The sequence below is a fragment of the Achromobacter ruhlandii genome (assembly GCF_002082135.1).
Classification (GTDB): domain Bacteria; phylum Pseudomonadota; class Gammaproteobacteria; order Burkholderiales; family Burkholderiaceae_B; genus Achromobacter; species Achromobacter ruhlandii.
In genome coordinates this window covers 1225513-1281976 of sequence record NZ_CP017433.1, presented here as the reverse complement: position 1 = coordinate 1281976, position 56464 = coordinate 1225513, and the positions used below count along the sequence as shown (strand labels likewise).

Below are 56464 nucleotides of genomic sequence, written 5' to 3'. Positions count from 1 at the left end.
CGCCGGCAGCCCCAGGCTGTTGATATCCAGCAGCAGCTCGCGCGCCACGCGCACGCCCTTGTTGATGTCGAAGCTGCCATCCAGGTCCGGGTCGTTGATCAGCCCCTTCCAACCGACCGTGGTGCGGGGCTTCTCGAAATACACGCGCATCACGATTTCCAGGTCCGCGCTGAGACGGTCACGCACCGGCTTCAGGCGCTTCGCGTATTCGATCGCGGCGCGGGTGTCGTGGATCGAACACGGGCCGATCACGACAATCATGCGGTCGTCCATGCCATGCAGGATGCGGTGCATCGACTGCCGGGCGGCGAACACGGTATCGGAAGCTTCCTTGGTGCAGGCGAACTCGCGCATGACGTGCGCGGGCGGGTTCAGCTCTTTGATTTCTCGGATGCGAAGGTCGTCGGTATTGTGTGACACGGTACTGCTCCTGGGTTTCCCGCCACCGGGATAGGTCCCGGGGTTGTTCCTCAAGCTGACGGCACAAAAAAAGCCGCCAGTTCGCTGGCGGCTTTTTTGGGGGGATTCTTTCCAAACTTCAGATTGAGCGCTTCCCTTCCTCCGCCAGCGGCTTCAGAAAACCAAAAAAATAAAAGTAAAAGGCGGGGGAAGCGAATTTCATGGGAAAAGACTCTAGCACAATTTTTTCGGGCCGTCACGCCGGTTTATGACGCGGCGTGGCGGCCCCGCTGGCGGCCTGGCGCCCGGTCAGGCCGTCCCGCCGACGGTCAGGCCTTCCATGCGCACCGTGGGCATGCCCACGCCCACCGGCACGCTCTGGCCATCCTTGCCACACGTGCCCACGCCGGAATCCAGCTTCAGGTCGTCGCCGATCATGCTGACGCGGGTCATGGCGTCGGGGCCGTTGCCGATCAGGGTGGCGCCCTTGACCGGATACGTGATCTTGCCGTCTTCGATCATGTAGGCCTCGGAGGCCGAGAACACGAACTTGCCGTTGGTGATGTCGACCTGCCCGCCGCCGAAATTGGCCGCGTACAGGCCGCGCTTGACGGACGAGATGATTTCCTCGGGCGCCTTGTCGCCGGCCAGCATGTAGGTATTGGTCATGCGCGGCATGGGCAGATGCGCGAACGATTCGCGGCGGCCGTTGCCGGTGGCGGCGGTCTTCATCAGGCGCGCGTTCAGCGTGTCCTGCATGTAGCCGCGCAGGATGCCGTCTTCGATCAGCACGTTGCGCTGGGTGGCGTTGCCTTCATCGTCGATGTTGAGCGAGCCGCGGCGATCGGGAATGGTGCCGTCGTCGACCACGGTCACGCCCTTGGACGCGACACGCTCGCCGATGCGGCCCGAGAACACGCTGGAGCCTTTGCGGTTGAAGTCGCCTTCCAGGCCGTGGCCGACGGCTTCGTGCAGCAGGATGCCGGGCCAGCCGGATCCCAGCACCACCGTCATCTCGCCAGCGGGCGCCGGGCGCGCCTCCAGGTTGACCATGGCTTCATGCACGGCGCGCTCGACGTAGCCCTGCAGCATTTCGTCGGTGAAATACGCCAGCCCCAGGCGGCCGCCGCCGCCGGCATGACCCATTTCGCGGCGGCCATTGCGTTCGGCGATGACGGTCAGCGACAGGCGCACCAGCGGCCGCACGTCCGCTGCCAGCCGGCCATCGCTGCCAGCCACCAGCACCACGTCATATTCGGCGCCCAGGCCGGCCATGACCTGGATCACGTGCGGATCGCGGGCCCGCGCCATGCGCTCGATGCGTTCAAGCAGCGCGACCTTCTCGGGCGCGCTCAGGGTCGCCACCGGATCGATGTCGGCATACAGGCTGCGGCCCATTTCGGCCTCGACTTGCGCCGCCACCTTGACCTTGCCGGCGCCGCGGCGGGCGATGCCGCGCACCGCATGGGCCGAGGACAGCAAGGCGTCGGCCGAGAGCGAATCGGAATAGGCGAACGCGGTTTTCTCGCCGCTGACGGCGCGCACGCCGACGCCCTGGCTGATCGAGAAGCTGCCGGTCTTGACGATGCCCTCTTCCAGGCTCCAGCCCTCGCTGCGGGTGTACTGGAAATACAGGTCGGCATAGTCGACCTTGTGGGTGAAGATTTCGCCCAGCGCGCGCGCCATGTCGGCCTCGGTCAGCCCCCAGGGGTCGAGCAACAGCGATTTGGCGGTGGCCAGGGATGCAATAGCGGGATCGATGATTTTCATAGGACTCTGTTCGGGGGCGCCGGCGCGCACACGCGGCTGCCAGGACGCTCAAGGCTATATCGTACCGCCGACACGGGTCCGACGTCGCGCCGCTCGAATATTGTCTAGCAAGTTAACCAATTGGCGGCCGCTCCCAAACTGGCGCCAACGCAAGCCGAAAATAGGATCCTGCCGCCACGCATTGCTTCCAGCGGCCCCTGCCGACCGCAATGCAGCATGGCGGAAGACAGTGCCAAACTTGTCATACAACTCAACAACAAAATAGAGATACCGGGGAGAATGACGAAAATCTTTACACCGACATAACTTTCCCGAGAATCGGGAAGGAAAATCCGTATACCCGCTCAAATCGCTGAAATACGCGCTACGCCCCAGTCGTCCGATCTCTGGAAGATCAGTCCGAGACGATGCGGACGCGCTTTCCGAAACCGGGGCGGCGCATTCTTACCTATCGCTGAAATTTCCAGATCGTTCATCCATCCGCTCGCTTCCTGAAACAAAAGCACGCAATTCCAGCGCCATGAAGTTGCATTCGTCCGCCCCGTGAACCAAAGCGGGTTTTGTTTCAATTGGTCCCAAATTTGAGAATATCATTCCCAAAACTTGTTCCTTGCGGGAACCCGCAAGACTAAAGACTCTCCGGCGGTTTTGATACAAAGTAATTAGTCCAAAACTGCGGCACTCGACCGGCAATTTCTGTATTATGCGAGGCACAACAAATAAACATAACTCCGCCGGCGATTAAAGCAGTTCCATAATCAGGAATAACCATGGCCCGAGAAACCTACGCAGCTCTGCAAGCAAAGATCGAAAAGGAAATCAACAAGCTCCAAAAGAAGGCTGAAGTCCTCCAAACCAAGCGTCGCAAGCCGGTGATCTCGTCGATCATCACGTCGATGCGCGAGTACGACATCACCCCCGAAGAGATCGCCGCCGCCTACGGCGCCGGCAAGCCTGTCCGCGCCGCCAGCGCCGGCCGCCGCAAGGCTGGCGCCGCCGGCCGCCCCGCCAACGCCGCCAAACGCGCCGTTGCGCCCAAGTACCGCCACCCCCAAACCGGGGAAACCTGGAGCGGTCGTGGCAAGGCGCCGCGCTGGCTCGCCGCGGAAGAAGCCGCCGGCGCCACGCGCGACAGTTTTCTGATCAAAGAATAAAACCTATTTTTCAGTAAGAAAAATAAAGGCGCACCATTGTGGTGCGCCTTTATTATTTTTGGCTTGCCGCCCGCGGCGGCTGAAATTTACTGAACGGGAAATTGGATTTCACGCTCGGCGCCATTATTTCCCGGGAAGTTGTCAAATATTGCACGAACCAGGTAGGGCATCATGCGGACAAAATTGTCCTGCTCGCTGAGTATGAAGGCGCTGGACCGGTAGACCTCGGCCCCGCCGCGCTGGCTGTCGTGGATCTGCAGCGTGAGTGTATTGCGCTGGGCCACCACGGGCACGTCCACCCATTCCGGGCCCCAGTAGCCGTAATAGCCGCCCCACGGACGCGGACCATAGAAGCCGCCGTAGCCATACCCGCCGTTGAAATATGGGTCATAAGGCCGCCGCACCATGACTTGCGTCTGCGCCGTGCCATAACGGAACGACACGTCGAAACGGGCCTTGGCGCCGGCCGGGGCTTCCACCAGGCCGGTGGCGCCGATACCGGCACGAACCATGTCCTGGTAGGACTGGTATTCAAGATTATTGGCCTGTGAGGGTTCGGCGGGCACGAATTGATAGGTCTGGCCTTCGACGCCGGTGGGCCATTGCTGGAACGAGGTGACGCGCGCCGACACGGTGGGAGTGGCGCATCCGCTCAGCACCAGCGCCCCCAGTACGGCCAGGACGGCGGCCCAACGGCCGGTATTGAACGGTACGGAACGGAACATTTGCAACTCCTCATTGCGCGACGGCGCCCATCATACTGAGCTTTGACCGCGCGGGCCGCCGAAAGTTTACGCTCCCCGGGGCCGATGCGCCTGTGTGTCACGGCCCAGCCACTACAATAGGACTCTCGTTCATACAGGACTGCAATCCCATGCGCACAGACACGCCCGTTACCGTATACCGCAAGGATTACCAGCCCTACCCCTACGACATTCCGCAAGTCTCCCTGGCCTTCGACCTGGCGCCCGACAGCACCGAGGTGCGCTGCATCATGCAGGTGCGGCGCAAGGCCGATGCCAGCGCCGACGCCGCCCTGGTGCTGGACGGCGAAGAACTGGAACTCGTCTCGGTAGGCGTGGACGGCCAGGCCCTGCCGGCCGACCGCTACCACCTGTCCGAACACAGCCTGGCGCTGTACGGCCTGCCCGCCGAAGCCACCGTGGAGATCGTCAGCCGTTGCAAGCCCTCGGCCAACTCAACGCTGATGGGCCTGTACGTCTCGGGCGGCAATTTCTTCACCCAATGCGAGGCGGAGGGATTTCGCCGCATCACGTGGTTCGCCGACAGGCCGGACGTCATGTCGCGCTACCGCGTGACCTTGCGCGCCGCGCCGGCCTATCCGGTGCTGCTGTCCAACGGCAACCTGGTTGCCTCGCGCCAGTTGCCCGACGGCCGCAACGAGGTGGAGTGGGAAGACCCGTTCCCCAAGCCCTGCTATCTGTTCGCGCTGGTGGGCGGCAACCTGACGCACCGCGAAACCAAGGTCAAGACCGCCAGCGGCCGTGACGTGCTGCTGCAGGTCTACAGCGACCCGGGCGCCGAGACCAAGACCGAATGGGCGCTGGACTCCCTGGTGCGCGCGTTGCATTGGGACGAAACCCGTTTCGGCCTGGAACTCGACCTGGATCGCTTCATGGTGGTCGCCGTCCATGACTTCAACATGGGCGCGATGGAGAACAAGGGCCTGAACATCTTCAATGCCGCCTACGTGCTGGCCGATGCCGATACCGCCACGGACGCCAATTACGAGGGCATCGAATCGGTCATCGGCCACGAGTACTTTCACAACTGGACCGGCAACCGCGTCACCTGCCGCGACTGGTTCCAGTTGAGCCTGAAGGAAGGGCTGACCGTCTTCCGCGACCAGGAATTCAGCGCCGACATGATGGCGCAAGGCATGGACGAAACCGCCGCCGCCAGCGCCCGCGCGGTCAAGCGCATCGACGACGTGGTGACTCTGCGCGCGGCGCAATTCCCGGAGGACGCGGGCCCGATGGCCCACCCGATCCGCCCCGACAGCTATCAGGAAATCGGCAACTTCTATACCGCCACGGTGTACGAGAAAGGCGCCGAGGTCATCCGCATGCAGCACACGCTGCTGGGCGAAGCGGGTTTTCGCGCCGGCATGGACGAGTATTTCCGCCGCCACGACGGCCAGGCCGTGACCTGCGACGACTTCGTCGCCGCCATGGAATCGGTCTACACCCGTCAGCACCCGGGCCGCGATCTGTCAGTGTTCCGCAACTGGTACCGCCAGGCCGGCACGCCGCGCGTTACCGTCAAGTTGACGCACGACGCCGCCGCGCGCCGCTGCACCGTGACGCTGTCGCAGGAATGCCAGCCGGTCGGCGTCGAGAAAAAGGCGCCCGCCGGCTTCGTCAAGGCGCCCTACCATATCCCCTTCGCCATCGGCCTGCTCGACCGCAATGGCCGCGCCCTGCCCTTGCGCCATGACGGCGCGGTCAAGGACACCGCGCTGCTGGAACTGACCACGCAGAGCCAGCAATGGCATTTCGACGACATCGACGAAATGCCGGTGCCGTCGCTGCTGCGCGATTTTTCCGCGCCGGTGATCGTCGATTACGACTGGACCGACGAGGAGTTGGCGCTGCTGTCGGCCCACGACGGCAACCCGTTCGCGCGCTGGGAAGCCGGCCAGGAACTGGCCACCCGCCAGATCCTGGCGCTGGCCGAGGCGCGCCAGGCCGGCCGCACGCTGCACGCCGACCCCGCCTTCATCGCCGCCTGGCGCGCGCTGTTGACCGACCCGGCGCTGGATGCCGCTTACCGCGCCCGCGCCCTGGCGCTGCCCTCGGAAAAGACCCTGGCCGAACGCATGCAGGCCGTCGATCCGCCGGCGCTGGCTGTGGCGCGCGATTTCCTGCGCGCCGAGCTGGGCCGGCAGTTGGCGGCCGAATTCCGCCAGGCCTTCGACGACAACCAGACGCCGGGCGAATACAGCCCCGCGCCCGTGCCGGCCGGCAAGCGGGCCATGAAGAACCTGGCGCTCAGCCACCTGATGGCGGCCGGCGAGCACGAGGCGCAGCGCCTGGCCGAACAGCAATACGATCACGCCGGCAACATGACCGACAGCATGGCGGCATTGTCGGCCCTGATCAACTACGGCCAGGGCGACTTCCCGCAACGGGCGCTGGCGGCGTTCTACGAAAAATGGCATGACAACGCGCTGGTGGTGGACAAGTGGTTCGCGCTGCAGGCCGCGGCGCGCTACACCACGGTGCAGACCGCGCGCGAACTGATGACACACCCGGCGTTCACGCTGCGCAACCCGAACCGGGCGCGCGCGCTGATTTTCCAGTTCTGCCTGAACAATGCCCGCGGCATGCACCACCCGGATGGCTCGGGCTACGCCTTCTGGGCCGACCAGGTGCTGGCGCTGGACGCCCTCAACCCCGAGATCGCCGCCCGCCTGGCGCGCGCGCTGGACAACTGGTCGCGCTACGTGCCGGCCCTGCGCGGCCCCATGCAGGAAGCGCTGCAACGGGTGCACGCCCACGAAGGGCTGTCGCGCAACGTGCAGGAAATCGTATCCAAGGCTTTAGAATTCGCAGCATAGGGAGAACCTCTTGAAACGTAAAACACTTACCCAATACCTGGTGGAGCAGCAACGCTCCGCGCAGGCCCTGGCCCCCGAAGTGCGGCTGCTCATCGAAGTGGTGGCGCGCGCCTGCAAGGCGATCAGCCACGCGGTCAGCAAGGGCGCGCTCGGCGGCGTCCTGGGCAGTCTCGAAAGCGAGAACGTGCAGGGCGAAGTGCAGAAGAAGCTGGACGTGCTGTCCAACGAGATTCTGCTCGAAGCCAACGAATGGGGCGGCCACCTGGCGGCCATGGCCTCGGAAGAGATGGAGACCATCCACCTGATTCCGAACCGTTACCCCAAGGGCGAATACCTGCTGCTGTTCGATCCGCTGGACGGCTCCTCGAACATCGACGTGAACGTGTCGATCGGCACCATCTTCTCGGTGCTGCACGCCCCGCACAACGTGTCGGGCGCGCCGGTCTGTGAGGCCGACTTCCTGCAGCCGGGCAACAAGCAGGTGGTGGCCGGCTATGCCGTCTACGGCCCGCAGACCATGCTGGTGCTGACCATCGGCAACGGCGTGGTCGGTTTCACGCTGGACCGCGAGATGGGTTCCTGGGTGCTGACCCACGAGAACATCCGCGTGCCCGAAGACACCAAGGAATTCGCCATCAACATGTCGAACATGCGCCACTGGGCCGCCCCGGTCAAGCGCTACATCGACGACTGCCTGGCCGGTTCCACCGGCCCCCTGGGCAAGGATTACAACATGCGCTGGATCGCCTCGATGGTGGCCGATGTGCATCGCATCCTGACCCGCGGCGGCATCTTCATGTACCCCTGGGATGCGCGCGAGCCGGGCAAGGCCGGCAAGCTGCGCCTGATGTACGAAGCCAACCCCATGAGCTTCCTCATCGAACAGGCCGGCGGCGCGGCGATCAACGGTACGCAGCGCATCCTCGACATCCAGCCGGACAAGCTGCACCAGCGCGTCAGCGTGATCCTGGGCTCGAAGAACGAAGTCGAGCGCGTGGGCCGCTACCACGCCGAGGACGCGGGCAAGTAAGCCCGGCGTTCGCCCAACAAAAAGCCCCGGCCTGAGCCGGGGCTTTTTTTCGTCGGGATCCGGCGAAGGGCTTACTTGACCTCTTCGATGGACTTCACATCGTCCTTGTTGATCTGGACCTTCTTGCCGTCCTTGTCGTACTCGTACATGCCGGACTTCTTGTCATAGGTCGGCGTGTCCGGCGTCACGGTCGAGGTCCCGTCCCGTTGCTGAATAACCGAGGGCGACGAGCATCCGGCCAGCACCCCTACTCCGGTCACCACCAGGGCCAACGTCATGGTCTTCAGGTTCATGGGCGTGTTCTCCGAGTGTGAATGGTGGATTTACTGTATCGGATGCGCGCCGAAAAAAAGTGACGGCATGTGGCCAAAATGCGTATGAAAGTAAAAAACCCCTCGCGGCTCACACCGCGAGGGGTTGCAACCCCATACAACCGCAAGCTGCCTTTACACCTTGGCGTGGGCCTCGATGTAGCGGCGCACGGCGGCGGCATCGCAGTCCATGACTTCAACGCGCTGCGGCAAGGATTCCAGGTTGGCCAGGTTGCCCGGCGGCGTGGCCGGACGGCCCAGCGCGGCCTCGATGGTTTCCGAGAACTTGGCCGGCAAGGCGGTTTCCAGCACCAGCATCGGCACGCCAGGCTCGACGTGCTCGCGCGCGACCTTGACGCCGTCGGCGGTGTGCGGATCGACCAGCACGCCGGTCTCGTCGTAAAGCGAACGGATCGTGGCCAGGCGGTCTTCGTGCGAGCTGGCGCCCGAGACGAAGCCGTACTGTGCCTCGAATTGCGGCTTGAGCGCCGACAGGTCGAAGAAACCGTCGCGCGCCATGTCGGCCCACAGCGCCTTGACGCGGTCGGCATCGCGGCCGACCAGGTCGAACACGAAGCGCTCGAAGTTCGAGGCGCGCGAAATGTCCATCGATGGGCTGGAGGTGGCGTAGGTCTGCTCGGCCGGGCGTGGGCGATAGATGCCGGTGCGGAAGAACTCTTCCAGCACGTTGTTCTCGTTGGTGGCCAGCACCAGGCGGCGCACCGGCAGGCCCATGCCGCGGGCGATGTGGCCCGACAGGATGTTGCCGAAGTTGCCCGAGGGCACCGTGAACGAGACCTGCTGGCCCGGCTTGTCGGTGGCGCGCAGCCAGCCGTGGAAGTAGTACACCACCTGGGCGGCGATGCGCGCCCAGTTGATCGAGTTGACCGCGCCCAGGCGGTACTTGGCCTTGAAGGCCAGGTCGCCGGCCAGCGCCTTGACGATGTCCTGGGCTTCGTCGAACACGCCGCGCACGGCGATGTTGTGGATGTTCTCGTCCTGCAGCGAGTACATCTGGGCGCGCTGGAACGCGCTCATGCGGCCGTGCGGCGACAGCATGAACACGGCCACGCCGTGCTTGCCGCGCAGCGCGTATTCGGCCGCCGAACCGGTGTCGCCCGAGGTGGCGCCGACGATGTTGAGCGTGGTGCCGCGTTGGGTCAGCACGTACTCGAACACCTGGCCCAGGAACTGCATGGCCATGTCCTTGAAGGCCAGCGTCGGGCCTTCGGACAGCCCCAGCAGCGACAGGCCGTCGTTCAGCGGGCGCAGCGGGACGATGTCTTCGCTGTTGAAGATCTGCGGGGTGTAGGCGGCGCGGGTCAGGCGGCGCAGGTCCTCGACCGGAATATCGGTGGCAAAGCGCGACAGCACTTCGAACGCCAGGTCGGCGTACGGCAGGCCGCGCCACGATTCCAGCGTCTCTGCCGAGATCTGCGGCAGTTGCTCCGGCACGGCCAGGCCGCCGTCCGGCGCCAGCCCTTCGAGCAGGATGTCGGAAAACGGCTGGGGCGCCATGCCCCCCCGCGTAGAAATGTAGTTCATGTCATTGACTCCACAATGCACTGCGTCCCGCCAGGCCAGGCCGCGCGGAGCCGGCTCCGCCGGGCCGCCGCCGGCGCCCCCTTGAGGGGGAAGCGCCGCAGGCGCTTCGGGGGTGGGCCTTCCTCATGCCAAATGCTCCACGCGCAGGCGCGTGACCTTGGACCGCACGAACGGCAAGGCCTCGATGCGCTCGATGGCCTGGTTGACGTTGCCCTCCACCGCTTCGTGCGTCAGGAAGATGATGTCCGCGCCGCCGATGTGCGAGGGCTGCTGGATCATCGAGCCGATCGAGATCGAGCGGTCGGCCAAGAGGCGCGCGATGTCGGCCAGCACGCCCGGCTGGTCGTCCACGCGCAGGCGCAGGTAGTAGGAGGTGCTGACCTGCTCGATCGGCAGGATCGGCGTGTCGGCCATGGCGTCCGGCTGGAACGCCAGATGCGGCACGCGGTTGCCCGGATCGGCGGTATGCAGGCGGGTCACGTCGACCAGGTCGGCCACCACCGCCGAAGCGGTCGGCTCTTCGCCGGCGCCCTGGCCGTAGTACAGCGTCGGGCCGACGGCGTCGCCCTTGACCAGCACCGCGTTCATGGCGCCTTCGACGTTGGCCAGCAGGCGCTCGGCCGGCACCAGCGCGGGATGCACGCGCAGCTCGATGCCGTCGGCGCGGCGCTTGGTGATGCCCAGCAGCTTGATGCGGTAGCCCAGGCGCTCGGCGTGCTCGATGTCCTCGGCGGCCAGTTGCGAGATGCCCTCGATGTAGGCGCGGTCGAACTGCACCGGCACGCCGAAGGCCAGCGAGGCCAGCAGCGTCAGCTTGTGCGCGGCGTCGACGCCTTCCACGTCGAACGTGGGATCGGCTTCGGCGTAGCCCAGGCGCTGGGCTTCGGCCAGCACGTCGGCGAACGGCAGGCCGCGCGAGCGCATTTCCGACAGAATGAAATTGGTGGTGCCGTTGATGATGCCGGCGACCCACTGGATGCGGTTGGCGGTCAGGCCTTCGCGGATGGCCTTGATGATGGGGATGCCGCCGGCGACGGCGGCTTCGAAGGCCACCATCACGCCGCGCTCGGAGGCCGCGGCGAAGATCTCATTGCCGTGCTTGGCCAGCAGCGCCTTGTTGGCGGTGACCACGTGCTTGCCGTTGGCGATGGCTTCCAGCACCAGCTCGCGCGCCAGCGTATCGCCGCCGATCAGCTCGACCACGATGTCGATCTCGGGATCGCGCACCAGCGCGTGCACGTCGGTATCCACGGGCAGCGTGTCGCCGACGCGGGCGCGCGCCTTGGGCACGTCGCGCACGGCGGCGCGGGTCACTTCAATGCGGCGACCGGCGCGGCGCGCGATCTCTTCCGCATTGCGCGACAGCACCGTCCAGGTGCCGCCGCCGACCACGCCCAGGCCCAGCAGGCCCACTTTCATGGGATTCATCGCGGCGCCCTCGGCGGGCGGGCGTTGAGGGGAATTCATTTCAGTTCTCCAAACACTCACGCAATAACGGCTACATACAGTCCACGGGCGCCCTCCCCGAGCGGGATGCCGCGGATCCGGCTCCGCCGGTCCGCCAGCATGCCCCCTTGAGGGGGAAGCGCCGCAGGCGCTTCGGGGGTGGACCTACAGCAAGCCGTCCTTGCGGAACATATCCTTGATGCCGCGCACCGCCTGGCGGGTGCGCTGCTCGTTTTCGATAAGAGCGAAGCGCACGTATTCGTCGCCATACTCGCCGAAGCCGATCCCGGGGGACACGGCCACCTTCGCATCCGACAGGACGCGCTTGGCAAATTCCAAAGAACCCATTGCCCGGTAGGGTTCGGGGATCTGCGCCCAGATGTACATGGACGCCTTGGGAATTTCCACATTCCAACCTGCTTCGTGCAGACCGCGCGCGAGCACGTCGCGGCGGCTTTGGTACTGCGCCACGATCTCGTTCACGCAGTCCTGCGGGCCGTCCAGGGCGGCGATCGAGGCCACCTGGATCGGCGTGAACGTGCCGTAGTCGTGATAGCTCTTGATGCGCGCCAGCGCGCCGACCAGCTCGCGGTTGCCGACCATGTAGCCGATGCGCCAGCCCGCCATGTTGTAGCTCTTGCTCATGGTGAAGAACTCGACCGCGACATCGCGCGCGCCGGGCACCTGCATGATCGAGGGGGCGACATAGCCGTCGAAGGTGATGTCGGCGTAGGCCAGGTCGTGCACCACCAGGATGTCGTGTTCCTTGGCCAGGGCCACCACGCGCTCGAAGAACGACAGGTCGACGCACTGGGCGGTCGGGTTGCTGGGGAAGCCCAGCACCATCATCTTGGGCTTGGGAATCGACTCGCGCACGGCGCGCTCGAGTTCCTCGAAGAAGTCCACGCCCGGCGTCATGCGCACGGAACGGATGTTGGCGCCGGCGATGACCGCGCCATAGATGTGGATCGGGTAGCTGGGGTTGGGCACCAGCACGGTGTCGCCGCGGTCCAGGGTGGCCAGCATCAGGTGCGCCAGGCCTTCCTTGGAGCCGATGGTGACGATGGCTTCGGAATCGGGGTCGAGTTCGACCGCGTAGCGGCGCTGGTACCAGTCACAGATGGCCTTGCGCAGGCGCGGGATGCCCTTGGACACCGAGTAGCCGTGGGTGGTCGGGCGGATGGTGGCCTCGACCATCTTGTCGACGATGTGCTTGGGGGTGGCGCCGTCCGGATTGCCCATCGACATGTCGATGATGTCCTCGCCGCGCCGACGGGCTGCCATCTTGAGCTCGCCGGTAATGTTGAAAACGTACGGGGGCAAACGCTCAATGCGAGAGAACTTCCTCATGATGGGAATCCTTAGGGGGCGAAGGGGCAAAAATCCAGGGCGCGAGGGCGCGAAGGGGAAACGGGCTCAAAGGCCGCGCCAGCAAAGGTTTGCGGCGCAGCAAAACCCTGTAATCTAGCGCAAGGACGCCTGGGCGGCAAATGGAACAAAAATAGGGCCTGTTTGAGGGCAAAATTGGTGGCAAAAATGCTGTCCGGCCGCCGGGCCGCCCCCACGGGCGGGCAGCCCCCGCGGGGCAGAGTGCGCAGCGAGCAAGGCGTGGGGGTATTCCCTTTGCAACATGCCGCCATCCTGATGCGCTATTATCGGAGCCATAAAGCCGGAGTATTTATTGAAGCTGCATACCGATCCTGCGACGGCCGCCCTGAACACCGTCACCGCCTACGGTGACGGTTATATCGAGGTCAACCAGGTACGTTTTTCCTCCTCGGTCGCTTTTGGCCCCGAAGGCGAAGTTGCCCCTTGGCCCGTTCAGTCGCCGGCCGACATCACCCCCACCCTCTTGCGTCAGGCGGCCGGATTGTCCGAACCCGTCCGCGACCCCTTGGCGTTCCTGGACGAACCCGAAGCCACCCCCAGCCGCCCGGCCAATGCGCCGGAAGTGCTGCTGGTCGGCACGGGCGGCCGCCAGCAGTTCCTGCGCCCCGAAGTGCTGCGTCCCCTGTTGGCCGCGGGCATCGGCGTGGAAATCATGGACACCCACGCCGCCTCGCGCACCTACAACATCCTGATGGCGGAGGGCCGGCGCGTGGTCGTCGCCCTCATCCCCCCGAACGGAGAACCCCAGACATGATGATGCCCATCATCGGCAAGCCCGCCCCGCTGTTCACCGCTGAAAGCACCATCGGGCCGATCAGCCTGGAGCAGTGCCAGGGTCGCGCCGTGATCCTGTATTTCTATCCCAAGGACAACACCCCTGGCTGCACCACCGAGAGCCAGGATTTCCGCGACCTGCACGCCGACTTCCTGTCGGCCAGCGCCGTGGTGGTCGGAATCTCGCGCGATTCGCTGAAGTCGCACGAGAACTTCAAGGCCAAGTACGAGCTTCCTTTCCCTCTCATCTCCGACGCCGACGAAACCGTGTGCAATCTGTACGGCGTCATCAAGCAGAAGAACATGTACGGCAAGCAGGTGCGCGGCATCGAGCGCAGCACCTTTCTGATCGACGCTTATGGCGTGCTGGTGCAGGAGTGGCGCGGGGTGAAGGTCCCGGGCCACGCCAAGGAAGTCCTGCAGGCCGCCAAGAGCATCGGTTAGCCGTGCACAGGAATACCCGTCAGGTGCCATAGCCGGCCCATACTGGAGAGTGACGCATATGCCGCTTCCGAAGTTGCCCACCCGCCCCGCAGCCATCCTGACCTTCCCCTCGGGCGATAACGCCCGGGCGCAGGCCCGCAGCACCAAGACCGCCGCTGCGCGGTCGAACACCCAGGCCGTCCTGGCCGAAGACGACGAGGACGAGCTGCTGGTCCAGCCCGAACTCGACGGCATGGCCCATCCCGCCCGCAAGGCCCAGATTCCGGCCCGCCAGGTGCCGCCACCGGCCCCCGCCGCGCCGGCCCCGGCGCCGCGCGCCCAGGCGCGCCAGGCCAAGCCCGCCGCGACCCCGGCCAAGCGCGCCAAGCCGCGCGCCCAGAACGAGCCGCGCAAGCTGTTCGTGCTGGACACCAACGTGCTGCTGCACGACCCCAGCTCGCTGTTCCGCTTCGAAGAGCACGACATCTTCCTGCCGATGATGACGCTCGAAGAGCTGGACCACCAGAAAAAGGGCATGTCCGAAGTGGCGCGCAACGCCCGCCAGGTCAGCCGTTCGCTCGACGCCCTGGTGCAGGACGCGACCCAGCTGGACGAAGGCCTGGAACTGGCCAAGCTGGGCAACAAGGACGCCACCGGGCGCCTGATGTTCCAGACCACCGCCATCCACAGCACCCTGCCCTCGGACCTGCCCATGGGCAAGGCCGACAATCAGATCCTGGGCGTGGTGCGGGCGCTGCAGGAAAAATACCCGCAGCGCGAAGTCGTGCTGGTGTCCAAGGACATCAACATGCGCCTGAAGGCGCGCGCGCTGGGCATGGCCGCGGAAGACTACTTCAACGACCACGTCCTGGAAGACTCCGACCTGATGTACTCGGGCGTGATGCAGCTGCCCGAGGATTTCTGGAACAAGCACGGCAAGGACGTCGAATCCTGGCAACAGGGCGGCACCACCTTCTACCGCATCCACGGCCCGCTGTGTTCGCAGTTCGTGGTCAACCAGTTCGTCTACTTCGAAGGCCAGATGCCGCTGTACGCCCAGGTGCGCGAGGTCAGCGGCAAGATGGCGGTGCTGGCGACGCTGCGCGACTACACCCACGGCAAGAACAACGTCTGGGGCATCACTGCGCGCAACCGCGAGCAGAACTTCGCCATGAACCTGCTGATGAACCCGGAATGCGACTTCGTGTCGCTGCTGGGCCAGGCGGGCACGGGCAAGACGCTGCTGGCGCTGGCGGCCGGCATCACCCAGGTGCTGGAGACCAAGCGCTACACCGAGATCATCATGACCCGCGTCACGGTGCCTGTCGGTGAAGACATCGGCTTCCTGCCCGGCACCGAGGAAGAGAAGATGCTGCCCTGGATGGGGGCGCTGGAAGACAACCTCGACGTGCTGAACATGGGCGAAGGCGAAGGCAACGGCGACTGGGGGCGCGCCGCCACCATGGACCTGATCCGGTCGCGCATCAAGGTCAAGTCGCTGAACTTCATGCGCGGGCGCACCTTCCTGAACAAGTACCTGATCATCGACGAGGCCCAGAACCTGACGCCCAAGCAGATGAAGACGCTGGTGACGCGCGCCGGCCCCGGCACCAAGGTGATCTGCCTGGGCAACATCGCCCAGATCGACACGCCTTACCTGACCGAAGGCAGTTCGGGCCTGACGTTCGTGGTCGACCGCTTCAAGGGCTGGCCGCACTCGGGCCACGTGACCTTGCAGCGCGGCGAGCGCTCGCGCCTGGCGGACTACGCCGGGGACGTGCTGTGAGCCGTCACGCGGCGTGGGCTAGCTGCCCGCCGAGGGGACTGTTTCCCCTTGGAGCGGCTGGCAGGGAATCCCCGTAACGCCGCGCCCGGCCAAAGAAAAAGCCCCTTGAGCTATCAAGGGGCTTTTTTTCCACACGGCCGGACGATTATTTGTCGGCGGCGTTGGTGATGGCGTTGCCGGCCCGCGACATGTCCTTGCCCATGCCCGCCACGGTATTGCAACCGGCGAGTACGAAGCCGAACACGACGAAGGCGGTCAGCACGATCTTGCTGCGCATGCTGGCGCTCCTGAAGTGAAGAAACGGTTCCGGGGCGTAATTTAAACGATCTGGACGCGAAGTTCGCCCAGGCCATCCACGCCGCCGGTGATGACATCGCCCTGCACCACGGCGCCCACGCCCTCGGGCGTACCGGTGAAGATGATGTCGCCCGGCTGCAGCTCGAACAGGCCCGACAGGTAGGCAATGCTTTCGGGGATGTTCCAGATCATCTGGGAGATATCGCTGGCCTGCTTGCGCTGGCCGTTGACGTCGAGCCAGATCGCGCCCTTGTCGAGCGTGCCGACCACGCTGCGCGGGTGGATCGGCCCCAGGGGCGCGGACAGGTCGAACGCCTTGCCCACTTCCCAGGGACGGCCCTGCTTCTTCATTTCGCCCTGCAGGTCGCGGCGGGTCATGTCCAGGCCCAGGGCGTAGCCCCAGACGCAGTCGTTGGCCTGATCCACCGGAATGTCCCGACCGCCCTTGCCCAGCACCACCACCAGTTCCATTTCGTAGTGCAGGTTGGAGGTCTTGGGCGGATACGGCATCTTGCCGGTCTCGCCATCGGCCACGCTCAACACCGCGTCGGCGGGCTTGCAGAAGAAGAACGGATCTTCACGGCCGGTGAAGCCCATTTCCTTGGCGTGCTCGGCGTAGTTGCGGCCGACGCAATAGACGCGGCGCACCGGGAACAGCGCGGCGCTGCCGGCAACGGGAACCGCGGTCAGCGGCTGGGGAGGCAATACGTAGTCCATGATCTATCAACCTATGACGGGTGGAACGGTCCGATGGCAAAAAATCATCCGCGAGTGTATCCCTTTCCGGGAACGCGAATATTCAGGGAATTGTAGGGATTTCCCCGTCAAACACCACCAGGCGCGTGATGAAGTCGGCCATGTAGGCTTTCATTTCCTGATGCGCGGGCGACACCTGATAGCGGTCGTGGGCAGCGGCGTCGGCGAAGCCGGCCACCACCGCATGGGACAGGCCATCCGAGCGGCTGGCCTCGTTGGGCCGGAAGGCATAGGCGGCCACCCCGTCGCATTCGGCCATGATGCGGGCACAGTATCCCTGCACCCGTTCATGGAAGCGCGCGTCGGCGGCGCCGGAAAGCTGCAGCATCACGACATGCAGGAACATCACGACTCCTTTTTCGAACGGGCGACGGCCAGCCAGGCGCGCGACACCAGCCCCATGATGCCGTCGCGGAACAACAGGACGCACAGGATGAAGATAGCCCCCTGCACGATCAGCACCCAGGACCCCAGCGGCGCCAGGTAATTCTGCAGCGATACAAAGGTGAATGCGCCGGCCAGCGGACCGAACACCGTGCCAATGCCGCCCAGCAGCGCCATCAGCACCACTTCGCCGTTGGCGTGCCAGTGCACGTCGGTCAGCGAGGCCACGCCGAACACCAGCACCTTGAGCCCGCCGGCCAGCCCCGCCACCGAGGCCGACAACGTAAACGCCAGCAGCTTGTAGCGCGACGTCGAATAGCCCAGCGAGCGGGCCCGTTGCTCGTTGTCGCGCACGGAACGGATCACCTCGCCGAACGGCGAGTTCAACACCCGCAGCACGAAGGCGTAACCCAGGGCGAACACCGCCAGCGTGAAGTAGTACATCGGCATCACGCTGTCCAGGTCGAACAGACCGAACAGCTTGCCGCGCGGCACGCTCTGCAAGCCGTCCTCGCCGCCGGTGAAACCCGCCTGCACCGCGATGAAGTACACCAGCTGCGACAGCGCCAGCGTGATCATGGCGAAGTAGATGCCCTGGCGCCGGATCGCGATGGCGCCGAACGCCAGCCCGAGCAGGCCGCCGGTCAGCACCCCGGCCAGCAGGCCCAGTTCGGGCGTGGCGCCCAGCAGCTTCATGACAATGCCGGTGGCATAGGCCGCCGCGCCGAAGAAGGCGGCGTGGCCGAACGACAACAGGCCGACATAGCCCACCAGCAGGTTGAAGGCCGCGGCGAACAGCGCGAAACACAGCACCTTCATCAGGAACGTGGGATAGACAAACCAGGGCGCGGCCAGCGCCACCAGCGCCAGGGCCGCCATGCTCCAGCGCATGGCGCGACGGCCCAGCTGCACCGGTTCGCGCGTGGCTTCGGCCGCCAGCACGTTCTGCACCTGCAGCGGCTTGCCGAACAGGCCGGCAGGCTTGCACAGCAGCACCAGCACCATGATGAGGAAGATCGCCAGGTTGGCGGCCTCCGGATAGAACACCTTGGTCAGCCCCTCGATGATGCCCAGCCCGAAGCCGCTGACGATGGCGCCCATGATGGAACCCATGCCGCCGATCACCACCACCGCGAACACCACCACCACCAGGTTCGAGCCCATCATCGGGCTGACCTGGTAGATGGGCGCGGCGATCACGCCGGCCACCGACGCCAGCGCCACGCCGAGCGCGTAGGTCAGCGTGATCAACAGCGGTACGTTGATGCCGAACGAGCGCACGATGGTCGGGTTCTCGGTGGCCGCGCGCAGCATGGCGCCGACCCGGGTCTTCTCGATCAGCACCCACACCGCCAGGCACAGCACCAGCGACACCGCCACCGCCCAGCCGCGGTACCACGGCAGGAACATGAAGCCCAGGTTGACCCCGCCCGTCAGCGCCTTGGGGATGGTGTACGGCAACCCCGACACGCCGTAGGCCTGGCGCAGCCCGCCTTCAATCAGCAGCGCCAGCCCGAAGGTCAGCAGCAAGCCGTACAGATGGTCCATGCGGTAGGTGCGCGAGATCAGCACGCGCTCGATCACGATGGCGAACGCCGCCATGATGAGCGGCACCAGCACCAGCGCGGCCCAGTAGTTCACGCCCAGGTAATTGAGCAGCATCCAGGCCAGGAACGCGCCCGCCGTGTACTGCGCGCCATGGGCGAAGTTGATGATGTTCAACAGGCCGAAGATCACCGCCAGCCCGATCGAGAGCAAGGCGTAGAACGAACCGTTGATCAGGCCGAGCAGGAGCTGGCCGAACAGTGCCGTGGACGGCACGCCAAAAATTTCGAACACAGGATTCTCCCCCTCAGACGCCCAGGCGGCGCGCGATCCGCTCGGGATCGTTGCGCGCCTCTTGCGCCGACAATTGGTCGACCACGCGGCCGTGCTCCATCACGTAGTGGCGGTCGGCCACCTTGGTGGCGAAGCGGAAATTCTGCTCCACCAGCACGATGGTGAAACCGCGCTCCTTGAGCGTGCGGATGGCCTGCCCGATCTGCTGCACGATCACCGGCGCCAGCCCCTCGGTGGGCTCGTCCAGCAGGATCAGCTGGGCGCCGGTGCGCAGGATGCGGGCGATCGCCAGCATCTGCTGCTCGCCGCCCGACAGGTTGCCGCCGGAGCTGGCGCTGCGTTCGCGCAGGTTGGGAAACAGGGTGTAGATCTCGTCCAGCGACATGCCGCCATCAGCCAGGCGCGGCGGCAGCAGCAGGTTCTCGGTCACATCCAGGCTGCGGAACACCGCCCGTTCCTCCGGGCAATACACCACGCCCAGCCGCGGGATGCGGTGCGGCGCCATACCCACGGTTTCCTGGCCATTCAACAGGATCGAGCCGCGGCGCTTGTCCAGGATGCCCATGACGGCGCGCAGCGTGGTGGTCTTGCCCGCGCCGTTGCGGCCCAGGATGGTGACCAGTTCGCCGCGCCGCACTTCAATATCGACGCCATGCAGCACATGCGATTCGCCGTACCAGGCGTTGAGGTCCTTGATCGACAGCATCAGTCGTCTCCCTCGTCGGCGCCCATGTAGGCGGTAATGACGCGCTCGTCGCGCGACACCGTGGCGTAGTCGCCCTGCGCCAGCACCGCGCCGCGCGCCAGCACCGTAATGGAATCGGACAGGTCCGCCACCACCGACAGGTTGTGCTCCACCATCAGGATGCTGCGGTTGGCCGACACGCGCCGGATCAGCGCCGCGATGCGGGCCACGTCTTCCTGGCCGAGGCCGGCCATTGGCTCGTCCAGCAGCATCACTTCAGGCTCCAGGGCCAGCGTCATGGCAATTTCCAGCGCCCGCTTGCGGCCGTAGGGCAACAGGGCCGCCGTGGTGTCGGCCAGGCCCGCCAGACCGACCGCATCCAGCAGGGCCAGGCCCCGGTCGTTGAGGCGATCGACACTGCGACGGCTGCGCCAGAACCGCATCCCGTCGCCATGCTGGCGCATCAGCGCCACGCGCATGTTCTGCAGCACGGTCAGCCCCAGGAACACCGCCGATATCTGAAACGAGCGCACGATGCCCAGGCGCGCGATCTGCTCCGGCGCCAGCGCGGTGATGTCGCGGCCGCGATAATGGATTGCGCCCTGATCGGGCGTCAGGAACTTGGTCAGCAGGTTGAAGCAGGTGGTCTTGCCGGCGCCGTTGGGGCCGATCAAGGCATGGATGGAACCTTCCCGCAGGGCCAGGGACACGCCGTCGACGGCATTGAAGCCGCCGAACCGCTTGACCAGCCCCTGGGCGGACAGAACCGCTTGGGTGCTCATGGCCGTTCTCCTACATGCGGGCCAGCAGGCCGCCGTCGATCGCCAACACGTGGCCGTTGACGAACGAAGCCCCCGGCGAGGCCAGGTACACCACCGCCGGCGCGATGTCCTCGGGCGTGGCCCACCGTCCCACCGGCACCGCCGTCGACAGGAACGACTGGAACTGCGGATTGTCCTGCAGCCCCTGGGTGAAGTCCGTGCGCACGAAGCCCGGCGCCAATGCGTTGCAGGTGATGCCCTGACCGCCATACTCGACCGCCAGCGCGCGGGTGAACGCCGCGATGGCGCCCTTGGCGGTGGCATAGGCGGCGATGTTCGGCATGGTGGCCTGACCCGCGACGGAGGACATCAGCACGATGCGGCCAAAGCCGCGCGCCGCCATCCCCGGCAGCACGGCGCGGGCGCAATGGAAGGCGCCATTCACGTGCACGTTCTGCAGCGCCTGCCATTCGGCGGGCGCCATCTCGACCACCGGTTTGCGGTTCTGGTTGCCGGCATTGCTGACCAGCACGTCGACGGCCACGCCATCGGCATCCAGTCGCGCCACCGCGCGTTCGACGGCGGCGCCGTCGGCCACATCGAACACCGCGCTGCGCGCGGCGATGCCGGCCGCGGCCAGCCGTTCGCAGGCGGCATCGCAGGCCGCCTGCGAAAGGTCGTTGATCACCACACCGGCGCCGGCCTGGCCCAGCCCGGCCGCGATGGCGAAGCCCAACCCGCGCGCGCCCCCCGTCACCAGCGCCGTGCGCCCGGCCAGCCCGAAGGTCTGACCCAGATAGTCCTGATTCACAGCTTGTCTCCTTGTTTTATCGGCGCCGGATCTCTAGCGGCATGCGCGCCGGGATGACTCCCTTGACGCGTGCTCCCCCTGGTCCGGCCCGTGTCGCTCCGCCATCCTTGGTGGAAAACGTGATTGACATAAATCTCAATATACGCGACTATTTTCAAACACTCAATAACAAGATTTTTAGTTTTTCTTCCATAACGAGTTTTGGCTAGGAGACATCATGGCCCTCGAAACCCCTGGCTGCCCTGCGGCCAACGCGCTGCCCCCACTGGCATCGCGCTTCCTGAAAGTGGATGAATTGCCCTGGAAACCCACGCAGGTCGAAGGCATCGACATGAAGGTGCTGATGCAGGACAAGGAGTCCGGCCTGCTGACCGCGCTGTTCCGCTGGCAGCCCGGCACCGAGCTGCCGCTGCATGAACATGTCGAGGTCGAGCAGACCTACGTGCTGGAAGGCTCGATCGTCGACGCCGAAGGCGAAGTGCGCGCCGGCGACTACGTCTGGCGCCCGCGCGGCAACCGCCACGTGGCCCGTGCTCCGCATGGCGCGCTGGTGCTGAGCTTCTTCCTGAAACCCAACCTGTTCATCGACGCCTACGCCGGCCAGACGCTGGAATAGGCACGCCCCGGCAAGACCCCGCGCGACCGCCCGGCACAGGGCGGCGCGCCAAGATACAAGCCCCCGAGGAGACAAAACCATGAAGATCCGTTTCAAGCATTGCCTGGCCGCCTGCGCGCTGGGCGCCGTTTCGCTGTCGGCCCAGGCCCAGGTGTCCGACGACGTCGTCAAGATCGGCGTGCTGGGCGACCAGTCCGGCATGATGGCCGACCTGTCCGGCAAGTTCGGCGTCGAGGCCGTGAAGATGGCCGTCGAGGATTTCGGCGGCAGCGTGCTGGGCAAACCCATCGAGGTGGTGTCCGCCGACCACCAGAACAAGGTGGACATCGGCGTCTCGATCGCGCGCCGCTGGTACGAGAACGACAAGGTCGACCTGATCCTGGACGTGCCCAACTCCGCCATCGCCCTGGCGGTGCAGGACCTGACCCGCCAGATGAAACGCGTGGTGATCTTCACCAGCGCCGGCTCGGCCGACCTGACCGGCAAGGCCTGCTCGCCCAACGGCATGCACTGGACCTACGACACCTACGCCTACGCCACCGGCGTGGCCAGCGGCGTCATGGAAGACGGCGGCAAGAGCTGGTTCTTCATCACCTCCGACTATGCTTTCGGCCACTCGCTCGAACGCGACGCCATGGCGGTGGTCAAGGCCAAGGGCGGACAGGTGGTCGGCAGCGTGCGCCACCCCATCGCCAGCGCCGACTTCTCGTCGTTCCTGCTGCAGGCGCAGGCCTCCAAGGCGCAGGTGATCGGCCTGGCCAACGGCAGCGGCGACACCATCAACAGCATCAAGCAGGCGTTCGAGTTCGGCATCATGGGCAGCAAGCAGCGCGTGGCCGCGCTCTTCATGAGCATCGTCGACGTGCGCAGCGTCGGGCTGGAATACGCGCAGGGCCTGAACCTGGTGGAGCCGTTCTACTGGGACCAGGACGACAAGGCGCGCCAGTGGTCCGAGCGCTACTTCAAGCGCACCGGCCGCATGCCGTCGATGGTGCAGGCCAGCAACTACAGCGCCACCATGCACTACCTGAACGCGGTCAAGGCAGCCGGCACCGATGCGTCCGAGGCGGTGCTCAAGAAGATGCATGACACCCCCATCAACGACTTCATGACCGAGAACGGCCGCATCCGCGAGGATGGCCGCGTGATGCGCGACCTGTATCTGTTCCAGGTGAAGAAGCCGTCGGAATCCAAGCGCGACTGGGATTACTACAAGCTGGTGCGCAAGATTCCCGCCGAACAGGCGTTCCGTCCGCTGGACCAGGGCGGCTGCGCGCTGGTGAAGCCATGAGCGGCGGCGCGCCCGGCCTGCTGGCAGGCAAGCGCGCCGTGATCACGGGGGGTGCCAACCCCCGTGGCATCGGCGCCGCCATCGTCGCGCAATTCCTGGCGCAAGGCGCCAGCGTCGCGGTGCTGGACCGCGATTACCCCGACCACGCCGACGCCGGCCTCGTCGGCGGCTGCGCCAATCTGCACTGCGACGTGTCGAGCAGCGCCTCCTGCGAGCAGGCCGTGGCGCGGGCGGCGCAGGCGCTGGGCGGCATCGACGTGCTGGTGAACAACGCCGGCATCGTCGCCGCGACCCGCATCTGGGACCTGCCCGAGGACGAGTTCCGCCGCATGATCGACGTCAACCTGACCGGCACCTACAACGTGACGCGCGCCGCCCTGCCCCACTTGCTGGAAAGCGAGCGCCGCCCGGCCATCGTCAACCTGGGCTCGACCGCCGCCCTGCGCGGCGGCGGCCTGCTGGGCGGTTCGCACTATGCCGCGTCCAAGGGCGGCGTCATCAGTTTCACCAAGGCACTGGCGCGCGAACTGGGCCCACGCGGCGTGCGCGCCAACTGCGTGGCGCCGGGCATCATCGCGACCGACATGACGCTCGGCAAATTCGGCGAAAATTGGGAACAAGAACTCAAACAGGGCATTCCGCTGCAACGCTTCGGCTCCCCGGCCGAAGTGGCGCAGGCCATTCTGTTCCTGGCCTCGGACCTGTCCTCCTACTCAACCGGCATCGTGGTCGACGTCAACGGCGGCTTCCACATTCACTAGGCGCATCAGCAGCAATGAGCACTCCCGATCGCATGTTGTCCATCCTCGACCTCTTCCGCGACGACACCACCGCCGCGTTCCAGGAGGACGTCATGGCGCATCTGGAGTGTTCGCGCGCCACCGCCTACCGCTATCTCAAGTCACTCACCGAAAGCGGCCTGCTGGCGCCGACCGCCGGCGGCGCCTACGTGCTCGGCTCGCGCATCATCGAGCTGGACCGGCACCTGCGCCAGCACGACCCGCTGATGCGCGCGGCCCGCGAGGTCATGCGCGCCACGGGCGACGAACTCAACGCCAACCTGATGCTGTGCAGCTACTACGGCGACAAGGTCATGTGCGTGGACCGCTACTGGACCGACCATTCCATCGAATCCAGCTACGCGCGCGGCCGCCCCTTCCCCATGTTCCGCGGCGCCACCGCCAAGCCCATCCTGGCCAATCTGCCGCCTTACCAGTTGCGCAACCTGATGCTGTGGCACGCCGCCGAGATCCGCGAGGCCGGCCTGGGCGATGACTGGGATGCGTTCCGCGCCAACCTCAAGCAATTGCGCGCGGCCGGCGTGTGCGTGTCGCACGGCGAGGTCGACCCGGGCCTGATGGGGATCGGCTCGGCGATCTTCACGCCCGACCAGAAGGTGGTGGGCAGCCTGGTGTTCATCGCCGCCGAGGCGCGCACGCCCGCCAAGCGGCTGGCGCTGCTGCAGGAACGCATCCAGGCCGCGGCGGCGCAGGTGACGCAGAATCTGCAGGGCCTGCAAGACAACGGCGCGGCGGCGATCGGCATCATGCCGTCGCGGCCGCGCCGCTTGAAGGCGCCCGCCGGTGCGACACCGGCGCGGCGCAAGGCCTGATCAGCCCTTGTTGTAGCGCTCGGCGCTCTTGAGGATTTCCTCGTGGGCGGCATCAACGCCCTTCCAGCCCTTGACCTTGACCCACTTGCCCTTTTCCAGGTCCTTGTAGTGCTCGAAGAAGTGCTGGATGCGGGCCGTGTCTTCGGCCGGCAGGTCTTCGTACGACTTGATGTTGCGGTACGGGGGGTAGAGCTTTTCGATCGGCACGGCCAGCAGCTTGGCGTCGCCACCCGACTCGTCGTCCATTTCCAGCACGCCGATGGCGCGGCAGCGCACCACGGCGCCGATCTGGATGGGGAACGGGGTCAGCACCAGCACGTCGGCGGGGTCGCCGTCTTCCGACAGCGTTTGCGGGATATAGCCGTAGTTGCACGGGTAGTGCATGGCCGTCAGCATGAAGCGGTCGACGAAGATCGCGCCCGATTCCTTGTCGACCTCGTACTTCACCGGGTCGGCGTTCATGGGGATCTCGATGATCACATTGAAGTCTTCCGGCAGCTTCTTGCCGGGGGACACGCGGTCATAACTCATGATTGAACCTTGTCAGTCTGAAAGAGGATCAAAGCGAGCCGTCGTCCTTGAACGGCGGCTTGGTGGTCGGGACCGGCACGGCGGCCGGCTTGGGCGTGGCCGGCGCAGGCGGCACGGCCGGGGCGGCGGGAGTGTAGGTCGGCACGGGGTTGTCGAACGCCGCCGCCGGAATCGGCGCGCTGTCGAAATACTCGTCGATGTCGGACGTGCCGCCCACCACCGGCGCGTCCTCGGGCGCCAGCGCGCGGGCCTGCTGCTCCTTGCTGGCCCGGGCATCCGGATCCAGCACGTAGTCCGAGGCCGACGCGGCCACCGCCGGAGGCAGCGCGGGATAGTCGCCGCCGATCTCGGCGTCGCCATCCGACAGGCCCACCGCGTAGCCACCCTCCGCGTCCAGATGGTAGGGATCCGAACCGGTATCCGCGGCCGGCAATGCCGCGTCGGCGGCCAGCACCGGCAGCGCCATGCTGGCGGCGGTTGCCAGGCGCCAGTGGCGCACCGCATCGGCCGGACGGTCGAGGCGGTCGTACAGGCTGCCCAGCAGCGCGTGGGTCTGGGCATCGCCACGGCGCGACAGGCTGCGCAGCAGATAGCGTTCGGCCTGCCCCCACAGCTGGCCATTCAGGCACAGCATGCCCAGGGCGGTCAGCAGGTCGGGATCGGTCGGGCGCTGCTGCAGCCAGGTCTCGGCCTTGGCCAGGCGGCGCGACACTTGCGCGGCGTCACAACGGGCGTAGGCCGCCACCAGGGCGGGATTGAACTTCACGGCAATGGCGGCCTCGAGCACCTTGGCGGCCTCGTTGGCCTCGCCCGCCGCCTCGAAGGCGGAAGCGCCGGCCAGCGCGATTTCCGGCAACAGCCGCTCCTCGGCCTTGAGATCCTTCCAGATGGCGCGCCAGGCGTTGTTGGCGGCGCCCGCCCGCAGGCGCGCGGCGCCGGCCACGTCGATCAGGTGGTCGCCTTCGCTGCGCGCCAGCGCGTTACGGCGCAACAAACCGCGGGCCAGCGTGAAGACCTGCTCGTCGTGGCGCAGGGCCGTGTGCGCGCGCAGCAGCAGGCGCATGGTGTGCAAGTGGCGCGCGCCGCCGTCGGCAAGCGGCGCCAGCACGGCCAGGGCGCGTTCGGCGCGGCCCTGGTCGAGCAGCATGTCGGCCGAAACCGTCGCGGTGGCTTCGACCAGGCCGGGATCGGTGCCAGCCTGTTCCTGCGCGGTCGCCAGCAGGCGGTCGCGGCGGTCGAATTCACCCAGGCCATGCGCCGCCCGCGCGGCCGACAAGGCGGCCAGCACGCGGCGGGTCTGCACCTTGGTCTGCTCGAGCAGACGGGTCAGGTCCTTCTCGGCGTGCGAGTAGCGCCCTTCCAGCAGGCCGATCCAGCCGCGCTCGAGCAATTCGTGATCGCGCGCCTGGGCGCGCTTGCCGCGCCAGGCGCGGACACGATCGGGAATGGCCAGCAGCCAGGCCAGCAGGCGCAGGCCCACATACAACACCACGAAGGCGGCCACGATCAGCAGCACGGCCAGCGTCAGCGACATCGAGATGCGCCACGGCCACACCAGCAGCAGCACGTTGCCGGAATGGGAACGCAGCACCACCGCCAGGGCGACGGCGATGACGGCGAGCAGCAGAGTCCAGAACCAGGTACGCATAGGCCTCAATCCTGGTCGCTGGTCTTGAAGCCGGCGGCGCGCAACGCGGCCACGGCGTTCAGGCTGTCGGACACATCGGGCATGCGCACGGCGATGTCGGTCTGCGCCAGTTCACGGGCCAGGTTCTGGGCCGCGACGGTGTCGGGGGACCGGTTGTCGAAATACTTGGCCAGCGTGGCGCCGATATTGTCGAGTTCGCTCTTCCAGACCGTCGGCTGGCGCATCAGCATGGCCAGTTGCACGGTCAGCAGGCGCTGGCGCAGCGTGCCACGCACCTGGTCAGCCTGTTCCGGCGACAGCAGCAGCGCGGCGGGCTCGTCGACGCGCTGGATGGTGATCAGCCCGCCCAGCTCATGGGCCAGGGCCGAACCGGCGCGGCCTGGCCAGGAGGCCACTTCGGCGCGCCAGCGTTGCCACCAGGGCGCGTCGGCGGGCAGCGCCGCCTGCGGATCGACCGCGACCGGCGCGGGCGTGGCGGGACGGGTCTCGCCGGCGGGCGCGATGCCGGGCGCGGCGGCGTCCGGCACCAGCAGCGGCGCCTTGCCAACCAGCGCGGTCAGGCGCTCGATGCGGGCCGACTGGGCGGGAATATCCACGGTGGATACGGCGCGCAGGCGGTCCAGGTCGCCATTGATGGCTTGTTGCAGGCTGGAGAAGCGTGGACGGTCGGCGCGGGCCAGGCGCGCTTGCGCCGTTTCCAGCGCGACGATGGCATTGGAGACGTTGCCGGCCAGGCGCAGTTGCTGGCTGCCGATGGTGAGCAGGCGCTCGACGTCGTTGGCCAGCAGCTCGTCGCTGGCGCTGTCGTTGAAGTTCTGCCAGGCCTGTTGCAAGGCGTTGTACTGGCTCTGGGTCTCGCGCACGCTTTCCTCGAGGTCGCCCAGGCGGCCAGCCTGGGCTTGCGCCAGGGCCAGGGCCTCACGGGTGTCCTTGCGAGCCTGCGCCACGTCGGCCGTCAGCGTGTCGAGGCGCGAAGCGACCTCGCGGCCCGCCGCGACGAACTGGGTGCGTTGCTGCCACAGGGCGTAGCCCAGGCCGACAGCCAGCAGGATGACGATGATGAGCGCGGTGACCAGAGGGCCACTGCCGCGCTTGGCCGGACGGGCCTTGACGGAATCGGCCGGGGCCGATGCGGGCGCGCTGGCGCCCGGGGCGGCCGCATGAACGGCCGGATCGGTAGCGGGAGTCTTGTCTGTCATGACGCGATTGTATTCGGTGTCCGTCCGAAGCAACGAATCAAGCAGCAACAAAAGCCTGGAAAATCGACTCGTCGTTGGGCAAGCAGATTTTTACCATTGCTGGCGGGCCCATGTCAGGCGCATGCCGCGGCAGGCGCCGGGCCAGTGAAGGATGGGTCACCACGAAGCCGCAGCGGCCCCACCAGTCGGCCAGTCCGGCCCCTCGCAGTTGCTCTTCCACCGCATCGGCGCCCTCGCCGCTCGTGATCAGCCAGGTGGCGGCCACGCCCTGCGCGGCCCAGCGCCGCAGGGGGGCGAAGGCGGATTCGTTCCATTGCGCGGGGCGGCGCACATAGGCCGCATGACGTGTCACGGCAACGCCATGTGCCTGCAGCCGGTCACCCAGCCAATCGCGCCCCTGCGTGCCGCGCACCAGCAAGACCCGTGCCGGCAGCCGTGGCAGACCGCAAAGCACCTCCCAGAGCGCCTCCGAATCATGGCTGGCGGCCTGGTCGCCGGGATGCAGGACTGTTGTATTCGCGCCAAAAGCCGGCAGCTCGCGCAGGCCCGCGGCACTGGCCGGGCCGACCGTGGCGGCCATCACGCCCGCCGGCCAGGGCGCCTGGCCGTCCGCCCGCGCCAGTTGATCGAGATAGAAGCGGGCGGCATTGCCGCTGACGAACACCACCAGATCGTAGTCCGCCGGCCGCGGCAAGTCGGCCGCGGCGACGGCCAGAGGCTGGATATCGAGCGCGGGCAGGATGCAGGGCATCCAGCCGGCCCCGCGCAGGCGGTCCGCCAGCGCCTCATTGCGACCGGCGGGCCGTGTCAGCACGGCCACGCGCGGCGCTTGGGCGATGGCCCCGTCCATCACTCGGGCGCGGAGTCTTGCAGCAGTTCGTCGAGAATGGCCTGGGCGCCGGCGTCGAACAGCTCGGCGGCGACCGCCTCGCCGATCGCCTGCGCCTGGGCCACCGGGCCACTGCCTTCGGCGCGCAGCATGCGCGTGCCGTCGGGCGAGGCCACCAGCGCGCGCAGGTGCAGGCCATCGCCCTCGATTTCGGCGTAGGCCGCCAGCGGCACTTGACAGGAACCGCCCAGCCGGCGCGACACCGCGCGCTCCGCCAACGCGATCGAGGTGGCGCCCGCATCGTTCAGCGGGGCCAGCCAGGCGCGCAGATCGTCGCGGTCGTCGCGGATCTCGATGGTCAGCGCGCCCTGCCCGGCCGCAGGCAGGCAATCCGCCGGATCGAGCAGGCAACGGATGCGGTCGGCCAGGCCCAACCGGTTCAAGCCCGCGGCGGCCAGCACGATCGCATCGTATTCATCGCGATCGAGCTTGGCCAGGCGGGTGTCGAGGTTGCCGCGCAGCGGCTTGACCACCAGTTGCGGAAAGCGCGCGCGGATCTGCGACTCGCGCCGCAGGCTGGAGGTGCCCACGACGGCCCCGGCCGGCAGGTCGGCCAGCGTGGCATGGCGATTGGAGACGAAGGCATCGCGCGGATCGGCGCGATCGAGGACGGCGCACAACTCGAACGGCGCCTGCAGATCGACCGGCATGTCCTTCAGACAATGCACGGCCAGATCGGCGCGGCCGTCGAGCAAGGCGTTTTCGAGTTCCTTGACGAAGAGCCCCTTGCCGCCCACCTTGGAGAGGGTGCGGTCGAGGATCTGGTCGCCTCGGGTCGTCAGGGTGAGGAGTTCAACCGCGCACGCAGGATACAGCGTGCGCAGCCGATCGCGCACATGCTCGGCTTGCCACAGGGCAAGCCGGCTGGCGCGGGTCGCGATGACCAAGCGTTGCGGTAGCGACACGTCGCGCCATCAAACGAAGTTTGAGACGATGACCGTCGCCACGACCCCGAGGATGGCCAGCACGAACAGGCCCTGCAGGAGGCTCAGGCCTGATTCGGTTTGCTGGGGATCGGCGGATCTACGCAGACTCATGTACGGATTCCTTGGAGGCGGTTTTGCGGCTTGCCAGCCACCGTCCAAGGACAACAACGAGCAAGGCGCCGAAGATTTCTACGCCGATTTTAACCGCAGTGGGCTGGACGCCGAATTGACCTTCGACAAACACGTCCGTGACCAGCATGCCGCCCGCGATCCAGCCCAGCAGCGCCGCGCCGAAGGTCACCACCAGCGGATAGCGGTCGATCAGCTTCAGCACCAGCGTGCTGCCCCAGATGATGATGGGCACGCTCACGACCAGGCCGAAGATAACCAGACCGATCTGATGATCAGCGTGCGCGTTCTGGGCCGCGCCGGCGATGGCGATGACGTTGTCCAGGCTCATCACGAAGTCGGCGATGATGATGGTCTTGATGGCGGCGATGATGGATGTGCCGCCCTTCACATTGCCATGGGCGTCATCCTCGGGCACCAGCAGCTTGACGCCGATCCAGACCAGCAGCAGGCCGCCCACCACCTTCAGGAACGGGATCGACAGCAGGGTCAGCGCGAAGGCGATCAGGACCACGCGCAGCAGGATGGCGCCGGCGGTGCCCCACAGAATGCCCTGCATGCGCTGCTTGGGCTCCAGGTTGCGGCAGGCCAACGCGATCACCACCGCATTGTCGCCGCCGAGCAGGATGTCGATGAGGATGATCTGGAATACCGCTGCCCAACTCAGCGTCTGGAAAAACTCAAGCAATTTGAACCCCCGAAGGCATTTATCAAAATAAAGGCCGGCCCCGTGCCGGCCAGCCCGCCGCCGTGGCGGCGGGCTTGGAACAACTTATTATTGTAGTTCAGCTTTCAGTCAGCTTTCTGGCGCAGAAGCAAAACTTTGCCGATCGCCAGGACCAGCACCGCGCCCAACGCGCCGCACATGAGCGCGAAGCTGTGCTGGGTCACGCCCAATGCCGCATCGATGCGCGCCACCGGCTCCTGCAGGGCGGGATCACCCACCAGCAATTCGCCGGCAATGAAGCCCAACAGCGCCGCGCCCACCCAGACGATGAGCGGGAAGCGTTCGATGACCTTGAGCAGCAGCGTGCTGCCGAAAATCACAAGCGGAATACTGATCGCCAGGCCCAGCACCAGCAGCGTGGTGTCGCCCATCGCCGCGGCGGCCACGGCCACCACATTGTCCAGGCTCATGACCAGGTCGGCGATCATGATAGTGCGGATTGCGGTCAGCAGATTGCCATGGGTCTTGCCGTCCCCCTCTTCCTCGCCTTCCGGCAGCAACAGGGTCACGCCGATGTACACCAGCAGCAGTGCGCCGATGAGCTTGAGCCACGGCAGCATCAGCAGCTTGGCGGCCACCAGCGTCAGCACGATACGCATGATGATCGCGGCGGCCGAGCCGATCACGATCGCTTTCTTTTGCTGCGCCGGCGGCAGCGAGCGCGCGGCCAGCGCAATCACCACGGCGTTATCGCCCGACAGCAGAATGTTGACCCAAATGATCTGGAGCAACGCTAACCAGAATGCCGCTGAACTGAGTTCCATACCTCTCTTTCCTAGGACGTGATCCCCCTAGGACAAACCAAATGAATGGGTGGAAAAGACAAAAAGACGTACTGACCGTCTTGGTGCGAGCCCGACGGCATTCTTGCTGGGTACGTGCAGAATTTCTTTCATTATAGTTTCGTTCAGCTTTCCGTATGTTTCGCCGGCCGCATCATGGACGCGGGATTTCCCTAGGCTGGAACGAAAAAAAGGCCCGCCGAGGCGGGCCTTCTTCATGCACACAACCTTACAGCACCGACTTGAGCAGCTTGCCCATTTCGGAGGGGTTGCGCGTGGTGCGGATGCCGCAGGCTTCCATGACTTCCAGCTTGGCGTCGGCCGTGTCGGCGCCGCCGGAGATCAGCGCGCCGGCGTGGCCCATGCGCTTTCCGGGAGGGGCGGTGACACCGGCGATGAAGCCGACGACCGGCTTCTTCATGTTGTCCTTGGCCCACTGGGCGGCGTTGACTTCGTCCGGACCGCCGATCTCGCCGATCATGATGACGGCGTCGGTGTCGGGATCGTCATTGAACATCTTCAGGACGTCAACGTGCTTGAGGCCGTTGATGGGGTCGCCACCGATGCCGACGGCGCTGGATTGACCCAGGCCCAGCTCGGTGACTTGCGCCACGGCTTCGTACGTCAGGGTGCCCGAGCGGCTGACGATGCCGATGCGGCCCTTGCGGTGGATGTGACCGGGCATGATGCCGATCTTGATTTCGTCCGGGGTGATCAGGCCGGGGCAGTTCGGGCCCAGCAGCAGCGTCTTGCTGCCCTTGGCCTTCATGCGGTTCTTGACTTCCAGCATGTCGCGGACCGGGATGCCTTCGGTGATGCAGATCACCAGATCCAGCTCGGCCTCGACGGCTTCCCAGATGGCGGCGGCGGCGCCGGCGGGCGGCACGTAGATGACCGACACGGTGGCGCCGGTGTCGGCCTTGGCGTCCTTGACCGACGCGAAGATCGGCACGCCTTCGAAGTCCTCACCGGCCTTCTTGGGGTTCACGCCGGCCACGAAGGCGGCTTTGCCATTGGCGTACTCGCGGCACATGCGAGTGTGGAACTGACCGGTCTTGCCCGTGATGCCCTGGGTGATGACCTTGGTGTCCTTGTTGATCAGAATCGACATTTGTGAATCCTTGGATTTTTTCTCTTTACTTGACGGCGGCGACGACGCGGGTGGCGGCTTCGGCCATCGTGTCGGCGCTGATGATCGGCAGGCCCGACTCGGCCAGCATCTTCTTGCCGAGTTCTTCGTTGGTGCCCTTCATGCGCACGACCAGCGGCACGTTCAGGTTGACGGCCTTGCAAGCGGCGATCACGCCTTCGGCGATGACGTCGCAGCGCATGATGCCGCCGAAGATGTTGACCAGGATGGCCTTCACGCTCTTGTTCTTGAGCATGATCTTGAAGGCTTCCGTGACCTTCTCGGCCGTGGCGCCGCCGCCGACGTCCAGGAAGTTGGCCGGCTCGCCGCCGAACAGCTTGATGGTGTCCATGGTGGCCATGGCCAGGCCGGCGCCGTTCACCAGGCAACCGATGTTGCCGTCGAGCTGGATGTAGGCCAGGTCGAACTTCGAGGCTTCGATTTCAGCCGGATCTTCTTCGTCCAGGTCGCGGTATGCGACGATTTCCGGGTGACGGAACAGGGCGTTGGAGTCGAAGTTGAACTTGGCGTCCAGGGCGATGATGTTGCCCTTGCTGTCACGGTTCAGCGGGTTGATTTCGACCAGCGAGGCGTCGGTGTCCATGTAGCACTTGTAGAGCTTCTGGAACACGTCCACGGCCTGGGCGGTCGAGTCGGCGGGCAGGCCGATCGCGTTGGCGATCTTGGTGGCTTGCTCGGCCGACAGGCCGGTCAGCGGATCGATATATTCGGTGACGATCTTCTCGGGAGTGGAGTGAGCCACTTCCTCGATGTCCATGCCGCCTTCGCTGGAGGCGATGAAGGCGACCTTCTGGGTGGCGCGGTCGGTGACCAGCGACACGTAGTATTCCTTCTGGATGTCGGCGCCGTCTTCGATGTACAGGCGGCGGACCTTCTGGCCTTCCGGGCCGGTCTGGTGCGTGACCAGCTGCATGCCCAGGATTTCGGAGGCGAGCTTGCGCACGTCGTCCAGCGAGCGCGCCAGCTTCACGCCGCCGCCCTTGCCGCGGCCGCCCGCGTGGATCTGTGCCTTGACGACCCAGACCGGTCCACCCAGCTTTTCAGCGGCAGCCACGGCCTCGTCGACGGAAAGAGCGGGAATCCCGCGCGGCACCGGGATGCCAAATTGCTTCAGCAGTTCCTTGCCTTGATACTCGTGGATTTTCATGTGTTACCTGTCAGGACGTATGAGAAAGAGAAGGTGAATCGGAGGTCGAATCGGCCGATGCCTCAGCGCTACCCCCGGTGTACCACTTGGGATAGTGCTCAGCCACCACCGGGCCGTCGGTGCTCAGGGCATGACAGCCGTCCAGTTGGAATGGACGCCGGTTCGGGTTGCTTTCCTGCCGCCGGCGGTTGGCCATGGTCTGCACCGCCGCGGTGGGAAGCACCTGCGACAGCTCGGTCATGTGCGTACAGCCCTCGACATGGCCGAAGCGCTCCTTGACCTGACGGCGGAACCCCTTGAGCAGGTTCATGCCGACCAGGTCAGCGTAGGCGGATTCGATGGCCATGCAGTGCTCGCCGTAGGGAGCGGCATCATAGACGGCCCGCGCGGCCACGATGGTGAAATCGCCATCGATGGTGATGCGCAGGTGCATATGGTGGATGGGTTGCCCCGCCTTGAACATCTCGCCGTCGCGCTTGGGAAAATCGTACGCCTTGACGTCGATGAGCTCGGCTTCCAGGTCCCAGTTGCCGTCATCGCGCGCATACGACTGCACGCGTATGGAACGCGTGTGCAGCGGCTGGCGAGGACAATCCGGCGGTGGCAAGGGCATGCTTGGGGCCTGCGGGGCAGAGACGGCCGGCGCATGGTGCGCGGCAACAAAACCTTCAAAGTATAGCGCAGCCCGCCCTGCCCCGACCGTCAAAATGCGCGCCGCGCCCGCCCCGGCGGCCGGCGGGCGGGCGTCCGCCGGCTCAGCGCCGCGTCCACGGCGTGGCCGGGCTGCCCATCCAGGCCTGCCCGGCCGGAATGCTCTCTCCCTTGAGCACCAGGGTCAGCGGCCCCAGGCGGGCGCCGTCCTCGACCCGGGTGTCGTACAGGATGGTGCTGCGCGGGCCGACGTTGACGCCATTGCCGATCCGCACCGGCCCGATTTTCATGACGCGGTCTTCGAACAGGTGAGTCTGCGGACCCGACCAAGCGTGCATGACTGAATCGTCCCCAATTGATACGCAGTCGTACTCGGTGACATCGGTGGTATCCATGAACACACGTTTGCCGATGCGCGCGCCCATGCAGCGCAGGGCCAACGGCAGCCAGGGCGTGGCGCGCAGGAAGTTGAAGAAGTTGGGCACCGCGATGGATTCGTACAGGCTGGTGACAGCCTCGCTCTTCCAGACGAACGGCGTCCACATGGGCTCGGCGCGCGGCCGGTAACGGCCGATCAGCAGCCACTTCAGCAGGATCAGGAACAGGAAGGTGCCCACCCCGTACAGCACGCCCGCCAGCATCAGCTCATCGAACGCCGCCACGAAACCGTCGCGCACCGCGATCGGGATGACTTTCATGACCGTCAGGTAACCCACCGCGATCACCACCGCCAGCGGCAGGATCATGCGCATCAGCTCGACCGCGCCGCGCGCCACCTTGCGGCCCAGGCTCGGGCGGAAAGTCAGGTGCTCGGGAAAGCCGGCCGCCTGTTCGCGCGCCGGCAGCGCCAGCGGCGGATTGCCGAGCCAGGTCTGGCCGCTGGCCATGCGGGCGTTGGCCGGCGCCCGGCTCTGCACGCCGATCAGCACGTCGTCGGGCAGCACCGAGCCGTCCGGCACATAGGCGCCGTTGCCGACAAAGCTGCGGTTGCCGATGAGGGTGGGCCGCATGGTCATCCAGCCGCGATCGACTTCCTCGTCGCCCAGCATCACGCCGTCGGCGATGAAACTGTCGCGGCCCAGCGTCAACATGTCCGGCACGATGCCCATCGCGGTCGATATCTCGGTGCCGCGCCCGACCTTGGCGCCCAGCAGGCGGTACCAGGTGCCGGCGTAGATCGATGCGTACAACCCGTGCAGCACGCTCAGGCTGGACTCCTGGATCTGGTTGGTCAGCCAGCGCCGCAGGTAGATCTGGCCATACACCGGCCACCGGCCGCTGGCCAGACGCGGCAGCAAGGTCCAGCGCAACAGGGCGGACACCAGCACCGTCAGGAACAGCAGCAAGGCGCTGGCCGGCAGCGCCAGCAACAGGTAGACCAGGAACGCGTACGGCCAGGATACGCGCGACCCCATCAGGTCGAGCCAGCGCGCGTCGATCCAGTCGATCAGCACGAAGCTCGGGAACACCGGCATGAAGAACAGCGCCGCGATCAGCGTGCCGCCGGCCGCATAGGCCAGCATGTCCAGCCGCGCCCAGCGGCCTTCCCGCGCCGGGCGCTCGGGCAATTCTGGGGCCCGCGCCTGCGGGTCGTGGCGCGCCGGCGCGCCGGTCCAGATCTCGCCGGCGGCAATGCGGGCCCCCGCGGGCAGCGACGACAGCCCTTCCAGCCGGCCGTCGGCCTCGATCACGACATCGCCCTGCACCACCGCGTAGGAGCCGATGTAGGCATTCTCGCCCAGCGTGATGGGCGCGACTTCCCAATGCGCGCCGCGCACCTCGAAGTTCTCCAGGTTCACCGCGGCGCCGATGCTGGCGCCATCGCCCACCGTCAGCAGGTCGGGGGCGCGCACCGAAATGCGGCTGATGGCGGCATTGCGGCCGATGCGCGCGCCCAGCGCCCGCAGGTACCAGGCCTGCAGCGGCGAGCCCGCCAGCAGGTACGCGGGCGGGATGTCGAGGATGCGGTCGACCAGCCACCAGCGATAGAAGGTCCAGCCATAGAGCGGATAGCGGCCCGCCTTGAGCCGGCCCAGGATGCCCCACTTACAGACCACCGCGACGCCGAAGCTGAGCAGGTTGCAGGCCAGGTAGCTGGCGATCGACAGGGCCACCGCGCGCCACACCGAATCCCCCTCGTCGCCAGTGAAGTAGTGATAGGTGAAGAACGGCGTCAACCAGATCAGCATGCGCACGCCGATCAACAGCGGCAACACCGCCAGTTGCGCCAGGCCACAGGTCCAGCGGCGCCATTCGGGCGCGCGTTCGATCGGCGCCTGTTGCGCCGGCGCCGCCGCGGCCGCCGATTCGGCCGCCAGCGCGTCGAGCCGCGCCGCCAGCGCGCCCAGCACGGAATGCTGGTAGAGCTCGTGCATGGTCAGCGCGGAAAACTGTGGATGCTTGCGCAGCGAAGACACCAGCCGCGCCGCCAGCAGCGAATGGCCGCCCAGGTCGCGGAAGAAATCGCTCGCCAGCCGCAGCGGCTGCCCCGGGAACAGCGGCCGCAGCGCCTCGAACAAGGCGTGTTCGGCGGGCGAGACCGGGGTGTCGTCCTCGCCGCTGGGCTCGGACGCGGTGGCCAGTTCGCGCGCCTTCAGGGCCTTGCGGTCGATCTTGCCCGAGGTCAGGCGCGGCACTTCGGCCACCAGCTCGAATCGGGCCGGAATCATGTAGGCGGGCAGTTCGGCCGCCAATGCCGCGCGCAGCGTGTGCGGGTCGAGCCGGGCATCGCCTTCCGGCGTCAGGAACGCCACCAGTTGGTCGATGCCCGCCAGGTCGCGCAGCACCACGGCGGCCGCGCCGACGCCGGCCTGCCGGTACAGCGCGGCTTCGATCTCGCCCAGCTCGACGCGAAAGCCACGCACCTTGACCTGGTCATCGCTGCGGCCCAGGCACTGGATCTGGCCATTCTCGTCGATGCGCGCCAGATCGCCGCTGCGGTACATGCGGGTGTCATGTTCGCCGCTGGGGCGCGGATTGGCCAGGAACTTCTCGGCCGTCAGTTCGGGCCGCCCCAGATAGCCGCCGGCCACGCCGGGGCCGGTGATACAGAGCTCGCCGGTCTGGCCCTGCGGCAGCACGGCGCCGTCCTCGCCGCGGATCAGCATGCCGTAGTTGGGCAGCGGCGTGCCGATGGTCACGGGCTGGCCCGGCAGCAGCTCGGCCAGGCTGGCTGATACGGTAGTCTCGGTGGGACCATAGGTATTGAACAGGCGCCGTCCGGGCGTGGCCCAGCGCTGCACCAGGAACTCCGGGCACATCTCGCCGCCCAGGTTGACGATGCGCAGGCCAGGCACGTCGCGCGCGAACAGCGCCAGCAGTGTCGGCACCGCGTGCAGCACCGTCACGCCCTCGCGCACCAGCGCGTCGGGCAGCGCCTCGGGATCGGTGGTCAGCATCTTGGGCGCCACCCAGAGCGTGGCGCCGACCAGGTAGCTGATCCAGATTTCCTCGAACGACATGTCGAAGGCGACCGAGAAACCCTGGTAGACCTTGTCGCCATGGCGCACGCCCAGCACTTCGTTCTCGCTGCGCAGGAAATGGCAGATGCTGGCCTGGCTGATCGGCACGCCCTTGGGCTTGCCGGTGGATCCCGAGGTATAGATGACGTAGGCCGGATGTTCCGGCAGCAGGCCGTCGCGCCGGCGCAGCGCCCCCTCGACCGGCACCGACAACTGCCAGGTGGTCCAGGTGATCATGCCGTCCAGTTGCACCTCGCCGCCGGCCACCAGCCCGCGCGCGCCGGCGTCCTGCAGGCAAACCAGCATGCGGTCGGGCGGCGTGTCGGATTCGAACGGCAGCCAGGCCGCGCCCGCCTTGGCGATGGCGGCCTGCATCACCAGCAGATCGTCGCCGCGCGGCAGGCACAGGCCGACGATATCGCCGGGACGCACGCCAGCCTCGATCAGGTGGTGCGCCGCCAGGTCGGCCCGGCGCCCGAGCGCCTCGTAAGTCAGGGATTGATCCAGCCAATGAATGGCGATGGCGGCGGGATACCGCAGGATCGTGGCTTCCAGAATATCGGGCAGCGTCTCCGCTCGGAGCAGATCCGGCCGATAGGGGCCTTGAAGAATCATAGGTACGGCGACAATCCGGCAGAAGGGATGTTTGCGTATTGACCCACAAGGCGCGAAATCGTTCAAGCCCGGACGCAAAAAACCCCTGTGGTGTGCATCCCGCGCGCAACACAGGGGTTCCGGATTGCCGGCCCGGGCAAACGCCCGACCGGCCGGCCGCCTCGCGTCAGGCGGCCTCGCGCAGCGCGCGGGCGGCTTGCACCATGCCGATCAGCGCCGCTTCGGTTTCCGGCCAGGCGCGGGTCTTCAGGCCGCAATCCGGGTTCACCCACAGGCGCTCCTTGGGCAGACGGGCGGCGGCTTTGCGCATCAGGCCGACCATCCAGTCCACCTCCGGCACGTTGGGCGAGTGGATGTCATAGACGCCCGGGCCGATGTCGTTCGGATAGCGGAAGTCCTCGAACGCCTTGAGCAACTCCATGTTGGAGCGCGACGTTTCGATCGTGATCACGTCCGCGTCCATGGCGGCGATCGATTCGATGATGTCGTTGAACTCCGAATAGCACATGTGCGTGTGGATCTGCGTCTCGTCGCGCACGCCGGCGGTCGCCAGGCGGAAGCAGTCCACCGCCCAGTCCAGGTACGCCTGCCAGTCGGCGCGGCGCAGCGGCAAGCCTTCGCGAATGGCCGGTTCGTCGATCTGGATGACGCTGATGCCGGCGGCCTCCAGGTCCACCACCTCGTCGCGCAGCGCCAGCGCCAGCTGGCGGCAGGTCTGTTCACGCGGCTGGTCGTCGCGCACGAACGACCACTGCAGAATGGTGACCGGCCCGGTCAGCATGCCCTTGACCGGCTTGTCGGTCAGCGACTGGGCGTACGAGGACCAGCCCACCGTCATCGGCGCGGGCCGGGCCACGTCGCCGAAGATGATCGGCGGCTTGACGCAGCGCGAGCCGTAGCTCTGCACCCAGCCGTTCTTGGTGAAGGCGAAGCCGGCCAGCAGCTCGCCAAAGTATTCCACCATGTCGTTGCGCTCGGGTTCGCCGTGCACCAGCACGTCCAGGCCGACCTTTTCCTGGAAGCGGATCACCTCCTCGATTTCCTTGCGGATGGCGGTCTCGTAGCCCGCGTCCGTCAGCGCACCCGACTTCCAGTCGCGGCGCAGCGCGCGGATCTCGGCGGTCTGCGGGAAGGAACCGATGGTGGTGGTGGGATAGGCCGGCAGGCCCAGCTCTTGCTGCTGGCGCGCGATGCGGCCGGCGAACGGCGCGCGATCGCGCGACACGCTGGCCGAGGCCGCCATGCGCTGCGCCACGGCAGGGTTGTGGATGCGGGTCGACGCGCGGCGCGCGGCCAGGGCCGCGCGCTGCCTGGCCAGACCCTCCTGCACGCCGGCATCGGCCGCGCCGTCCAGCGCGCGGCCCAGCAGGCTCAGTTCTTCCAGCTTCTGCGCCGCGAAAGACAGCCAGCTCTTGAGTTCGGCGTCCAGCTCGGTTTCGTTGGCCAGATCCACCGGCACGTGCAGCAGCGAGCACGACGGCGCCAGCCACAGGCGTTCGCCCAGTTGCTGCCTGACCGGCGCCAGCGTGGCGAGGGCGGCGTCCAGGTCGGTGCGCCAGATGTTGCGGCCATTGATGATACCGGCGGACAGCACCTTGTCGGCGCCCAGGCCGGCCAACACCTCGGTCAGTTGCCCGGGCGCGCGCACCAGGTCCACGTGCAGGCCGGCCACCGGCAGGCCCAGCGCCGTGCCCAGGTTGTCCTTGAGGCCGTCGAAATAGGTGGCGATCAGCAGCTTGACCGGGCTGGCCGACAGCGTGGCGTACACCTGCTTGAAGGCGTCGCGCCAGGCTTGCGGCAGGTCCAGCACGAGGATCGGTTCGTCGACCTGCACCCACTCCACGCCCAGCTTGGCCAAGCGCGCCAGCACTTCTTCGTATACGGGCACAAGGTTGGCCAGCAGTTGCAGCTTGGCCGCATCGGCCGCGCCCTCGCCGAAAGCGTCGCCCTTGCCCTGGAACAGCCAGGTCAGCGGCCCCGGGATCACCGGCTTGACGGCGTGGCCCAGCGCCTGCGCTTCCTGGACCTGCTCGAACAGCGATTCACGCGCAATGCGGAAGGTCTGGCCAGGCACCAGCTCCGGCACGATGTAGTGGTAATTGGTGTCGAACCACTTGGTCATTTCGCAGGCGGCGGCGGGCTTGCCCGACGGGGCGCGGCCGCGTCCCATGCGGAACAGCGTGTCCAGCGAGACCGGCTCGTTGTCCTTCTGGCCGAAACGCGCCGGCACGGCGCCCAGCAGCGTGGTCCATTCCAGGATCTGGTCGTACCAGGCGAAATCGCCCACGGGCACGAACTTGACGCCAGCGTCGGCCTGCACCTTCCAGTGCCGGGCGCGCAACTCACGCCCCGTCTGCTCCAAAGCCTCGCCAGTCTGCTTGCCCGCCCAATAGGCTTCGACGGCGCGCTTCAGTTCCCGCTGGGCCCCAATACGGGGAAACCCCAAATTATGAATCGTAGTCATGGCAATCCCGTCATCAGACAAAATTTGTTCAAGTGCCAGCTATTCTGAAGCCAAACAAAAATGAATCAAAATCAATGTCTACATTTATAAGATGAAAAAACCTCATAAAATATAAGCTCATTGCCGCCCACCTCCGTGGCCAGCCCCGACCGTGCCGGTCTGCCTTTCCTATCGCCCTCCCATGCTGGAAATCCGCCATCTCGAAACCCTGACCGCCATCCGTGAAGGCGGCAGCCTGCAGGAAGCAGCCGATCGCCTGCACCTGACCCAGTCGGCCCTGTCGCACCAGTTGCGCGACCTGGAGACCCGGCTCGGCACGCCGCTGCTGAACCGCCGCACCCGGCCCGCGCGCCTGACCACCGCGGGCCTGCGCGTGCTGGCCCTGGCCGACGAGGTGCTGCCGCGCATGCGCGCCACCGAACGGGAATTGCAGCGGCTGGCCGCCGGCCGCACCGGCCGGCTGCACCTGGCGATCGATTGCCATTCCTGCTTCCAATGGTTGATGCCGTCGCTGGACGCATTCCGCGCGCAATGGCCCGACGTGGCGCTGGACCTGTCGGCGGCGTTCTCCTTCGCGCCCCTGCCCGCGCTGGTGCGCGGCGACCTGGACCTGGTCATCACGTCCGACCCGCAGCAACTGGACGCCGTCGAATACCTGCCGCTGTTCAAGTACGAACTGGTGCTGGCCGTGTCCGAATCGAATCCGCTAGCCGGCAGCAAGTTCGTCATGCCGGATCAACTGGCCGACCAGACGCTCATCACGTACCCGGTGGACAAGCAGCGCCTGGACATCTTCACGGCCTTCCTGGACCCCGCCGACGTCGAACCGGCCGCGATCCGCAAGGCGGAGCTGACGCCCATCATCGCGCAGTTGGTGGCCAGCAACCGCGGCGTGGCCGCCCTGCCCAACTGGGCGCTCACCGAATACATGAACCAGGGTTGGCTGCGCCAGTGCCGGCTGGGGCCGCAAGGCGTGTGGCGCACCTTGTACGCGACGGTGCGCAGCGAGGACACCGACGCCTCGTACATCGACGAATTCCTGACGCTGACGCGCGATGTCTGCTTCAAGACGCTGACCGGCATCAAGTCGGCGAAATAGGAAAAACAGGAAAAAGGGCAAGGGCGGGCCGGCACCGGCCTTCGCCGCGCGGCCCGCTCAGTCGTCGTCGCCGGCGCCGAGGATGCGACGGATGACGTCGTGCGCAAAGCCGCGGCTGGCCAGGAAGCGCGCCTGCTTGGCATAGGCGGCGCGGTCCTCGGGCCTGGCGCCGAAGCGTTTCCGCCAGACCTCGAGCGCGCGCTCGTATTCGGTGGCGCGCAATTGCTCGCGCAGCTCGGACACCTGGGCGTCATCCACGCCGTGCTGGCGCAATTCCTGCACGATGCGGGCCGCCCCCTGGCGCGACGCGCGGCGATGCACCAGGCTTTGCGCAAAACGCTCGGTCGACAGCCAGCCTTCCTTTTCCAGCGCGTCCAGCACGCGCTCGACCTCATCGGGGTCTTCGGCATGGGGCGCGAGTTTGCGCGCCAGCTCATCGCGGGCATGCTCGCGTCGCGACAGATAACCCACCGCGCGCATTTTCAGCGACGGCCCCTTGGGAGGCGTGCGGGGCTTGTCTTCGGATGTACGCGCGCCCTCGCCCGTATCATCGCCCTCGCCGTCCTTGCCACGCCGGCCGCGTCCGCTGGCCGCGCGCCGTTCGGAGCTGCGCTGCCACTGCGACGCCGGGGCGCTCGCGCCCTCGGGATCCTGGCCGGCCGCCGCGGAGGCTTCGGCAGCCCGCCGCAGGTCAGACGTGCGGCGCAGCCCCTCGGGCTTGGCCACGGTCTCGAATTCATCGTCCAGCCTGGCGCGCAGGCGATCAGCGGACGTGACGGGCGGTTTCCAGCTCATGCGCTTCCTCTATGTGCCAGCGGCAGGTCTCCCGGTAAGGGAGCCTGCCGCTGGCGGCCGGGCTGGCGAGCCCGGCGCTATCCGATGACGCGACGACGCGATTACTCGTCGCTGTCGTCTTCAGCGGTGGGCACGAATTCCGCGGCGCGGCTGACGATGCCCTGGTTCTCGCGGACCCGGTTCTCGATCTCGATGGCCAGATCCTTGTGTTCCTTCAGGTATTCGCGGACGTTGTCCTTGCCCTGGCCGATGCGGTTGCCGTTGTAGCTGTACCAGGCGCCAGACTTGTCCACCACATTGGCGGCCACGCCCAGGTCGATGATTTCGCCTTCACGCGAGATGCCGGCGCCGTACATGATGTCGAACTCGGCCTGCTTGAACGGGGGCGCGACCTTGTTCTTGACCACCTTGACGCGGGTTTCGTTGCCGACGACCTCGTCGCCCTTCTTGATTGAGCCGATGCGGCGGATGTCCAGGCGCACCGAGGCGTAGAACTTGAGCGCATTGCCGCCGGTGGTGGTTTCGGGGTTGCCGAACATCACGCCGATCTTCATGCGGATCTGGTTGATGAAGATGACCATGCAGTTGGTCTTCTTGATGGTGGCAGTCAGCTTGCGCAGCGCCTGGCTCATCAGGCGGGCCTGCAGGCCGGGCAGCGAATCGCCCATTTCGCCTTCGATTTCGGCCTTGGGCACCAGCGCCGCGACCGAGTCGACCACGATCAGGTCGACCGAGCCCGAGCGCACCAGCGCGTCGGTGATTTCCAGCGCCTGCTCGCCCGTGTCCGGCTGCGAGATCAGCAGGTCGGCCAGGTTGACGCCCAGCTTCGAGGCGTACTGCACGTCCAGCGCGTGTTCGGCGTCGACGAAGGCGCAGGTGCCGCCCAGCTTCTGCATTTCGGCCACGACCTGCAGGGTCAGCGTGGTCTTGCCCGAGGATTCCGGACCGTAGATTTCCACCACGCGGCCGCGCGGCAGGCCGCCGACGCCCAGCGCGATGTCCAGGCCCAGCGAGCCGGTCGACACCACCTGGATGTCATGCGAGACCTCGTTGTCGCCGTAGCGCATGATCGAGCCCTTGCCGAACTGCTTTTCGATCTGCGAGAGCGCGGCGGCCAGCGCCTTGGCTTTTTCCGAAGCGGCGGCCTTGGTGGTTTTGTCGTCCATGTAGTGTCCTGTCAGGTCTGGGTCTGTAACGTATCGGGGCGCGGCACGGGGTGTCGGTCAGCGCACGGGTTGTCGCAAGGGGTGATCGGGCCGTTGCCTGACAGCTGTTGCCAGAAAACTGGCAGTGCAAACTGTGGCGCTCAAGCGTGATCGGTAAAGCGATAGCGCAGATTATGGCATCGGATTGTACTGTACAAAAAAACAGTGTGCCACAGTTTTCCACGTATTCCCTGAGTGGGCAAGCCCGGTGCCGTATGACAGAATCGAGGAAAAAACTGGCGCTATGTCCCCATTGCGCTCCCGGCACGCCGCCCCGGCATCCCACCGAGGGCGGCACGCGTGCGCCGCTCCCCCGGCGCCCTTCTTCTTTTCGACTGCCCATGCGCATCCTGATCGCGGAAGACGACAGCATCCTGGCCGACGGCCTGTCACGCTCGTTGCGTCACAACGGCTACGCGGTCGATGCCGTGCGCGACGGCCTGGCGGCCGATTCGGCGCTGGCGGCCCAGGCCTTCGACCTGCTGATCCTCGACCTCGGCCTGCCGCAACTGGCCGGCCTGGAGGTCCTGCGCCGGCTGCGGGCCCGCAATTCCGCCCTGCCCGTCCTGATCCTGACCGCCGCCGACAGTATCGAGCAGCGCGTCAAGGGACTGGACCTGGGCGCCGACGACTACATGGCCAAGCCCTTCGCCCTGTCCGAGCTGGAAGCCCGCGTGCGCGCCCTGACCCGCCGCGGCGCCGGCGGCGGCGCCACGCTGCTCAAGCATGGCCGTCTGGTGTTCGACCAGACCGGGCGCGTTGCCATGGTCGACGACCAGACGCTGGACCTGTCCGCGCGCGAGGTCAGCCTGCTGGAGATCCTGCTGACCCGCAGCGGGCGCATGGTCAGCAAGACCCAGCTGGTCGACCATCTGTGCGAATGGGGCGAGGAAGTCAGCACCAACGCCATTGAGGTCTACGTGCACCGCCTGCGCAAGAAACTCGAGCCCAGCGGCGTGAAGATCGTGACGGTGCGCGGCCTGGGCTATTGCCTCGAACGGGACCAGGGTGCGGCCTACCTCGCAAGCTGAACCGCCACAGCCGGAGGCGCTCAACCAGGAAGCGCTGGATGTGATGCGGGCCGGGGCCCGCGGCCCCAGCTTTGCGCCGCCGCAGCGTTCGCTGCTGGGCGAGATCCTCGACTGGATGCTGGCGCCGCTGTTTCTGCTGTGGCCCATGAGCGTCGCCATCACCTACGTGGTGGCGCAGAACATCGCCAACGTGCCGTACGATCGCGCGCTGGCCAACAACCTGCACGTGCTGACGCGCCAGGTCCACGCCCAGGACGGCCGCGCGGTGCTGCGCATGACCGACCCGGCGCGCGAGGTGCTGCGCGCCGATGAAACCGACAGCGTGTTCTGGCTGGCGTTGGGCAGCCGCGGCGAATACCTGGGCGGCGATCGCGCCCTGCCCCTGCCGGCCTCGGTCGGCCAGCCGCGCCCTGGCGAGGTGCAGTACGAAGACGACACCCTGCGCGGCTTCGGTATCCGCCTGGCCTTCACCTGGGTCGACCTGAACCTGCCCAATACCCAGCCGGCGCTGCTGATCGTGGCCGAGACGGTGGAAAAGCGCACCCAACTGGCCAACGACATCATCAAAGGCGTGATCATTCCCCAATTCGTGGTGCTGCCGATCGCGGTGCTGCTGGTGTGGTTCGGACTGTCGCGCGGCGTGGCGCCGCTGAACGCGCTGCAACAGCGGCTGCGGGCGCGCCGACCGGACGATCTTTCGCCCATCGACGAGCGCGCCGCGCCCTCCGAGATCGCGCCGCTGGTGGCGGCCATGAACGATCTGCTCGACCGCCTGTCGGCCAACGTGCAGGCGCAGCGCCGCTTCGTCGCCGATGCCGCGCACCAGTTGAAGACGCCGCTGGCCGGTCTGCGAACCCAGGCCGAGCTGGCCCTGCGCGATGCCAGCCCCGAGGAAATGCAGGCCAGCCTGCGCCAGTTGGTGACCGGGTCCGAGCGCGCCACCCGCCTGGTGAACCAGTTGCTGCTGCTGGCGCGGGCGGAAAACCCCAGCGCCATCGGCCTGGCCGCCACCGATCTGAACGCCATCGCCTACGAGCAGGCCATGCACTGGGTGCCACAAGCGCTGTCGCTGGGCACCGATCTGGGCTTCGAAGGCTCGGAGACGCCGGTGCTGATCAACGGCAACCCGCTGCTGCTGGCGGAGCTGCTCAACAACCTGGTCGACAACGCCCTGCGCTACACGCCGCGCGGCGGCCACATCACGGTGCGGGTGCAAGGCCACGGCGGCCAGGGCATCCTGGAGGTAGAGGACTCCGGCCCCGGCATCGCGCCGGAGGAGCGCGAGCGGGTCTTCGACCGCTTCTACCGGGTGCTGGGCACGCTGTCCGACGGCAGCGGACTGGGCCTGGCGATCGTCAGGGAGATCGCCCAGAAGCACCAGGCGACGGTGCTCATCAGCGACCATCCGACGCCCCATTCCGAGCTGCCGGGCACCCGCATCCGCGTGGTCTTCCCGCTTTACGCCGAGCCGGTCGACGACCTCGGCGACTAGGCACGCCCGCCCTGCGCGAATGCGGCGATGCGGCGCCAGGAGTTCCTCGTTCCGTCCCTAGGATTATCCCTAGCCTCCCAGGGAGAAATTACTTTTTGTTTCAATTTTAAGATTCAGGTAAGGGTCGCGTCAGAACCTCGTCAGCCTCGCGCTCCAACCTTGCCATAGCTCGATGTCGGCTCGCCGGCGGAGGGTCAAGCACGGCGGAAAACCGCCGGCCAGAAAAATCGAGGAGACATCATGAGCACAACTACCATGGCAGGTCGCGGTCCATCCGCGGATCCGCGCCCGATGACCAAGGATGAACGCCGTGTCATCTTTGCCTCGTCGCTGGGCACGGTGTTCGAGTGGTACGACTTTTATCTTTACGGTTCGCTGGCCGCGATCATCGCCCAGCACTTCTTCTCCGGCGTGAACCCGACCGCGGGCTTCATCTTCGCGCTGCTGGCCTTCGCCGCCGGCTTCGCCGTGCGTCCGTTCGGCGCGCTGGTGTTCGGCCGTCTGGGCGACCTGGTCGGACGTAAATACACCTTCCTGGTCACCATCGTGCTGATGGGCCTGTCCACCTTCCTGGTGGGCGTGCTGCCCAGCTATGCCAGCATCGGCATCGCCGCGCCCGCCATCCTGATCGTCCTGCGCCTGCTGCAAGGCCTCGCGCTGGGCGGCGAATACGGCGGCGCCGCGACCTACGTCGCCGAACACGCACCGCATGGCCGCCGCGGCTTCTACACCTCCTGGATCCAGACCACCGCGACGCTGGGCCTGTTCCTGTCGCTGCTGGTGATCCTGGGCATCCGCTCGTTCATGGGCGAAGACGACTTCAAGGCCTGGGGCTGGCGCATTCCGTTCCTGATCTCGGTCGTGCTGCTGGGCATCTCGGTGTGGATCCGCCTGCAGCTCAATGAATCGCCGACCTTCCAGCGGATGAAGGCCGAAGGCAAGGGTTCGAAGGCGCCGATCGCCGAATCGTTCGGCCAGTGGAAGAACCTGAAGGTCGTGCTGCTCGCCCTGCTGGGCCTGACCGCCGGCCAGGCCGTGGTCTGGTACACGGGTCAGTTCTATGCGCTGTTCTTCCTGACGCAGACGCTCAAGGTGGACGCCAACACCGCCAACATCATGATCGCGATCGCGCTGCTGATCGGCACGCCGTTCTTCGTGATCTTCGGCGCGCTGTCGGACAAGATCGGCCGCAAGCCCATCATCATGGCGGGCTGCCTGATCGCCGCGGCGACCTACTTTCCGATCTTCCAGGGCCTGACGCACTTTGCCAACCCCGCGCTGGAAAAGGCGCAGGCAACCGCGCCGGTGACGGTCATTGCCGACCCGACCACCTGCTCGTTCCAGTTCAACCCGGTGGGCACCGCCTCGTTCACCAGCTCGTGCGATGTGGTCAAGTCGTTCATGGCCCGCAACTCGGTGAACTACAAGAACGAAGCCGCCCCGGCCGGCTCGGTGGCCAAGGTCAAGATCGGCACCGACGAGTTCGCCTCGTTCGACGGCAAGGGCATGGCCCCGGCCGACTTCAAGGCCAAGGCCGCCGAACTGGACAAGGCCCTGACCGCCGCCATCCGCAGCCACGGCTACCCCGCCAAGGCGGACCCGGCGCAGAGCAACAACGTCATGGTCGTCGTGCTGCTGACCATTCTGGTGATCTACGTGACCATGGTCTACGGCCCGATCGCGGCGATGCTGGTGGAAATGTTCCCGACCCGCATCCGCTACACCTCGATGAGCCTGCCGTACCACATCGGCAACGGCTGGTTCGGCGGCTTCCTGCCCCCGGTCGCCTTCGCCGTGGTGGCCGCCACCGGCAACATCTACGACGGCCTGTGGTACCCGATCATCATTGCGGTGATGACCCTGGTCATCGGCACGCTGTTCGTGCGCGAATCCAAGGACAACGACATCAACGCCTGACCGACCATCCCCCGCCGGGCGGGACTGCTGCGCCTGCCCGGCCTTTCAAAAGCTCCCCTGGGAGCTTTTTTTTTGCGCGCGAAAAATGGCGGACACAAAGCGCTTCCGATTCAGGACGCTGTCAGACCCCCGCCGTTAGACTGGCGCCTCAGATTACGGCCTTGCGCCTCTTCGCCCGGCGATTGATCCCCCTGCCAGGCGATTGCAGGGCTAGTGTTCTGACACCGATACCGCGTTCCCCGCGAGCCTTTTATGACGCGGTATTGTGTGCTCCCGTACCGGCCCGGCCTCTATTGAGCCGGGCCGCTTTTTTTTGGCGGGGTACCGCCGGCGCAAAAAAAGGCGGCCGCAAGCGGCCGCCTCCGGTCCCCCGGGGGATGCGCCTCAACGGCGCATGCCGACCCCGATGACCAGCACGCCGGCCACGATCGCGGCAATACCGGCCCACATCGGAATCGGCACGGACTTCTCGGTTTCGGCCGTGGCCTTGACCGAGCCAACCTGCAGCACGGTTTCCTCGGACTTGTAGCTAAAGCCCTTGTAGGCCAGGGCGGCAATGCCCAGCACGATCAGGATGGCACCGACAATCTTCATGCTTCTTCTCCTATTGCACAGGGGTGACGCGGACATTACCGCAAGGCCGTCCCCCTGTCAGTGACAGAACGTGTCGCCTGGCCCCATCCTATTGCGACGCTACGGCAAAGCAGCCGGCGTCGTATAGAATCAACCCTTTTGGCCGACGCTCATGTGGTTCAAGAATCTCAAGATTTACCGTCTCTCCTCGCCGTGGACGCTGACCGGCGAGCAGCTTGAAGAAACGCTTGCGCGGCATGCCTATCAGGCCGGCAACAACCTCGAAATGCAAAGCCTGGGCTGGGTCCCGCCGCGCGAAAATGGCGGGCTGGCGCACGTCGTGGGCGGACAGATCCTGCTGAATCTGCGGGCCGAGAAAAAGCTGCTGCCCAGCACCGTGGTCAACCAGGTCGCCAAGGCGCGCGCCCAGGAAATCGAAGAGCAGCAAGGCTACAAGCCGGGCCGCAAGCAGATGAAGGAAATCAAGGAGCGCGTCACCGACGAACTCCTGCCGCGCGCCTTCAGCGTGTACCGCGACACTCGCGTGTGGATCGACCCGCAGAACCACTGGCTGGTGATCGACGCCGCCGCCTCGGCCAAGGCCGATGAAGTCATCGGCCTCTTGGCCAAATGCGTGGATCCGTTCCCGCTGGAGAACCTGTACGTGGCCCAATCGCCCGCCTCCGCCATGACGGGCTGGCTGGCCGAGGATGAAGCGCCGTCCAATTTCAGCATCGACCAGGACACCGAATTGCGTTCCTCCGGTGAAAGCGGCGCGGCCATCCGCTACGTCAAGCACTCGATCGACGCCGACGACGTGCGCCGCCACATCCAGTCGGGCAAGCAGTGCACCCGCCTGGCCATGACCTGGGCCGACCGCATCTCGTTCGTGCTGACCGAAGGCCTGGACGTCAAGCGCGTCGCGCCGCTGGACGTGCTCAAGGAAGGCAACGACACCGTCGCCGCCAATGACGACGAGAAGTTCGACTCCGACATGATGCTCATGACCGGCGAGCTGGCCAAGATGCTGGCCGAGTTGGTGGAAGCGCTGGGCGGCGAAAAGAAGATCTGAGCCTTGCGCCTTGATCCGCGGCAAGGGCCGCTCCTGTGAGGGAGCGGCCTTTTTCATGGCGCCGCCATTCGCATGGCGCCTTGCATGCCGCTTGAATCGGCGCGGCGGCGCGCGGCCACGGGCAGGACAGCCGTGTGCGCGTCAGGCGGCGACGCTGCGATCGCGGCCCGACTGCTTGGCCTGGTACAAGGCCTTGTCGGCGCGGTCGATCAGATAGGCGTAGTCGGGATGCCCGTCGAAGGTCGCCACGCCGATGCTGGTGGTGATGCGCAGGCCGCCCGCCTCCGGAATGGAGAAGGCATGGCGGCGGATTTCGGCGCCCAGCTTCTCGGCCACGGCCAGCGCGGCCTCGCGCCCCGTATCCACCAGCACCACCAGGAACTCCTCGCCGCCGTAGCGGAACACGAAATCGCTCGAACGACAGGACTGGTGCACCACTTCGGCGAACTGGCGCAGCACCTGGTCGCCGCCCGCATGGCCGTGCTGGTCATTGATCGCCTTGAAATGGTCGATGTCCAACAGCAGCACCGAAAACGTCGACCGCTCGCGCGTGGCAATCAGGATTTCGCGGCCGATCACCGACGGCAGGAAGCGGCGGTTGAGCACATTGGTCAGCGGATCGCTGCCGCTTTCGATCTCGGCCACCATGTCGAACAGCCCATTGAGCAGGTGTTTGATGCGCGCCACCAGTTCCTGCAGTTCGCGCACCTGGTCGGGCAGGGATTCCGGCCCGACCAGCAACAGGCTCGGCAGCACCACGTCATCCAGCCGCGCCACCGCCTCGGTAATCTGCCGCAGAGCCGGCGCGCTCTCGAACAGTACGCCGCCCTTGTGCTGCAACCACAGACCGAACTCGGAGGCCGCCAGCCGCGGCAGCACCTGCTCGGGCGCGCGGTAGTGTAGCCCGATCAGCACCGCCTGGCTCCATTCGAGCAGCGCGGCGCGTTGGCGTTCGCGTTCGGTCGAAATGTTCTGGCCCAGCGCGAACAGGCGGTAGGCCTCGTCATTGCGCGCGCCGCGGTTGATGTCGCGCATGAAGGCGCGGCTCATCTGCTCGATGGCCAGGTCGAACAGGTTGCAGACGTACTGGGTCGCGATCGAAGCCGCCACGCCATCCAGGTCGCTGGCGCGCAGGCGTTGTGCGATCTCGTTCTTCAGGATGCGGGCGCCGGCCATCACCAGATGGATCGGAATATGCACGCGCGCATGCACTTCGCCGACCTTTTTCTGGATCGCCATCAACGCCGCGATATCGCCTTGTTCGCGCACGCACAGCAGCCCCCTGAGCCAACCCTTCATGCCCTGGTGCAGGCGGGTGGCGACGATCTCGTGCGACAGGCGCGGACCGGCCTCGGCATCGGCCAGCAGGGTGGAATAGAAGGCGTCGACCAGTTCGTTGGCGCTGTCCGACACCACCGCCGCGACCTGGCCGCGGGTGTAGGCATCGACCGAGGAATAGACGGCTTGCCAAGCCTGGGCGTTGGAGGCGCTCAGATAGCACGCCTGCCCGGCGGGATCAGGAGAAGACGGGACTGCGCGACTGCTCGAAGACATAGGACCTTCCGACCGAAGATTCCCCCGCGTGTCTCGGAACGACACGCGACGGGAAAAACCAGCGCGGATTATGCTTGAAATCGCCGGCGGCGGCCGTCATGACGGCCGTGCCGCGCCGCCTCGCGCGGCGCCCTATTCCAGGCCGTGGAACACCGAGTCGTCCGGACCGATGTGCGAGGGATGCTGCCAGGTCACATCGCGCAGCGAATGCTGCACCAGCCCTTCCACGCCCAGCAGCACGGCGAAGATGGCCATGCGGATGGGAATGCCATTGTCGGTCTGGCGGAAGATCGCCAGGCGCGGATCATGGTTCAGGTCCACGCTCAGGTCGTTGGCGCCCGGCCGGCTGTCGCGCGGCAGCGGGTGCATGACGATGGTATCCGGGCCGCAATAGGCGTCGATGATGGCGCGGTTGATCTGGAAGTCCGGCGTGTAGCCCTCGTTCTCTTCGTTGGCGAAGCGCTCTTTCTGCACGCGCGTGGCGTAGATCACGTCGGCGCCCGCCAGGCCCTCGGCCAGCGAAGTCTTCTGTTCGATGATGTTGCCGTTGCGGCTGGCCTGCTCGATGATGTAGGACGGCATCTCCAGGCCCTTGGGCGACACCAGCGAGAACTTGACGTTCTTGTACAGCGCCATCAGCTTGATCAGCGAATGCACCGTCCGGCCGTACTTCAGGTCGCCGACCATGGCGATGTGCGCGCCGTCGAGCAGCTTGCCCAGGCGCGAGAACTCGGTGAGGATCGTGTACAGGTCCAGCAGCGCCTGGCTCGGGTGCTCGCCGGGGCCGTCGCCGCCGTTGACCACCGGGATGTTGGTGGCGCGCGCGAATTCGGCCACCGAACCCTGGTCGGGATGGCGGATCACCATCGCGTCGACATAGCCGCTCATGACGCGGCTGGTGTCGTAGATCGATTCGCCCTTGGCCATCGACGAGAAGGTGAAGCCGGTGGTGTCGCAGACCGAGCCGCCCAGGCGGCAGAAGGCCGAGCCGAAGCTGACCCGGGTGCGGGTGCTGGCCTCGAAGAACAGGTTGCCGAGCACCGCGCCTTCCAGGACGCGCGAGACTTTCTGGCGGCGGGCGATGGGCTGCATCATGTCGGCCACGCGGAACAGGTCCTCGACCGATTCCCGGGTGAACTGGTCCACCGACAGCAGTTGGTGCTTGCCCTCCACCGCGATCCGCTCGCGCAGCGGGCCGTCTTGTACGCTTTGCGTATATTTTTCGAGCAGTACGCCGTTCTGAACGATTTCGCTGACGAAACGCTGCACCACTTCCGGCATCGCGCGGAACTCCTGCGATCCCTCCGGCAGCAGCCAGGTATCCAGTGCGCGGCGCTTGACGCCGATCCGGGTCGCGAACACGTCGCGCGTGAGGTTCAGGCGTCGCATGGCGTCGCGCAGGAAGGCTTGCTGGGAAATGGTCATGACAGGTCCCGGTGAGAGGGGTTTATATACGCACTGCGCATATTATTCCCTGCGCCAGTGCATGTCCAACACTTTTGCGCACACGGGTTTACCCTCGAAATTCAGCGCTGAGCGTAAGTCGTCATGTGTGGCGCCGCATCCGTCGTGGCCTGCCCGGCGGCCAGCCAGCAACCAATGCAGAAAGCCAGCGCGCTGGCCAGGTAACAAAGCAGCGCCAGCGCCTGCGCCGGCAGGTGCGCGCGGGTCAGGCGGCCGTTGTAGCCCTGGCGCAACAGGCTGACCTGCGCCAGATAGGCGAACACCGCCCCCAGGCAAGCCAGCAACAGACCGGCCAGCAACGACAACAGCGGCAATTGCAGATCGGGGGCGGCGATATCGCCGCCCACCATGCCCAGCGCGAATGCCGTCAGGCCCAGCGCGGCGCCCCCGTTGAGCCAGCCCAGCAGGCGGAATGCGCCGGCCAGCAGCGCGAACGGCGAGCCGGCGGCGCGGATCTGCTGGGCGCGCGGGTCCATGGCCCTAGTCGCCCTTGCGGCAGACCGGCGTGGCGCTCTGGATGGAGGCGCGCGCGGCGGCGATCTCGGCCGCGTCCCAGCGGCCCTGGCCAAGGACCGTGATGGTGACCTTGGCCTTGGCCGGACCGTCGGACTCGGCCGCGATCAATTCGAGGATCTTGGCGGTTTCGCCCACTTTATAGACCTGCACCTCGTCGGGCGCGCCCTTCTCGCCCAGGACGTGTTTCCAGGCGTAGGCGACGTTGTAGGGGTGCTGAACATTGACGTGGCACGTGCGCACGTATTCGCCGGCCCGGCGGAACGCCGCCTGGTAGTTGGTGTCCACGCTGAACGTCTCTTTCAGCACGGTCTCGGACTCGTACACGCCGGTGCTGGCGCACCCGCCCAGCAAAGCCATCAACGTGACGCCCACCCACACAGACTTGCGCATGATTCTTCCTGCCATCGGATTCGGATTCCCGCGATTATGCCAGCGGCCGCAAAAAGGCCACGCCCGAAATGCCGCAACATTTCCGCGTGGCCCTGAACGCGCCCGGGCGCGTGGAACGCCCGGCACCCTTATTTAGTCGCGGCGCCCTCGATCTTTTCACCACCGCGCTGGATGTCCTTGCCAGCCCCCGCGACGGTATTGCAGCCCGCCGACATGGCGGCAATCGAAAGCAGCATGACGAGAATCACTTTGTTCTTCATGGAGCATCTCCTATCGAGGCGTGGAAACCGACGCCAGCATACCGCAAAGGCCGCCATTTGCGCAGATGCCGGTGATCAACCCCGCCGCCGACCAGGCGGTCACATGACCGCGCCGCGCGCGGCTTTCGCGCAGCTGTCGCGTATTTGGCGGCAATGGATTAGGATGCGCTAATGACCAAGAAACACGTATCGGAAAACAGCGGCGGCTCGCCTGTCGCCTGGGGCTGGGAGCAGCCACAGTGCCGCGGACAGGCGGCATTGGCCCTCTTCATCGACGATCTGCATCGCATCCTCCAGGCGCACGCCGCCGGCCAGCTCGCTGCCAGCAGCACCCTGGCCGACGCCCAGGAGCAGGTCGACGACCTGCTGACCCGATACAACGAGATAGCCGGCGCGCCCGAGATCTTCCTCGGCCAGTCGGTGCAACTCAAGGAAGGCGTCGACCGCAGCGGCGTCTCGCATACAGTACCTATTTTTTCCGCACGCCTGAAGCAGTCGCTGGTCGCCATGCTTGGACAAGGCCCCGGCTGACACAACGCCCCCTGGCCGCCACCCAGGACAGCGCAAACAAGAGAGGGAGACCGCAGTATGAATACAGACAATGTCGTAGAGTTTCTCCGCCTGCTGTCGCTGGATGTCTCGCTGGGCGCCGCCGCCCAGCACGCCGCGAGCCAGGCGGATGCGCCTCTGGCGTTGGCCCGGCTGGCCACCGCGCACGGCTTGCCTTGCAGCGCCTCGGACTGGTCGATATTCGCCCGCGATTGCCTCGACGCCTCGGACGAGGCACCCGCCAGCGACCTTCCGGGCGACGCCAAGATCTGGCAATTGGTGCAGGATCCCGGCCAGGGCACCAGCGTGCCGGCCAGCGCCGTCACCCGCGTCATCGGCATCATCACGCAGCCCGATGGCCCGGCGGTCGTCGGCCATGTGGTCAACGATCTCGCGCCACGGCCGCCGCAGGGCGCGTCGTCCTATCCGCGCGGCTCCTGACGCGGCTCAGCGTCCCGCCAGGAAATCCGCCACACCCGCCGCGGCGACCACGCCGCTGGCCATGCAGGCGGTCAACAGGTAGCCGCCCGTCGGCGCCTCCCAATCCAGCATTTCTCCCGCGCAGAACACGCCGGGCGCGGCCCGCAGCATCAGGCCGGGCGTCAGCGCCTCGAAGCTGACGCCGCCCGCCGTGCTGATGGCCTCGTCCATCGGCCGCGGGCGTTCCAACCGCAATGGCAGCGCCTTGACCAGCCGGCCCAGGCGTTCGGGATCGCGGAAGTCCTCCGCCCCGGCACACTCGCGCAACAAGCCCGCCTTGACACCCGTCAGCCCCAGCCGGCTCTGCAGATGGCTCGACATCGAGCGCGCGCCGCGTGGGTGGGTCACCGCCGCCAGTACCTTTTCCTGCGTCCAGCCGGGCGCGAGGTCCAACAGCGCGAGGGCGTGGCCGGCGGACTCGATCCGGTCGCGCAAGGGCGCCGACAAGGCATAAACCAGGCTGCCCTCGATGCCGTCTTCCGTGACCACGAATTCGCCCTGGCGCGCAGGCCCGGGGCCACCCTCCCCCACGCAACGCAAGGTGACGGATTTGACCGGCTGCCCGGCATGGCGTTGGCGGAAGTGCTGGGACCAGGCCACCTCGAAGCCGCAGTTGGCGGCGCGCAATGGCGCCGTGGCGATGCCGTGCGCGGCCAGCCCCGGCAACCAGGCGCCGTCCGACCCCAGCTTGGCCCAACTGCCCCCGCCCAGGGCCAGCACCACGGCATCGGCCGCCAGCGCCTGTGCGCCCTCGGGGGTATCGAAATGCAGTTCGGCCGCCCCGGGCGCAATGGCCGGCGGCCAGCCCAGCCAGCGATGGCGCATGTGAAAGCGCACGCCGCTGGCGCGCAGCCGGGCCAGCCATGCCCGCAGCAGCGGCGCCGCCTTCATCTCCGCGGGAAAAACACGGCCCGACGAGCCCACGAAGGTCTCGATGCCGAGTTGCCGCGCCCAGTCGCGCAAGCCGGTCGCATCGAGTTCGCGTAGCCACGGCTCGATCAGCGCGGCCCGCTCGCCATAGCGCGCCAGGAACGGCGCCGCGGCTTCGCTATGCGTCAGGTTCAAGCCACCACGGCCCGCCATCAGGAA

At 66.5% G+C, this 56464-nt stretch carries 53 protein-coding genes (2 of these 53 running past the window's edge); 17 read left to right on the top strand and 36 right to left on the bottom strand.

From position 1 onward, the window contains the following. Together aroG and tldD are read right to left on the bottom strand one after the other, a co-directional pair. Nucleotides 1–420 carry the start of a 3-deoxy-7-phosphoheptulonate synthase AroG gene (aroG, locus tag AruCF_RS05800; RefSeq protein WP_049072502.1) on the bottom strand. Its footprint begins 654 nt before the window's first position, so only the first 420 of its 1074 coding nucleotides appear in the window; the start codon lies at nt 418–420; the stop codon falls past the left edge of the window. A gap of 288 nt (nt 421–708) precedes the next feature. Next, on the bottom strand, nt 709–2169 hold the full coding sequence (tldD, locus tag AruCF_RS05795) for a metalloprotease TldD (RefSeq protein WP_049072501.1): 1461 nt from the start codon (nt 2167–2169) through the stop codon (nt 709–711). Nucleotides 2170–2939: 770 nt separating this feature from the next. Here tldD and AruCF_RS05790 point away from each other — a divergent pair. Further along, nucleotides 2940–3323, top strand: coding sequence for an H-NS histone family protein (locus AruCF_RS05790; protein ID WP_049072500.1), 384 nt, complete (start codon nt 2940–2942; stop codon nt 3321–3323). Nucleotides 3324–3409: 86 nt separating this feature from the next. Here AruCF_RS05790 and AruCF_RS05785 read toward each other — a convergent pair whose 3' ends face one another. Then, nucleotides 3410–4048 carry a DUF4136 domain-containing protein gene (locus AruCF_RS05785; RefSeq protein WP_049072499.1) on the bottom strand — a complete coding sequence of 213 codons (639 nt, stop codon included), beginning with the start codon at nt 4046–4048 and terminating at the stop codon, nt 3410–3412. 149 nt (nt 4049–4197) lie between these two features. Here AruCF_RS05785 and pepN point away from each other — a divergent pair, with 149 nt between their 5' ends. Both pepN and AruCF_RS05775 read left to right on the top strand, forming a co-directional pair. Continuing rightward, a complete protein-coding gene (gene pepN, locus AruCF_RS05780) occupies nt 4198–6903 on the top strand; it encodes an aminopeptidase N (RefSeq protein ID WP_049072498.1) in 2706 nt (901 codons plus the stop codon). Between the two features lie 10 nt (nt 6904–6913). Beyond that, the gene (locus AruCF_RS05775) at nt 6914–7933 is read left to right on the top strand and encodes a class 1 fructose-bisphosphatase (RefSeq protein ID WP_054417627.1); all 1020 of its coding nucleotides are present in this window, start codon (nt 6914–6916) and stop codon (nt 7931–7933) included. 71 nt (nt 7934–8004) lie between these two features. On the opposite strand, the gene AruCF_RS05770 is transcribed toward AruCF_RS05775, so the two are convergent. The 4 genes from AruCF_RS05770 to alaC all read right to left on the bottom strand — a co-directional run bounded on the left by AruCF_RS05770 (nt 8005) and on the right by alaC (nt 12585). Beyond that, nucleotides 8005–8226 (bottom strand): YgdI/YgdR family lipoprotein, encoded by a 222-nt coding sequence (locus tag AruCF_RS05770; protein WP_006393778.1) that lies wholly within the window; start codon nt 8224–8226, stop codon nt 8005–8007. 153 nt (nt 8227–8379) lie between these two features. Next, on the bottom strand, nt 8380–9789 hold the full coding sequence (gene thrC, locus AruCF_RS05765) for a threonine synthase (RefSeq protein ID WP_049072496.1): 1410 nt from the start codon (nt 9787–9789) through the stop codon (nt 8380–8382). Between the two features lie 123 nt (nt 9790–9912). Then, nucleotides 9913–11217 carry a homoserine dehydrogenase gene (locus tag AruCF_RS05760; protein ID WP_049072494.1) on the bottom strand — a complete coding sequence of 435 codons (1305 nt, stop codon included), beginning with the start codon at nt 11215–11217 and terminating at the stop codon, nt 9913–9915. Nucleotides 11218–11400: 183 nt separating this feature from the next. Next, a complete protein-coding gene (gene alaC, locus AruCF_RS05755; protein WP_006393775.1) occupies nt 11401–12585 on the bottom strand; it encodes an alanine transaminase in 1185 nt (394 codons plus the stop codon). 331 nt (nt 12586–12916) lie between these two features. On the opposite strand from alaC, the gene AruCF_RS05750 reads away from it, so the two are divergent. The 3 genes from AruCF_RS05750 to AruCF_RS05740 are packed head-to-tail and all read left to right on the top strand — an operon-like array spanning nt 12917 to nt 15607. Beyond that, on the top strand, nt 12917–13378 hold the full coding sequence (locus tag AruCF_RS05750) for an Mth938-like domain-containing protein (protein WP_049072493.1): 462 nt from the start codon (nt 12917–12919) through the stop codon (nt 13376–13378). Then, nucleotides 13378–13842, top strand: a complete 465-nt coding sequence (locus tag AruCF_RS05745) for a peroxiredoxin (RefSeq protein ID WP_006388430.1) — start codon at nt 13378–13380, stop codon at nt 13840–13842. Before AruCF_RS05750 ends, AruCF_RS05745 begins: the two co-directional genes overlap by 1 nt. Nucleotides 13843–13900: 58 nt before the next feature. Then, nucleotides 13901–15607 (top strand): PhoH family protein, encoded by a 1707-nt coding sequence (locus tag AruCF_RS05740; RefSeq protein WP_054417624.1) that lies wholly within the window; start codon nt 13901–13903, stop codon nt 15605–15607. Nucleotides 15608–15752: 145 nt separating this feature from the next. Here the strand turns inward: AruCF_RS05740 and AruCF_RS05735 are convergent, their stop codons facing one another. From AruCF_RS05735 to AruCF_RS05705, 7 genes are all read right to left on the bottom strand, one after another. Beyond that, nucleotides 15753–15884: an entericidin A/B family lipoprotein gene (locus AruCF_RS05735; protein ID WP_006388428.1), complete on the bottom strand. Its 132-nt coding sequence runs from the start codon at nt 15882–15884 to the stop codon at nt 15753–15755. A 41-nt stretch (nt 15885–15925) separates the two neighbouring features. After that, nucleotides 15926–16621, bottom strand: coding sequence for a fumarylacetoacetate hydrolase family protein (locus AruCF_RS05730; RefSeq protein WP_049072492.1), 696 nt, complete (start codon nt 16619–16621; stop codon nt 15926–15928). A gap of 82 nt (nt 16622–16703) precedes the next feature. Beyond that, nucleotides 16704–17006 (bottom strand): Dabb family protein, encoded by a 303-nt coding sequence (locus AruCF_RS05725; protein ID WP_049072491.1) that lies wholly within the window; start codon nt 17004–17006, stop codon nt 16704–16706. Then, on the bottom strand, nt 17006–18883 hold the full coding sequence (locus AruCF_RS05720; protein WP_049072490.1) for an ABC transporter permease: 1878 nt from the start codon (nt 18881–18883) through the stop codon (nt 17006–17008). Before AruCF_RS05720 ends, AruCF_RS05725 begins: the two co-directional genes overlap by 1 nt. A 13-nt stretch (nt 18884–18896) precedes the next feature. Then, on the bottom strand, nt 18897–19589 hold the full coding sequence (locus AruCF_RS05715; RefSeq protein ID WP_049072489.1) for an ABC transporter ATP-binding protein: 693 nt from the start codon (nt 19587–19589) through the stop codon (nt 18897–18899). Continuing rightward, on the bottom strand, nt 19589–20350 hold the full coding sequence (locus AruCF_RS05710) for an ABC transporter ATP-binding protein (protein WP_049072488.1): 762 nt from the start codon (nt 20348–20350) through the stop codon (nt 19589–19591). The genes AruCF_RS05715 and AruCF_RS05710 overlap by 1 nt, the downstream gene beginning before the upstream one ends. Before the next feature lie 10 nt (nt 20351–20360). After that, entirely contained in the window at nt 20361–21140 is a 780-nt protein-coding gene (locus tag AruCF_RS05705) for an SDR family NAD(P)-dependent oxidoreductase (RefSeq protein WP_049072487.1), read from the bottom strand. 217 nt (nt 21141–21357) lie between these two features. Here AruCF_RS05705 and AruCF_RS05700 point away from each other — a divergent pair, with 217 nt between their 5' ends. The 4 genes from AruCF_RS05700 (at nt 21358) to AruCF_RS05685 (ending at nt 24659) form a co-directional block, all read left to right on the top strand. Beyond that, nucleotides 21358–21756, top strand: a complete 399-nt coding sequence (locus tag AruCF_RS05700) for a cupin domain-containing protein (protein ID WP_049072486.1) — start codon at nt 21358–21360, stop codon at nt 21754–21756. 79 nt (nt 21757–21835) lie between these two features. After that, on the top strand, nt 21836–23047 hold the full coding sequence (locus AruCF_RS05695; protein WP_049072485.1) for an ABC transporter substrate-binding protein: 1212 nt from the start codon (nt 21836–21838) through the stop codon (nt 23045–23047). Further along, a complete protein-coding gene (locus AruCF_RS05690; RefSeq protein WP_049072484.1) occupies nt 23044–23808 on the top strand; it encodes an SDR family NAD(P)-dependent oxidoreductase in 765 nt (254 codons plus the stop codon). Before AruCF_RS05695 ends, AruCF_RS05690 begins: the two co-directional genes overlap by 4 nt. Before the next feature lie 14 nt (nt 23809–23822). Then, entirely contained in the window at nt 23823–24659 is an 837-nt protein-coding gene (locus tag AruCF_RS05685) for an IclR family transcriptional regulator (RefSeq protein ID WP_049072483.1), read from the top strand. Here the strand turns inward: AruCF_RS05685 and ppa are convergent, their stop codons facing one another. The 13 genes from ppa to metE form a co-directional block, all read right to left on the bottom strand. Further along, entirely contained in the window at nt 24660–25190 is a 531-nt protein-coding gene (gene ppa / locus AruCF_RS05680; protein ID WP_049072482.1) for an inorganic diphosphatase, read from the bottom strand. It lies immediately after the preceding gene. Nucleotides 25191–25218: 28 nt separating this feature from the next. Further along, nucleotides 25219–26838: a heme biosynthesis HemY N-terminal domain-containing protein gene (locus tag AruCF_RS05675; protein ID WP_049072481.1), complete on the bottom strand. Its 1620-nt coding sequence runs from the start codon at nt 26836–26838 to the stop codon at nt 25219–25221. 5 nt (nt 26839–26843) lie between these two features. Next, the gene (locus tag AruCF_RS05670) at nt 26844–28037 is read right to left on the bottom strand and encodes a uroporphyrinogen-III C-methyltransferase (protein WP_049077585.1); all 1194 of its coding nucleotides are present in this window, start codon (nt 28035–28037) and stop codon (nt 26844–26846) included. Between the two features lie 37 nt (nt 28038–28074). Next, a complete protein-coding gene (locus tag AruCF_RS05665) occupies nt 28075–28887 on the bottom strand; it encodes a uroporphyrinogen-III synthase (RefSeq protein WP_049072479.1) in 813 nt (270 codons plus the stop codon). Then, nucleotides 28887–29831, bottom strand: a complete 945-nt coding sequence (gene hemC, locus AruCF_RS05660; RefSeq protein WP_049072477.1) for a hydroxymethylbilane synthase — start codon at nt 29829–29831, stop codon at nt 28887–28889. Before hemC ends, AruCF_RS05665 begins: the two co-directional genes overlap by 1 nt. A gap of 9 nt (nt 29832–29840) precedes the next feature. Next, nucleotides 29841–29963 (bottom strand): hypothetical protein, encoded by a 123-nt coding sequence (locus AruCF_RS30125; protein WP_049072475.1) that lies wholly within the window; start codon nt 29961–29963, stop codon nt 29841–29843. After that, complete coding sequence (locus AruCF_RS05655; RefSeq protein ID WP_049072474.1) at nt 29950–30669, bottom strand: TerC family protein; 720 nt, start codon at nt 30667–30669, stop codon at nt 29950–29952. The genes AruCF_RS30125 and AruCF_RS05655 overlap by 14 nt, the downstream gene beginning before the upstream one ends. A 104-nt stretch (nt 30670–30773) precedes the next feature. Then, the gene (locus AruCF_RS05650) at nt 30774–31472 is read right to left on the bottom strand and encodes a TerC family protein (protein WP_049072473.1); all 699 of its coding nucleotides are present in this window, start codon (nt 31470–31472) and stop codon (nt 30774–30776) included. A 247-nt stretch (nt 31473–31719) separates the two neighbouring features. After that, nucleotides 31720–32601 (bottom strand): succinate--CoA ligase subunit alpha, encoded by an 882-nt coding sequence (gene sucD, locus AruCF_RS05645; RefSeq protein WP_006388410.1) that lies wholly within the window; start codon nt 32599–32601, stop codon nt 31720–31722. Nucleotides 32602–32626: 25 nt separating this feature from the next. Next, nucleotides 32627–33787, bottom strand: coding sequence for an ADP-forming succinate--CoA ligase subunit beta (gene sucC / locus AruCF_RS05640; protein WP_006388409.1), 1161 nt, complete (start codon nt 33785–33787; stop codon nt 32627–32629). A gap of 10 nt (nt 33788–33797) precedes the next feature. Continuing rightward, a complete protein-coding gene (locus AruCF_RS05635) occupies nt 33798–34400 on the bottom strand; it encodes a DUF2889 domain-containing protein (protein ID WP_049072472.1) in 603 nt (200 codons plus the stop codon). A gap of 142 nt (nt 34401–34542) precedes the next feature. After that, nucleotides 34543–38514: a Pls/PosA family non-ribosomal peptide synthetase gene (locus AruCF_RS05630; RefSeq protein WP_083036574.1), complete on the bottom strand. Its 3972-nt coding sequence runs from the start codon at nt 38512–38514 to the stop codon at nt 34543–34545. A gap of 166 nt (nt 38515–38680) precedes the next feature. Continuing rightward, on the bottom strand, nt 38681–40978 hold the full coding sequence (gene metE, locus AruCF_RS05625) for a 5-methyltetrahydropteroyltriglutamate--homocysteine S-methyltransferase (protein ID WP_049072469.1): 2298 nt from the start codon (nt 40976–40978) through the stop codon (nt 38681–38683). Nucleotides 40979–41159: 181 nt separating this feature from the next. On the opposite strand from metE, the gene AruCF_RS05620 reads away from it, so the two are divergent. Continuing rightward, the gene (locus AruCF_RS05620) at nt 41160–42077 is read left to right on the top strand and encodes a LysR family transcriptional regulator (protein WP_049072468.1); all 918 of its coding nucleotides are present in this window, start codon (nt 41160–41162) and stop codon (nt 42075–42077) included. Between the two features lie 57 nt (nt 42078–42134). Here AruCF_RS05620 and recX read toward each other — a convergent pair whose 3' ends face one another. Both recX and recA read right to left on the bottom strand, forming a co-directional pair. After that, the gene (recX, locus tag AruCF_RS05615) at nt 42135–42872 is read right to left on the bottom strand and encodes a recombination regulator RecX (protein ID WP_049072467.1); all 738 of its coding nucleotides are present in this window, start codon (nt 42870–42872) and stop codon (nt 42135–42137) included. 101 nt (nt 42873–42973) lie between these two features. Further along, entirely contained in the window at nt 42974–44038 is a 1065-nt protein-coding gene (gene recA / locus AruCF_RS05610; protein ID WP_049072466.1) for a recombinase RecA, read from the bottom strand. A gap of 380 nt (nt 44039–44418) precedes the next feature. Between recA and AruCF_RS05605 the strand changes: the two genes are divergently transcribed. From AruCF_RS05605 to AruCF_RS05595, 3 genes are all read left to right on the top strand, one after another. Continuing rightward, nucleotides 44419–45108, top strand: coding sequence for a response regulator transcription factor (locus tag AruCF_RS05605; RefSeq protein WP_006393745.1), 690 nt, complete (start codon nt 44419–44421; stop codon nt 45106–45108). Between the two features lie 115 nt (nt 45109–45223). Continuing rightward, nucleotides 45224–46600 (top strand): sensor histidine kinase, encoded by a 1377-nt coding sequence (locus AruCF_RS05600; RefSeq protein WP_100504346.1) that lies wholly within the window; start codon nt 45224–45226, stop codon nt 46598–46600. Nucleotides 46601–46855: 255 nt separating this feature from the next. After that, nucleotides 46856–48517 (top strand): MFS transporter, encoded by a 1662-nt coding sequence (locus AruCF_RS05595; protein ID WP_049072464.1) that lies wholly within the window; start codon nt 46856–46858, stop codon nt 48515–48517. 384 nt (nt 48518–48901) lie between these two features. Here the strand turns inward: AruCF_RS05595 and AruCF_RS05590 are convergent, their stop codons facing one another. Then, complete coding sequence (locus tag AruCF_RS05590) at nt 48902–49111, bottom strand: hypothetical protein (protein WP_006388393.1); 210 nt, start codon at nt 49109–49111, stop codon at nt 48902–48904. 151 nt (nt 49112–49262) lie between these two features. On the opposite strand from AruCF_RS05590, the gene AruCF_RS05585 reads away from it, so the two are divergent. Then, nucleotides 49263–50162 (top strand): recombination-associated protein RdgC, encoded by a 900-nt coding sequence (locus AruCF_RS05585; protein ID WP_020924508.1) that lies wholly within the window; start codon nt 49263–49265, stop codon nt 50160–50162. A 141-nt stretch (nt 50163–50303) separates the two neighbouring features. Here AruCF_RS05585 and AruCF_RS05580 read toward each other — a convergent pair whose 3' ends face one another. The 5 genes from AruCF_RS05580 to AruCF_RS05560 all read right to left on the bottom strand — a co-directional run bounded on the left by AruCF_RS05580 (nt 50304) and on the right by AruCF_RS05560 (nt 54346). Next, complete coding sequence (locus AruCF_RS05580; protein WP_049072462.1) at nt 50304–51716, bottom strand: diguanylate cyclase; 1413 nt, start codon at nt 51714–51716, stop codon at nt 50304–50306. A gap of 132 nt (nt 51717–51848) precedes the next feature. Then, the gene (locus AruCF_RS05575; protein ID WP_049072460.1) at nt 51849–53141 is read right to left on the bottom strand and encodes an aspartate carbamoyltransferase; all 1293 of its coding nucleotides are present in this window, start codon (nt 53139–53141) and stop codon (nt 51849–51851) included. Between the two features lie 101 nt (nt 53142–53242). Next, on the bottom strand, nt 53243–53656 hold the full coding sequence (locus AruCF_RS05570; RefSeq protein WP_049072459.1) for a hypothetical protein: 414 nt from the start codon (nt 53654–53656) through the stop codon (nt 53243–53245). Between the two features lie 4 nt (nt 53657–53660). After that, on the bottom strand, nt 53661–54086 hold the full coding sequence (locus tag AruCF_RS05565) for a BPTD_2524 family lipoprotein (RefSeq protein WP_049072458.1): 426 nt from the start codon (nt 54084–54086) through the stop codon (nt 53661–53663). Between the two features lie 128 nt (nt 54087–54214). Next, the gene (locus AruCF_RS05560; protein WP_006388387.1) at nt 54215–54346 is read right to left on the bottom strand and encodes an entericidin A/B family lipoprotein; all 132 of its coding nucleotides are present in this window, start codon (nt 54344–54346) and stop codon (nt 54215–54217) included. A 171-nt stretch (nt 54347–54517) separates the two neighbouring features. Between AruCF_RS05560 and AruCF_RS05555 the strand changes: the two genes are divergently transcribed. Both AruCF_RS05555 and AruCF_RS05550 read left to right on the top strand, forming a co-directional pair. Then, on the top strand, nt 54518–54877 hold the full coding sequence (locus AruCF_RS05555) for a hypothetical protein (protein WP_049072456.1): 360 nt from the start codon (nt 54518–54520) through the stop codon (nt 54875–54877). Between the two features lie 57 nt (nt 54878–54934). After that, on the top strand, nt 54935–55336 hold the full coding sequence (locus AruCF_RS05550) for a hypothetical protein (protein WP_049072455.1): 402 nt from the start codon (nt 54935–54937) through the stop codon (nt 55334–55336). Nucleotides 55337–55342: 6 nt separating this feature from the next. Here the strand turns inward: AruCF_RS05550 and AruCF_RS05545 are convergent, their stop codons facing one another. Beyond that, a protein-coding gene (locus AruCF_RS05545; RefSeq protein ID WP_049072453.1) for a TIGR03862 family flavoprotein crosses the window boundary here: on the bottom strand, nt 55343–56464 show its 3' portion. It continues 162 nt past the right edge of the window; the window shows 1122 of its 1284 coding nt (coding positions 163–1284); its start codon lies beyond the right edge, outside the window — the gene reads right to left on this strand; its stop codon occupies nt 55343–55345.

What these genes read in the sequence shown, in the direction of transcription:
- tldD (WP_049072501.1), bottom strand. Translation starts at nt 2,169, where the DNA reads ATGAAAATCATCGATCCCGCTATTGCATCCCTGGCCACCGCCAAATCG.
- AruCF_RS05790 (WP_049072500.1), top strand. Translation starts at nt 2,940, where the DNA reads ATGGCCCGAGAAACCTACGCAGCTCTGCAAGCAAAGATCGAAAAGGAA.
- AruCF_RS05785 (WP_049072499.1), bottom strand. Translation starts at nt 4,048, where the DNA reads ATGTTCCGTTCCGTACCGTTCAATACCGGCCGTTGGGCCGCCGTCCTG.
- pepN (WP_049072498.1), top strand. Translation starts at nt 4,198, where the DNA reads ATGCGCACAGACACGCCCGTTACCGTATACCGCAAGGATTACCAGCCC.
- AruCF_RS05770 (WP_006393778.1), bottom strand. Translation starts at nt 8,226, where the DNA reads ATGAACCTGAAGACCATGACGTTGGCCCTGGTGGTGACCGGAGTAGGG.
- thrC (WP_049072496.1), bottom strand. Translation starts at nt 9,789, where the DNA reads ATGAACTACATTTCTACGCGGGGGGGCATGGCGCCCCAGCCGTTTTCC.
- AruCF_RS05760 (WP_049072494.1), bottom strand. Translation starts at nt 11,217, where the DNA reads ATGAATCCCATGAAAGTGGGCCTGCTGGGCCTGGGCGTGGTCGGCGGC.
- alaC (WP_006393775.1), bottom strand. Translation starts at nt 12,585, where the DNA reads ATGAGGAAGTTCTCTCGCATTGAGCGTTTGCCCCCGTACGTTTTCAAC.
- AruCF_RS05745 (WP_006388430.1), top strand. Translation starts at nt 13,378, where the DNA reads ATGATGCCCATCATCGGCAAGCCCGCCCCGCTGTTCACCGCTGAAAGC.
- AruCF_RS05740 (WP_054417624.1), top strand. Translation starts at nt 13,901, where the DNA reads ATGCCGCTTCCGAAGTTGCCCACCCGCCCCGCAGCCATCCTGACCTTC.
- AruCF_RS05735 (WP_006388428.1), bottom strand. Translation starts at nt 15,884, where the DNA reads ATGCGCAGCAAGATCGTGCTGACCGCCTTCGTCGTGTTCGGCTTCGTA.
- AruCF_RS05730 (WP_049072492.1), bottom strand. Translation starts at nt 16,621, where the DNA reads ATGGACTACGTATTGCCTCCCCAGCCGCTGACCGCGGTTCCCGTTGCC.
- AruCF_RS05725 (WP_049072491.1), bottom strand. Translation starts at nt 17,006, where the DNA reads ATGTTCCTGCATGTCGTGATGCTGCAGCTTTCCGGCGCCGCCGACGCG.
- AruCF_RS05715 (WP_049072489.1), bottom strand. Translation starts at nt 19,589, where the DNA reads ATGCTGTCGATCAAGGACCTCAACGCCTGGTACGGCGAATCGCATGTG.
- AruCF_RS05710 (WP_049072488.1), bottom strand. Translation starts at nt 20,350, where the DNA reads ATGAGCACCCAAGCGGTTCTGTCCGCCCAGGGGCTGGTCAAGCGGTTC.
- AruCF_RS05700 (WP_049072486.1), top strand. Translation starts at nt 21,358, where the DNA reads ATGGCCCTCGAAACCCCTGGCTGCCCTGCGGCCAACGCGCTGCCCCCA.
- AruCF_RS05695 (WP_049072485.1), top strand. Translation starts at nt 21,836, where the DNA reads ATGAAGATCCGTTTCAAGCATTGCCTGGCCGCCTGCGCGCTGGGCGCC.
- AruCF_RS05690 (WP_049072484.1), top strand. Translation starts at nt 23,044, where the DNA reads ATGAGCGGCGGCGCGCCCGGCCTGCTGGCAGGCAAGCGCGCCGTGATC.
- AruCF_RS05685 (WP_049072483.1), top strand. Translation starts at nt 23,823, where the DNA reads ATGAGCACTCCCGATCGCATGTTGTCCATCCTCGACCTCTTCCGCGAC.
- ppa (WP_049072482.1), bottom strand. Translation starts at nt 25,190, where the DNA reads ATGAGTTATGACCGCGTGTCCCCCGGCAAGAAGCTGCCGGAAGACTTC.
- AruCF_RS05675 (WP_049072481.1), bottom strand. Translation starts at nt 26,838, where the DNA reads ATGCGTACCTGGTTCTGGACTCTGCTGCTCGCCGTCATCGCCGTCGCC.
- AruCF_RS05670 (WP_049077585.1), bottom strand. Translation starts at nt 28,037, where the DNA reads ATGACAGACAAGACTCCCGCTACCGATCCGGCCGTTCATGCGGCCGCC.
- AruCF_RS05665 (WP_049072479.1), bottom strand. Translation starts at nt 28,887, where the DNA reads ATGGACGGGGCCATCGCCCAAGCGCCGCGCGTGGCCGTGCTGACACGG.
- AruCF_RS30125 (WP_049072475.1), bottom strand. Translation starts at nt 29,963, where the DNA reads ATGAGTCTGCGTAGATCCGCCGATCCCCAGCAAACCGAATCAGGCCTG.
- AruCF_RS05650 (WP_049072473.1), bottom strand. Translation starts at nt 31,472, where the DNA reads ATGGAACTCAGTTCAGCGGCATTCTGGTTAGCGTTGCTCCAGATCATT.
- sucD (WP_006388410.1), bottom strand. Translation starts at nt 32,601, where the DNA reads ATGTCGATTCTGATCAACAAGGACACCAAGGTCATCACCCAGGGCATC.
- sucC (WP_006388409.1), bottom strand. Translation starts at nt 33,787, where the DNA reads ATGAAAATCCACGAGTATCAAGGCAAGGAACTGCTGAAGCAATTTGGC.
- AruCF_RS05635 (WP_049072472.1), bottom strand. Translation starts at nt 34,400, where the DNA reads ATGCCCTTGCCACCGCCGGATTGTCCTCGCCAGCCGCTGCACACGCGT.
- AruCF_RS05630 (WP_083036574.1), bottom strand. Translation starts at nt 38,514, where the DNA reads ATGATTCTTCAAGGCCCCTATCGGCCGGATCTGCTCCGAGCGGAGACG.
- metE (WP_049072469.1), bottom strand. Translation starts at nt 40,978, where the DNA reads ATGACTACGATTCATAATTTGGGGTTTCCCCGTATTGGGGCCCAGCGG.
- AruCF_RS05620 (WP_049072468.1), top strand. Translation starts at nt 41,160, where the DNA reads ATGCTGGAAATCCGCCATCTCGAAACCCTGACCGCCATCCGTGAAGGC.
- recX (WP_049072467.1), bottom strand. Translation starts at nt 42,872, where the DNA reads ATGAGCTGGAAACCGCCCGTCACGTCCGCTGATCGCCTGCGCGCCAGG.
- recA (WP_049072466.1), bottom strand. Translation starts at nt 44,038, where the DNA reads ATGGACGACAAAACCACCAAGGCCGCCGCTTCGGAAAAAGCCAAGGCG.
- AruCF_RS05605 (WP_006393745.1), top strand. Translation starts at nt 44,419, where the DNA reads ATGCGCATCCTGATCGCGGAAGACGACAGCATCCTGGCCGACGGCCTG.
- AruCF_RS05600 (WP_100504346.1), top strand. Translation starts at nt 45,224, where the DNA reads ATGCTGGCGCCGCTGTTTCTGCTGTGGCCCATGAGCGTCGCCATCACC.
- AruCF_RS05595 (WP_049072464.1), top strand. Translation starts at nt 46,856, where the DNA reads ATGGCAGGTCGCGGTCCATCCGCGGATCCGCGCCCGATGACCAAGGAT.
- AruCF_RS05590 (WP_006388393.1), bottom strand. Translation starts at nt 49,111, where the DNA reads ATGAAGATTGTCGGTGCCATCCTGATCGTGCTGGGCATTGCCGCCCTG.
- AruCF_RS05585 (WP_020924508.1), top strand. Translation starts at nt 49,263, where the DNA reads ATGTGGTTCAAGAATCTCAAGATTTACCGTCTCTCCTCGCCGTGGACG.
- AruCF_RS05580 (WP_049072462.1), bottom strand. Translation starts at nt 51,716, where the DNA reads ATGTCTTCGAGCAGTCGCGCAGTCCCGTCTTCTCCTGATCCCGCCGGG.
- AruCF_RS05575 (WP_049072460.1), bottom strand. Translation starts at nt 53,141, where the DNA reads ATGACCATTTCCCAGCAAGCCTTCCTGCGCGACGCCATGCGACGCCTG.
- AruCF_RS05570 (WP_049072459.1), bottom strand. Translation starts at nt 53,656, where the DNA reads ATGGACCCGCGCGCCCAGCAGATCCGCGCCGCCGGCTCGCCGTTCGCG.
- AruCF_RS05565 (WP_049072458.1), bottom strand. Translation starts at nt 54,086, where the DNA reads ATGCGCAAGTCTGTGTGGGTGGGCGTCACGTTGATGGCTTTGCTGGGC.
- AruCF_RS05560 (WP_006388387.1), bottom strand. Translation starts at nt 54,346, where the DNA reads ATGAAGAACAAAGTGATTCTCGTCATGCTGCTTTCGATTGCCGCCATG.
- AruCF_RS05555 (WP_049072456.1), top strand. Translation starts at nt 54,518, where the DNA reads ATGACCAAGAAACACGTATCGGAAAACAGCGGCGGCTCGCCTGTCGCC.
- AruCF_RS05550 (WP_049072455.1), top strand. Translation starts at nt 54,935, where the DNA reads ATGAATACAGACAATGTCGTAGAGTTTCTCCGCCTGCTGTCGCTGGAT.